The following is a 43,615-nucleotide window of genomic DNA, read 5'->3' on the forward strand; positions in this document are numbered from 1 at the left end:
TCCTTACGCAAGTGAAACCGCTCGTTCTCGGCGCGGCCGCGCTCGGCCGCCGCCTCCATCTCGCGCTCCAGCGCGCCCTCTTCGCGGTCCTCGGGAACGAACAGGATGCGGGCGTCGCGACCGAGGATCTCGCTCTCCTCGTAGCCGAAGATGCGGCACGCGCCGGTGTTCCAGCTGATGATCCGCCCATCGCGGCCGAAGGCGAAGATCGCATAGTCGATCGCGCTTTTGAGAATAAGCTGGAGGCGCTCTTCGCTGGCGCGCCGAGCTTCGTCCTCATGCAGCATCTGCGTTCGGTCGCGGACGATTTTCAGAAGGCCATAGGTCTCGCCGGCATCGTTGCGAAGCGGCATCATCAGTCCCGAAGCCCAGAACGAACTGCCGTCCTTTCTCACATGCCAGCGATTGTCGTCGGCGCGGCCGGTGGTCAAGGCAAGCCTGATCTCCTTAAGCATTGCCCCGGCAAGCTGATCTTCGAACGTAAAGATCACGGCACCGCTCTGTCCGATGATTTCGGGCGGCGAATAGCCGAAGAGATTTTCCGCGCCGGCGCTCCACGTCACGACAGTGCCGTCGCGATCCATCGCAAAGATTGCATAGTCCCGGGCGCTCTCAATGATGTGCCGATAGATTTCCGCCTCGTCGCTCGAAAGGGGATATTGATCCATGTCTGCGCCCCCATGGAATTGCCGTCAGTTACATTAGCACTTACTACAGTAAATTCTCACCCAAGTGCGCTTGCGTACAAAGTGGCTACGGAGCCTTCTGTCGATAATAGCAGTTTACGGCGAGGTGCCTTGCACTCGGCCATTGACGTGTCCTCTTGCCAAACAAAGGGCAGCGTGATGCGAGCGTTCGAAAGCGAAAATCTCATTCTGTCGCAGTTGGCGGATCCGGGAACCGGCATTGCTTCCATTGTAGGCGACGAGTCCTGAGGGCAGCAAAGTCGAGATCGGCGTGCTTGGCAGGGACGGGATGTTGCCGCCGGCTCTGACGGTGGACGCGGAGCAGTTTTCATTCGACGTCACGATGCAGGTTGGGCTGTGATGGGCGCCGTGCGGAAGCCGGCGCCCTGGCATGCTTCCTCGCCGATCGGCCTGCGGTCCGCCGGCTGCTTTCGCGTTTTCTCCATAACTTGTTCCCGCAGGTCGCCAACACCGCGCCCTCCAACGCCGTGCACAAGATCGATGTTCGCCTGGCGAAATGGATTCTGATGTGCAACGACCGCCTCAATGACGAAGAGGTTGAAATCACGCACGAATATGTGGCCACGTTGCTCGGAGTGCGCTGTTCCAGCGTCACCGATGCCTTACGCATCCTGGAGGGTAAGCATCTCATTTATTTCACCCGCGGCCTGGTGATCATCCAGAACCGCGCATCCCTCGAAGCCTTCGCCGCAGACGCCTACGACCTCCCTGGTACCACAGGACGCGGCTTGCCGCTGATCGACCGCCCATCTCTGGCGCTGAGGCGCTGAAGCCGGCGTGCACCGAAGTCGGCGATACCCACGCGTCATTTACCCGGCAGATCCTTTTCGGTCGTCGCAGCTGCCGGAAGGCGGTTCTGCGACCCCTCCCTATCGGACGCGCGCAAAGGAGCTGTGGGCGCCTTCTGGACATAGATGCCGAGTCCGAGCGCGCCGATGGCGACCACAAAAGCGCCGGCGATGGCGGCGACCGATCGTCGCCCATCCTGCTTGATCATTCCGAAAGCAAGAGCAATTCCGAGAAAGGCCGCCCCTCCCGATACCGCAAAAAGCCAGAGATAATTCATCATCATGCTCCCAATGTCGGGCCCCGAACCCGTGAAGATGGTGTAGGTTCCCACGGTCGTTGACGCGCGGGCGATGCGCGCTTGAATTTCATGCGGCGCATTGACGCACAACTGCCACGGTGCTACCAAGGAATTGGTCAGGCCAGTTGACCAGACGGCGTGCTTGAGGAGAAGCCGCCGGGGAGGCCAAGATGTTTTCGCCCGTTGAATCGCGCCGCCTCTACAGGCAGGTGGCGGATCAGATTCGTTCAATGATCGCCGGCGGCGAGCTTGTCGTCGGCCAGAAGCTGCCGGCCGAGCGCGAGCTGGCAGAGCAACTGTCGGTATCACGCCCGACCGTGCGCGAAGCCCTGATCGTTCTGGAGGTCGAGGGTCTCGTCAACATCCGCATGGGCTCCGGCATCTATGTGGTGCGCCGGCAGGGCATCAGCATGGCGACAAGCGAAAGCGAGCCAGTGGAGGGGCCTTTCGAATTGCTGCAGGCGCGCGCGATCATCGAATGCGCCATAGCCGAAGAAGCGGCAACCCGGGCCAGGCCTGAAGACATTGCCGTGCTTGACGAGGCGCTGATGCGCATGAGCGGCAGCCTCAACGATGCGGCGACGGTGCTCGCCGCCGACCGCGCCTTTCACACCGGCATTGCCGCCATTGTCGGCAATTCGACGTTGACCCGCGTGACGGGCGAGATGTTCGACATGCGTATGACTCCGTATTTCGCCAAGCTCGCCAGCCATTTCGAGGGGCCGACGACATGGCGCAGCGCCGTCGATGAGCACCGGGCCATCCGCGATGCAATCGCCGCCGGCGATGCCGCCGGCGCGAAGGCTGCAATGCGCAGCCATCTCACCCTATCGCAGAAGAGATTTTCCGAGAGCTTCGGGGAGGAGTTCTCGGGAGAGGAGGAGCGCGGCCGCGACAAGGCGCCCGCGAAAGGAACCACCAAGACTTAAACCCGAGCATGGGAGGAGAGCGCAATGAAGATGAGACTGGCAACGATACTGTGCACCGCAGCCGCGATCATGGCGACGACGGCGGTTGCGCATGCCCAGACCGTACTGAAATGGGCACATGTCTATGAAACCTCGGAGCCCTTCCACACTGATTCCGTCTGGGCCGCGGAAGAGATCGCCAAGCGTACCGACGGGCGCTACAAGATTGAGGTCTATCCGGCTTCGCAGCTCGGCAAGGAAGCCGACATCAACCAGGGGCTCAAGCTCGGTACGGTCGACATCATCATTTCTGGATCGAGCTTTGCCGCACGCGACTACAAGCCGATCGGCGTCACCTACTTCCCCTATATCTTCCGCAATCCCGATCATCTGATCGCCTATACCAAGAGCGACGTCTTCAAGCGTCTCGCCAAGGGTTATGAGGACAAGACCGGCAACCATATCGCCGCCGTCAGCTATTACGGCACGCGCCACACCACCTCCAATAAACCGATTGCCAAATGCGCCGATATGCAGGGCCTGAAGATCCGCGTGCCCGACGTTCCGGCCTATCTCGCCATGCCGCGAGCATGCGGCGCCAACACCACGCCGATTGCCTTTGCCGAGGTCTATCTCGCTCTGCAGAACGGGACGGTCGAGGCGCAGGAAAACCCGCTGACGACGATCGAGGCGAAGAAGTTCTACGAGGTCCAGAAAAACATCATCCTCACCGGCCATATCGTCGATCACCTGAACACCGTGATCTCGAAGCAGCTGTGGGCGAAGCTCTCCGACGAGGACAAGAAGATCTTCGGTGAAGTGATGCAGCAGGCAGCCGAGCGCACGAGCAAGACGATCGCCGGCAAGGAAAACAGCCTGGTTGCGACCTTCAAGGAGAAGGGGCTCAACGTCGCCGAGGTCGACAAGAGCGATTTCGAGAAGAATGTGGTGGAAAAGGTGAAGTTCGAAGACTTCGGCTACGAGAAGGCCGATTGGGAAGCGATCCGGGCGATTCAGTAGGAGCCTGAGAGCGCGGCCAGCCCCTCATCCGGCTGCCGCCACCTTCTCCCCGCGCGCGGGGAGAAGGGACAAGCCGCACCCTTCCGCTTCCCCCTTACGCCTCGCAGGCAAGTCCCCTCTCCCCGCCGGCGGGGAGAGGGTTAGGGTGAGGGGCAGCCTTCGGCACGAACAAGGGCAGCAGCGGCACAAGGCTTGCCAACAATATGAAGGTCGCGCCGCCACACGCCGCGCCCATCTTCTCCAACCGGAACAAGGCCGATCATGTCGCAAGAAATTCATACGCCAATCACGGCCGAGGAAATCGGCCACGAATTCGAAGGGCACGCGCCGACCGCACATGTCGCAGACTATGCTGTCGAGGACTGGATCACGTTGATCGTCTTCTGGCTGATGGCGGGCTGCGTCTTCCTGCAGTTCTTCACGCGTTATGTGCTGAATGACAGCTATGCCTGGACCGAGGAAATCGCCATCAACTGCCTGATCGGCGTCGTCTTTCTCGGCGCGGTCATGTGCGTGCGCACCTCGCGGCATATTCAGGTGGATGTGTTCTATCACTATATGCCGGCAGGGCTGGCGCGCGTGCTCGCAACCTTCGTCGATATCGTCCGCATCGGTTTCTTCGCCTATGGCTGCTATTTGATGTGGCGTTACGTCGACATCGTCGCCGACGAGCAGATGGTCACCATCGACCTGCCGCGCAACATCGTCTTTTACTCCGTTCTCGTCGCCTTCGTGCTGATGCTGATCCGTGCGGTCATCGTCTTCATCGCCAATCTGCGCCGTGGCTACTCCGTCCTGGAGCGCCCGGAAGAATTTCAATCCGTCGAAGGATGACCCGATGCTGCTGCTTCTTGGCTCGTTTCTGCTGCTGATGCTGGTCGGCGTGCCCGTCGCCATCTCGATGGCCGTCGCCTCCGTGCTTTACATCGTCCTTTACGGCGTGGCGCCAGACATCATCGTCGCCCAGCGCATGATCGCCGGCGTCGAGAGTTTTCCGCTGCTCGCCGTGCCCTTCTTCATCCTGGCCGGCAATCTGATGAATTCCGCCGGCGTTACCGGCCGTATCTATTCCTTCGCGGTCGCTCTCGTCGGCTGGATGAAGGGCGGGCTGGCGCAAGTCAACATCATCGGCTCGGTCATCTTCTCCGGCATGTCCGGCACTGCGCTTGCCGATGCGGCCGGCATCGGCACGATCGAAATCAAGGCGATGAAGGACCATGGCTATCCCGTCGAGGCCGCTGTCGGTGTCACGGCGGCCTCGGCGACACTCGGGCCGATCTTCCCACCGTCGCTGCCCTTCGTCATCTACGGCATGATGGCGAATGTCTCGATCGGCGCCCTCTTCATGGCCGGCATCCTGCCCGGCGTCGTCATGACGCTGCTGATGATGGTCACCGTCGCCGCCTTCGCCTATCGCAAGCGGTGGGGATCGGACGCGCCGTTCAATGTGCGCGAGCTCCTGTCGGCCGGCGTGGAAATCGTCGTCGTCCTGATGGTGCCTGTGGCGATCTATCTGATGATGCGCGCCGGTCTCTCGATGAACGCCGCGGCGGGTATAGCCCTTCTCGTGCTTCTGGCGCTCGACTGGTATTTCGGCTTCTCCGCCGTCATGGCGCTGATGACGCCGGTCATCCTGATCGGCGGCATGACGATGGGCTGGTTCACGCCGACGGAGGCCGCTGTCGCCGCCGTGCTCTGGTCGTTGTTCCTCGGCCTCGTACGCTACCGCACGATGACGCTCTCGACGCTTGCCAAAGCCAGCTTCGATACGATCGAAACGACGGCGTCGGTGCTCTTCATCGTCACGGCCGCTTCGGTTTTCGCGTGGCTCTTGACGGTCAGCCAGGCCGCGCAGCTGCTTTCCGATGCGATCCTAGCGATCACCGACAATAAGTGGGTTTTCCTGATCCTGGTGAACCTGCTGATGCTCTTCGTCGGCTGCTTCCTCGATACGATCGCCGCAATCACCATCCTCGTTCCGATCCTTCTGCCGATTGTCGCGAAGTTCGGCATCGATCCCGTTCAGTTCGGCCTGATCATGACGCTGAACCTGATGATCGGCTTGCTTCACCCGCCGCTCGGCATGGTGTTGTTCGTGCTGTCGCGCGTCGCGAAGCTTTCGGTCGAACGCACGACGATGGCGATCGTGCCCTGGCTGGTGCCGCTGTTCGTGGCGCTGATCCTGATCACCTTCATTCCCGCGGTATCCCTCTGGCTGCCGCAGCAGCTCGGACTGTTGAGATAGGAGAATAGGATGCAGACGCGTCTGGCGCGGCTTTACCAGAAGGGCGATCTCAGGGTCGAAATGGACACGGTTCCAGCTCCCGGTCCAGGCGAGGTGCTTCTCAAGATGGCGGCCGCGGGCATCTGCGGCTCCGACCTGCATTATTATCAGGACGGCGGCTTCGGGCCGGTCAGGGTGCGCGAGCCGATCATCCCCGGCCACGAGGCCTCGGGGAGGGTGAACCAAGCGGGCGAGGGGGTCGATCTCAAAGCCGGCACACTGGTCGCAGTCAATCCAAGCCAGCCTTGCGGCCATTGCGAATACTGCGTGACGGGACTGCCGATCCATTGCCTCGATATGCGCTTCATGGGCAGCGCGATGCGCCTGCCGCATGAGCAGGGCATGTTCCGGGAGTGGCTGGTGGTGCCGGCCCGGCAATGTTTCGAAATGGGAGCCGAGACGACGGCCGAGGAAGCGGCCTGCACCGAGCCGCTTGCCGTCTGCCTGCATGCCGCATCGCGCGCCGGCGAGATATCAGGCAAACGCGCCCTCGTCACCGGCGCCGGCCCGATCGGCTGTCTGATGGTTGCCGCCGCGCGGCATCACGGTGCGGCCGAGATCGTCGTGACCGATCTCGCCGATGCGGCGCTGGAGCGGGCGAAAGCGATGGGCGCCAATCGCACGATCAATGTTTCCGGGGATGCGGCAGCGTTTGGCAAATTCGAGGCGGGCAAGGGCTATTTCGATCTCGTCTTCGAATGCTCGGCCGCCGCACCCGCGATCCGAAGCGCAATCGCCGCCATCCGGCCGCGCGGCACCCTCGTGCAGGTCGGCGTCACGGGCGAGATCCCGGTCCCGCTCAACGCCATTGTCAGCAAGGAGCTGCATATTCACGGCACGCAGAGGTTCCACGAGGAATTCGCCACAGCCGCGAGGCTGATCGCAAGCCGCAAGATCGATGTCCGGCCGATCATCAGCCACAGTCTACCCTTGGAAGAAGCCGCCGCTGCCTTCACCCTTGCCGGCGACCGTACGGCCGCCTGCAAGGTACAGCTTACGTTTTAGCGGCTTAAAACTCGCCGTAGAGATTCCGTATAGGCGCTGGCTGGTCGCGCCCGGCCTGTGAACCGCCTTACCAGCCATAGCTGAAGGTAGCGCCACTGCCGTTATCCCCATCTTGCACCACGTCGGTTTCAGTATTTCGCCCATACTGGAAAATGCCATAGGCATTGTTGTTGCCGTTCTGCCGCAACGTCGCGGAATGACCATTGCCCCGTTGCCTGACAAAGCCGAGGTTGCCGCGGCCAGCCTGAGCGATACCAGCCGCGTTACCCCGACCCAGCTGCTTGATGTCAGCGTCTTTCAAACCGCGATAGAGCGAATAGACGCGCAACCCGGTTGAAAAAAGTCCGGCATCCCGCGCATTGTCCGGTGCGAGGTTGAACGAGATCCTGCCGCCCGCATAGGCTGGCGCAGACAAGGCTACTTGGCCGAGGCTCCCGGCAAGAAGGGTGACGGCAAGGATCTTAAACAGGTTGCGGGTCATTCTGATCTCCATTTGCGGCTGCCTCAGCCGATGATCAACTTTCACATCTTGCAGCTGAACCCAGTCGGAATTGCCCGTTCAGTTGTCGTTCAGTCGCTTCGGCCCGGTAGAAGCAAAAGGACGCCGTAAACGGCGCCCTTTAGGAAAACTGGAGAATTTGGAGGCCGATTAGTTGCCGCCGATCTGCTTCACGCAGCTGAAACTCTCATCCCCGACGACGACGTCCAGCGTGGCTTTGTATTTGGCTCCTTTCGAGTCGAGCGAAACCGAACCAAGGATTGTCGCATGTCCCTCGACTGCATCAAAATCGCCACTCTGGTTGATCGTAGAGCTTCCGCCGTCTCCCACTTTTTTGACATGGAAGGTGTAAGTCCCGCCGACATGCTTGTCGGCGTGGACGAGCGCGTCCAGTCTCACCATACCTGCCCCCGGGGTTGCTTTGATTTCGCAAAGCTGCACCCGGTCAGATTGGTTGGCTTTCGTCATGGCGGAAACCGCGCCGACGGGAAGCAGGACCAGCGCGAGAATCGTCATCATGCGGTGAGGATGTTTGATGCTATTTGGCATGGTCGTTTCCCCTGATGGTCTGCTGTTGCGATCTTGACCTCTTTTACATCACCGTGCAGGCGCCTAAGGGCAGGCCTGGACGAAGGCCGCGACATTGCCGTTGCCGCCCTGGCTGACATTCGCGCTGCAGCCATGGCCGACCTGGACGCCGGCCGCGATGTTGCCATTACCGTCCTGGGTAAGAATGGTCGTGTGGCTGGAGCCGAATTGGCCAATGCCCGCTACGTTGCGGTTGCCGCGCTGATAGGTGGCGCCATAGTTGTCATTGCCTTCCTGACCGACAGCTGAAAGATTATGTCGCCCATATTGACGGCCGAGAATTCGGTTGTAGCCACCGTTCTGATAGGTTCTGATCCGGTTTCCGTATCCTTCCTGTGCCCCACCGGCAGAGTTCGACCAGCCATATTGTTCGATACGAACATCATTGGCCATGGCGGGGGCTGCGGCGGCAATGCCGACGAGAGCGACGAGTGCAGTTGCAATGATAGACGTGCGGATCATGAACATGTCTCCTCAGGCGGATAAGACCGCGGTTGAACGTCTTTCTTCTAGACGCTCTCTTCGGAACGGAAGCTGAAGACACCATTCAGTCGGGGTTCATTCGCGGAGATCAGCGCCCCTCCGCGGCCAGATCACCCTATTCTGCCTACTCGAGAGTTCAGGCGAGGGATAGGTGGGCCCGCTCACGCGACACCAGCCAAATGCTGCCGCTCAGACGATTGCTGTGCTTGCTCCCTCGCAAGGTCGCTCAGCATCTGTCGGGCTACGGCTGGCAAAACATGATGTGGAAGGTGGCCGACGCCCTCGATCACCCTGATCGTCGGCCTCGGATGCTTCTGCCGAACGCCATCGATGTGCCAGGCCGGCTGAACTATGCGATCCTCCGAACCGAACAGGACGTGTAATGGAAGATTGCCGGGCAGCGTCGGCTGAAGTTCCATGTCTTTGTTGAAGGCTCGCAGCTCGTTAGCCATTGTTTCAATTGCGCCCGGATTAACCATATGAGCGGCGGGCAATATCGACAGCTGGGGAGGCAAAGGGTTTGGAAAGGACGACGATCGCAGACCACGCTCGAGAAAAAACGCTGCCCATCGGCTGATTACGTGCTGGCGGATCAAGGATCCCACCACCGGGGCGACGGATGCCCGGAGGATGGGCAGCGGTTTCGGTGGGACGGGCCTGCAGCACGGCGAAATCAGAAGCAATCCGTTCACCAGCTCCGGCCGGCGCGCGGCCAAATGAAGTGCCGGCGCGCTGCCGATGGAGTGGGCTACAATCGAGACGCAATGCAGGTCCATTGCATCGATCAGACGCTCAAGCCAAAAGGATTGGCCTATTGGTCCTCGTTCAGCGAGAGGAAGAGGGCTGCTGAAACCATAGCCCGGGCGATCCGGGGCTACCATTCGGAACGGGCTCTGAGCAAACGGAAGCAGAACCTCTTCAGCCAGGCTCCCACAGCCATGGAGGACAACGATCGGCCTGGCGTTCAAGTCGCCGCTCTCCAGAACATGCACCTGGTGCTTGTCAATCTGGTGAACCGTTCCGATCCGGGGGCGAAATACCTGCTGCTTCAACATGATCCAACAAACGCCCGCGGTTGGTTCTCGGTTCCGCGACACTTGTGGCTTAGTTCGACCAACCTGTTCTAGGCGGAGCGTGCCTGCGGCAAGCCGTTGTAACAAGTTCCCACTGACACTGCCATCAGGGTTAACCTGCTCGCCCCCGCAATGTTGTTCTAGTGTCGCCTGGCTTCCCGGCAATATTTCCATTCTGATATCGATGACAGGGCTGGCGCTCCAAAGATCCTCTGATGCGCTCTTTCTCAGAAACTTGAAAACGTGCTAAGTTTCGTCGGCTACAGAGGGGAAAACCAATGCCACGCATCGCAAATCTTTACTTCAAGACCGCCATCATTTTTCTCATCGCCGGTATCTCGGTCGGCCTTCACATGTCGATTTCAGGTAACCACGCACCGACCGGGGCCCATGCCCACGCCAATTTGCTCGGCTGGGTCACCATGGCGCTCTTCGGCGTTTACCACGCGCTCAATCCACACAAGGCCGAGAAGCGCCTGGCAATGATCCAGTACGTCGTCTATACCTTCGGTGTCGCGGTGCTGATCCCGTCCCTCTATCTGCTGCTTTCCGGAAACATGGCAATGGAACCGATTGTCGCCATTTCCTCGCTCATCGCCTTCGCCGGCGTGCTGATGTTCGCCGTCATCATCTTCTCGGGCAGCGAGGCTTCGAGTCGGGCCGGCGTCTCCCGGGCGAGCTGATCCAATCGGGAAAGAGCGACGATCTCGGTTGCCAAGTTGCATGTTCGAATTTTCTTTGCATCTCCTGCTTTTGCACTGAGAATTATCGGGAGTTTCTGGCCTGGCTTGGCAACCGTTGATCGACACTGTCAAATGCGGATCGCGCCAGGTTGCGAAGGCTTGGACTAAGCCGATCGCTGTCACATCGGCTCCGCGCGGGCGGAGACCTCCTAGAATGCACTGAGGCCCGTTCAGCAATCCGATCGCCAGGACATGAACGCGTTCGTGCCGCCGGCAGGCGGCGATTCGTTCGATCGGAAGTGAGCGCAGCTCGTTCGGATCGGTAAGCTCCTCGCAAGCCTGGCTGTCTCAGTGCTTTTTCAAACCTTGTAAAGCTCATCGAAGTAGGCGCAGATCGGCCCGATGCGGCGGTGCAGATCAAGAAGATAGGTTATTGCAGCGGCGTCGACAGGGTCATGAATTTGTGCATGGCCTGATTGACACTGTCGGCGGCGAGCGTCTTCACGTCCTCGTCAATCAGCCCCGGCGACGCTTTTGGCGCCGGGCTCATCTTGCCGTCCGCCGCCTGCTTCAGGAATACAGATGGCCTCACGACGGGAGCACGTCAGGCCCGGGCCCCATTATTTCACGCGACGCAATAAACTCGCAATTATTCTCGCAATTGTGGACGTGAGGAGATGACGGCAATATTACCCCTGTCAGACGAACACAAGTTAGCTGAAGTTTTCAATAACGAAATCGCAGGACGAAGATGACCCAACCTCACCATTCCATGACCCGCCGAGACGCGCTGTTGTCAATAGGCGCCGCCGCAGCAGCCATGGCAATTTCACCCTCTCTCAGTTTCGCAGCCAATGCGGCTCCCATCATAAACCCAATCGAAGGATCCAAGAACATGCCATATGTAACCACCAGAGACGGCGTCGAAATCTTCTACAAGGATTGGGGCTCTAAGGATGCCCAGCCGATCATGTTCCACCATGGATGGCCGCTGTCGTCCGACGACTGGGATGCGCAGATGCTGTTTTTCCTGTCGAAAGGTTTTCGCGTCGTCGCCCATGACCGGCGTGGCCATGGCCGATCCGCCCAGGTGGCCGACGGTCACGATATGGACCATTACGCAGCCGATGCCTTTGCCGTCGTCGAGGCGCTCGACCTGAAGAATGTCGTCCATATCGGTCATTCCACCGGTGGCGGCGAGGTCGCCCGTTATGTGGCCAAGCACGGCCAACCTGCCGGCCGCGTCGCCAAGGCGGTTCTCGTTTCGGCCGTGCCGCCGCTCATGCTCAAGACAGAGGCCAATCCCGAAGGCCTGCCGATGGAAGTGTTCGACGGTTTCCGCTCGGCACTTGCCGCCAACCGCGCGCAGTTCTTTCGCGACGTTCCGACCGGGCCGTTCTACGGCTTCAACCGGGAAGGCGCCAAGGTGCAGGAAGGCGTGATCCAGAACTGGTGGCGTCAGGGCATGATGGGCGGCGCCAAGGCCCATTACGATGGCATCAGGGCCTTCTCCGAAACCGACCAGACGGAGGACCTGAAGGCAATCACCGTTCCGACGCTCGTCTTGCATGGGGAAGACGACCAAATCGTTCCGATTGCGGACTCGGCGCTGAAGTCGATGAAGCTTCTGAAGAAAGGTTCGCTGAAGACCTACCCGGGGTTTTCGCATGGCATGCTGACCGTGAATGCCGACGTGCTGAACGCCGACCTGCTGGCCTTCGTCCAGGCCTGATCGGTCCTGGCGACGGGGGCGGCCTCCCACGCACCCGTCGCCTCACAAAGATCCACAGGCGCTCGGCGCGCTACCCTCTTCGATAGAAACAGTCCCCGTTAAATGATCAGGCGACCCCCAAGAACTGCCGGATGCGATGGTCCTTCGGCGTTTATCTCGTTGAAATAATTGCCGCCATGCTAAAAACAACCACCGCCAAGACACCGGTACCTGTTGCCATGCAACTGACCCCGGACCTCGTAGCCAAAACCTTCAAGCCCGTCGAGGACGAGGGCCCAGAGCCTAACTGGACTCCAATCTCGGGTCAGCGACTCGATGAACTCGTCAGCAGAGTAGAGCGGGAGGCTGGTGACGAGGAGATATGGGTGTTCGCTTATGGGTCTTTGATGTGGAACCCGGGCTTCGAAGTAGCGACAAGTGAAGAAGCCATTGCGTACGGGTGGCATCGTGCGTTCTCGTTGAGGATAGAACGGCTAAGGGCTACCTCCGATGCGCCGGGTCTGATGCTGGCGCTTCGGCCGGGAGGGAGTTGCTCTGGCCTCGTGCTGAAGCTCCCCTGCGCCACGAAAAGGCAGGATCTGCGTACGCTTCTGGCGCGCGAAATCCGATATGCCGAGGTGTGCGACATGGTGCGATGGGTTTCGGTCGAGACACCGACGGGTAGACGCCGCGCACTCACATTTTGGGCGAGCACGAAGCGATCACGGCTCACGGAGAAGATACCGCTCGACGACGCCGCAGTGTTGATCGCTCAGGCATGCGGACCGGCGGGATCCTGCGCGGAATACCTGCATCGGACGGTCTTGGATCTGGCTGACCGGAACATCTTCGATCGAAACCTGTGGCAGCTACAGAAAATCGTCGCCGCAAGACTAAGGGCGCTTTCACAGGACGGCTCGATCTGAGGAAGGTGTAAGTCTCCTGAGGATCCGTGATGATGCGCGGCGGTGTACGTCAATCCAGCATGACCATCTGCGCCGCGACTTGCTCTTCGAAGAATTTCGAGAATGAAGCGATGCGGGGTGGAAGGGCCTGGTACGGCGGGTAAAACAGCGTCAGCCACAGGTCAGGCGGCGCCCACCCCTTGAAGACGTGGACGAGACGACCGCTCCTGATGTGATCGGCGATGTTGAATCCTGGGAGCAGTGCGACACCTGCACCGTCGGCGGCCATGTCCGCCAGTACCTCGCCACTGTTGGCGCTGAAGGCCCGACCTGCCGAGATCGTGATGCTTGAGCCACCGTCGGACAATAGCCAGTTCTCGCGCCGGCTTTCGCCACTATAGGCGAGGCAGTCGTCTGGCTTTAGTTCGTTGGGATGTTGCATATCGGCGAAACGGCTCCCCGGGGCCGCGACCAGGATGCGCGGCACTACCCTGATTTTTCTCCAGATCGTGTACTTGTCCGAAGGCTGTGATGAGATACGGATCGCCAGATCGTAATCGTCATCGACGATATTCACCAAACCGTCGGACAAGGAAATCTCAAAGCTCATCTTCGGATAGCGTTCCTTGAAACCTGACAGGATCGGCGGCAGCACGGTCTTGCCGAACCACGTCGGCGCGCTGATCCGCAGCCGCCCTTCGTCGGCCTTGTGTGCATTCATAACTTCGCGGCGCGCTTCTTCCAGCGTCTTCACCGCTGGCTGGATCTGCGCGGCGAAGATTGCGCCGTCAGTCGTCAGCGAGACTTGCCTTGTCGTGCGCACGAAAAGCTGCACGCCAAGTTCCGCCTCGAGTGCTGCAATCGCGCGTGTGACGGCTGCCGGCGTCATGTCCAACTCGCGGGCGACCTGGGCGAAATTTCGTTTTTCGGCAGCGAGCAGAAAGGTTCTGAGGGCTTTGTAATCGTTCATGTCATTGTTTCAGGATTTGCAATTCACTCGAGAGGAATATTGCAATACCCGATGGCGATCAACAGGCGTAGTTTTCAGATGAACAATTTCGATGCCCACTGAAAGGCATCTCCATGATTAAGGACATCAAGGGATTACACCACGTGACTTCGATGGCATCGGACGCGCGGCAGAACAATCGCTTCTTCACCGATACGCTTGGTCTGCGCCGCGTGAAGCAGACGGTCAACTTCGATGACCCCAGCGTCTATCACCTCTACTACGGTGACGAGACAGGGGCGGCCGGGACAGTGATGACCTATTTTCCATTCCCGAACATGATGCTCGGCCGTCCCGGCGTCGGCGAAGTGGGCGAAACACAGTTCTCCGTGCCGAAGGGCTCGCTGAAATTCTGGCTGGACCGCTTCATCGCTCAAGGTGTGGACGGACTGGAATCTGACACCGTCTTCGGTGCCAACCGACTTCGCTTCATGGGGCCGGACGGCGACGGCCTTGCGCTGATCGAGTCCTCCGGTGACACGCGGGCGCCGTGGGTTGCAGATGGAATCCCCGACGACGCGGCCATTCGCGGTTTCGCTGGCGCTCGTTTCAGCCTTCATGACACCGCTGCGACCGAAGAGCTGCTCGGGTTCATGGGCTACCAGCGCGCTGACAAAGAGGGCGACGTGACCCGATTCATTATCCCCGACGGCAATGGAGCGGACACGATCGATCTGGCAGCGTTGCCGAAGACGCCTTTTGCGCGCCAGGGCGCAGGTTCGGTGCACCACATCGCGTTCGCCGTCGAAAACCGCGAGAAGCAGCTCGAGGTGCGCAAGGCGCTGATGGACACCGGCTACCAGGTCACCCCCGTCATCGACCGCGATTATTTCTGGGCCATCTACTTCCGCACGCCTGGCGGGGTGCTGTTCGAGGTCGCGACGAACGAGCCTGGCTTCAACCGGGACGAGGATACGGCGCATCTTGGGGAGGCTCTCAAGCTCCCAAGCCGATACGAGAACTATCGCACCGAGATTCAGGCCAACCTCGTGCCATTGTCGGCGTGAGCAGCAATCTCCCGTCAAAGCCACGATAAGAGCGCCGCGTCCGAAAGGGCCGCGGCGCTTTCCATTTCGGCCGCGCTTGCGGTCTAACGATTGTTGCAGATACCGCAATTCAATGGAAAGTCTTATTGCAATTCCGTGGACATCAGCCGTGCGATAAGTTTGTTTTCAGCAGCCAAGACAACGAGTGAGCGGCTCCGAGACGGGTCCAGGAACACTTCAAGGTTCGCCGAACCAGGTCGCACCCGCGTCCGATCAATTGCTGCTGCCCATTATAACACCGCAACAGGCGGTCCAAACAACCGAAGAGGAAGTGACCATGTCCAAGCTCGAAGTCCTGACCCCGGAAAACAGCCAGCTCATCTTTATTGACCAGCAGCCGCAGATGGCATTCGGGGTCCAATCGATCGATCGTCAGACGCTGAAGAACAATGTCGTCGGCCTCGCCAAGGCTGCCAAGATCTTCAACATCCCGACCACGATCACGACAGTCGAGACGCAATCCTTCTCGGGCAACACGTATCCGGAACTCCTCGCCGTGTTCCCCGAGAACGATATCCTTGAGCGCACCTCGATGAACTCGTGGGATGACCAGAACGTTCGTGACGCTCTGGCGAAGAACGCCGCCAACGGCCGCAAGAAGATCGTCGTCTCCGGTCTGTGGACCGAGGTTTGCAACACGACGTTCGCGCTCTCGGCTCTCCATGATGTCCCGGAATACGAGATCTACATGGTCGCGGATGCTTCCGGCGGCACGTCCGCGGACGCACACAAATATGCGATGGATCGCATGGTGCAGGCAGGCGTGATTCCGGTCACCTGGCAGCAGGTCCTGCTCGAGTGGCAGCGCGACTGGGCTCGCAAGGAGACCTACGATGCGGTCACAGCCCTCGTAAAGGAGCATTCGGGCGCGTACGGAATGGGCATCGACTACGCCTACACAATGGTTCACGGCGCAGAAGAACGCGTCAAGCACGGCAAGCGCATCGGTCCGAATCCCGCAAAGTAACAGTCTGATCAGACCGTTCCGATCATCCCATCGGAGCGGTCCTTTCCTTAATTGGAGAACATCTCATGAAAATCTATTTAATGTCGCTTGGTGCTGGCCTGCTCGTCGGGACCGTCTACAGCCTTCTCAACGTCCGATCACCAGCACCGCCTGTCATTGCCCTGGTCGGCCTTCTCGGAATCCTTGTCGGCGAACAAATTATTCCGTTCGCGAAGACGCTTTGGAGAAACGAGCCGGCGGCGATCTCATGGATTCATCAGATCAAGCCGCACATCTTCGGTCACCTGCCGAAGGGCGGCGACCGCATCAACATTGCTCATAAGGCAAAGGCGACTGTAGAGGAGCGGGGCTGATGACCACGCGTCGATCCTTTCTCGGAGGTGCATCGAGTTTGGCCTTCTCGAACCTCTTCTCACCAGCGAAAGCTGCCGATGCCAGACAGACCGGAGTAGACACTATGCATCCCGACCTGATCCTCCACAATGGCCGCGTGACCACCCTTGACCGGACCAATCCGAATGCTACGGCAATCGCCATTAAGGATGGGCTGTTCCTCGAAGTCGGATCCGATAGTGAGATCATGGCGCGCGCTGGTTCCAGCACTAAGATCATCGACCTCAAGGGCAAGCGCGTTCTCCCCGGCCTCATCGACAACCATACCCATGTCGTTCGCGGTGGCCTGAACTACAACATGGAACTGCGCTGGGACGGCGTGCGCTCGCTCGCCGATGCGATGGACATGCTGAAGCGCCAGGTGGCGATCACGCCCGCGCCGCAGTGGGTTCGCGTCGTCGGCGGGTTCACCGAACATCAGTTCGCCGAAAAGCGGCTGCCCACTCTCGACGAGATCAACGCTGTCGCGCCTGACACACCCGTGTTCCTTCTGCACCTCTATGATCGTGCGCTGCTCAACGGTGCGGCTCTTCGCGCTGTCGGCTACAGCCGTGACACCCCGAACCCGTCCGGAGGCGAGATCACCCGCGATGCCAACGGCAATCCGACCGGTATGCTGCTGGCCAAGCCGAATGCAGGCATTCTCTATTCGACGCTTGCCAAGGGGCCCAAGCTTCCGTTGGACTATCAGGTCAACTCTACCCGCCACTTCATGCGCGAGTTGAACCGACTGGGCGTGACAGGCGTGATCGACGCGGGTGGTGGTTTCCAGAACTATCCTGACGACTATGAGGTCATCCAGAAGCTGTCCGACGAGAACCAGATGACGGTTCGGCTGGCCTACAACCTTTTCACGCAGAAGCCGAAGCAGGAGAAGGAAGACTTCCTAAACTGGACGTCCTCGGTCAAATACAAGCAGGGCAACGATTACTTCCGCCACAACGGCGCCGGCGAAATGCTGGTGTTCTCCGCCGCCGACTTCGAGGACTTCCGGCAGCCGCGCCCGGAAATGGCGCCGGAAATGGAGGGCGAGCTGGAAGAGGTCGTGCGGGTTCTGGCCGAAAACCGCTGGCCGTGGCGTCTGCACGCCACATATGACGAGACGATCTCCCGTGCCCTTGACGTGTTCGAGAAGGTCGACAAAGACATTCCGCTCGAGGGACTAAACTGGTTCTTCGACCATGCCGAAACCATCTCGGATCGCTCGATCGACCGTATCGCCGCGCTCGGCGGTGGTATCGCCACACAACATCGTATGGCATATCAGGGCGAATACTTCGTTGAGCGCTATGGGCACGGCGTGGCGGAAGCGACCCCGCCGATCAGGAAGATGCTCGACAAGGGCGTCAACGTCTCGGCCGGCACCGATGCCACCCGCGTCGCCTCCTATAATCCGTGGGTCTCGCTGTCGTGGATGGTGACTGGCAAGACGCTCGGCGGCATGCAGCTCTATCCGCGGGCCAATTGCCTCGACCGCGAGACGGCGCTCAGGATGTGGACCGAAAAGGTCACATGGTTCTCCAACGAGGAAGGCAAGAAGGGCCGCATCGAGAAAGGGCAGTTCGCCGATCTCGTGGTGCCGGACAAGGACTTCTTCTCCTGCGCCGAAGACGAGATCTCCTTCATCGTCTCGGAGTTGACCATGGTCGGCGGCAAGATCGTCTACGGCGCGGGTGACTTCAAGACGCTTGACGAGAACGACATTCCGCCCGCGATGCCCGACTGGTCGCCTGTCCGCAAGTTCGGCGGATACGCGGCCTGGGGTGAACCGGAAGGCGCGGGCGCTCGTTCGCTGCGCCGCACCGCTATCTCTACATGCGGATGCGCCAACGATTGCAGCGTTCACGGCCACGACCATGGCGGAGCCTGGACATCCAAGCTCCCGATAGCCGACCTCAAGGGCTTCTTCGGCGCTCTCGGCTGCTCCTGCTGGGCAGTCTGACGAACATTCAGCTCGGGTGGCCAACTGCCGCCCGAGAGCCGCCCATAATTGCTGTTTTTGCAATTAAATCGAAACTATTGCTGCAATTGTTGGCAAGGCGGTAGCCAGCCAATATCGCTCCATCGAACACAGCCGCTCGCGGCGGACATACAGGAGCCGACATGACCTACCAATCTCAATCATCCAATCCAATCCGGAGCCGCGTGGCAGGCGTCGTCGAATCGCCTGTGGTGCGAACGGCGTCGCTGCTGGCTCTTTGCGCAGCCTACATCCAGGGTCCGCTCACCAAGATGTTCGACTTCAACGGTGCACTGGCTGAGATGGATCATTTCGCTCTGCATCCCGCCGCGTTCTTCGCGATCGCCGTGATCGTATTCGAGCTGACGGCCTCCGCCATGGTGATCTCGGGTTTCCTGCGCTGGGCGGGCGGGCTTGCGCTTTCAGGCTTCACCCTACTTGCAACCTTCATCGCCCTTCGCTTCTGGGAGATGGCGCCTGGGATGGACCGCATGATGGCCACCAATGCCTTCTTCGAGCACCTCGGCCTCGCAGGCGCATTCGTCTTCGTTACAGCATTCGACCTCACCAAGGGAGCAGGCAAATGAGCGCCGCAAAATCATCCGGGGGAACCTTCGCGCCCCTCGCACAGCCCGTGTTCGCCGTCCTGTGGATCGCCACCGTTATTGGTAACACCGGAAGCTTCATGCGCGATGTCGCAAGCTCCTGGCTGATGACGGATCTGTCCGCATCGCCGGCTGCGGTCGCCATGGTCCAGGCTGCCGGAACCCTGCCGATCTTCCTGCTTGCCATCCCCGCAGGCGTTCTGACCGACATCCTCGATCGCCGCAAGTTCCTGATCGCCATCCAGGTGCTACTCGCCTCTGTCAGCATGGCGCTGATGGTTCTCTCTCAGACGAGTATGCTTTCCGTCAGCGCGCTGATCGGTCTCACATTCCTCGGCGGGATCGGTGCTGCGCTGATGGGACCCACCTGGCAGGCGATAGTGCCGGAACTCGTGAAACGCGAGGACGTGAAGAGCGCGGTGGCGCTGAACTCGCTCGGCATCAACATCGCCCGCTCCATCGGGCCTGCCGCGGGTGGCCTGCTTCTCGCAGCCTTCGGAGCCGGGATCACCTATGGCGCGGACGTGGCCAGCTATATCGTCGTGATCGCAGCTCTTGTCTGGTGGCCGCGGGCAACGAACTCCAACGATGCGCTTCAGGAGAACTTCTTTGGTGCGTTCCGAGCCGGCCTCCGTTACACCCGCGCGAGCGAGCCGCTGCACGTCGTGCTTATGCGGGCGGCGATCTTCTTTGCCTTCGCCAGCGCAGTCTGGGCTCTTCTTCCGCTCGTTGCCCGCCAACTGCTCGGTGGTGATGCGAGCTTCTACGGCATCCTGCTTGGTGCGGTCGGTGCTGGTGCGATCGGCGGTGCCTTGGTGATGCCGAAGCTGCGTGCACGCTTGAGCTCGGACGGCCTGCTCCTCGGCTCAGCGCTTGTCACAGCAGCCGTCATGGGTCTGCTTGCTCTCGCTCCACCGAAGTGGGTTGCGATCGTCGTCCTTCTTTTCCTCGGGGGAGCGTGGATCACGGCGCTGACGACGCTCAACGGCACCGCCCAGGCTGTGCTCCCGAACTGGGTGCGTGGTCGTGGTCTTGCTGTCTATCTGACCGTCTTCAATGGTGCGATGACTGCCGGAAGCCTCGGCTGGGGTGCTGTCGGCGAAGCCGTAGGCATCCAGTCGACCCTGCTCATCGGAGCTGGCGGCTTGCTCATCGCCGGGTTCATCATGCACCGACTGAAGCTTCCCTCGGGGGATGCCGACCTGGTGCCGTCCAACCACTGGCCGGAGCCGCTTGTTGCCGAACCGATCGCTCATGACCGCGGCCCGGTTCTGATCCTGATCGAATACAAGGTCGAGAAGCAGCACCGCACAGCCTTCCTGCACGCAATCGATCATCTTTCCAGGGAGCGGCGCCGCGATGGTGCCTACGGATGGGGTGTCACTGAGGACTCGGCGGACCCTGAGAAGATCGTCGAGTGGTTCATGGTGGAATCCTGGGCTGAACATCTTCGCCAGCACAAGCGGGTCTCGAACGCCGACGCCGATCTGCAGGGGAAGGTTCTGGCTTACCATGCCGGTCCTGAGAAACCCGTCGTCCGGCACTTCCTGGCAATCAACCGACCGGCGGCGGCTTGACGCGGAAATAAGGGGTGGCGGCTGCGGCCGCCGCCTCCAAATCCTCTGGCGAGCTAGGTAACTCCTGCGATCATTTTGCGATGCGAACGCCGCCAATCCTACCGCAGCAGGCCTTCGCTCCCGAACTCGTCCCAACCGCTCAGCCCGGTCGCGGGGTCGTCATCGTTCGCATCAGCTTGTTTGACTTTTTCTTGTTTTTTCAGTGAACGCGTCAGCTTCGCCCGATAGGCGGCGCGTCGCCAGTTTTCCGCTTTCACCACCGCGTCTTGCTCGCGCCATTCGTCCACGGCCCCGCGGTCGAGCAGATCCTCTACAACCCGTGGATCAAATACGTGGAAGGTGATCCGTCGCGCTCGGCCTTGCAGCCGGACAGTTCTCGTTCCAGCGCTCGGAAGACGCCCATCCTCCAGCCAACGCATCCTTTCAGAGGCCGTGATCGTTAGGATGTCTTCGATCTCGCGAGGGATGATCCGAAGGTCTGAAATGTTCTGGAGGGCTTCGGTCACAATCGACGAGGTCGCGCGAAACGCCGTCTTCGAAGTCTCCGGCATGACGAGGGTAAGCTCGCCCGACTGCACATCCAGCGACTTTCTGACCGCCGGGGGCAGGCGGGACCGGATCTCCTGCAGGATTCCCTTCACCCTGACAGCCGATCCGAGCGTCGCCTCCACGGGGAGTGACCACTCCCTGATCAGCTCGGGATCATCGCTCTTATTTTTCGTCTTCGTGTTGGGCATACCGGAGCAGATGGGGTCGGAAGCGGCGAGCGTCAACCGGCTGTCTGTCCGATGCCCGCCTTTGGCGCTTCGCACATTCGGGCGATTTTGCTTGATCCACCAGGGCGGCCTATTGTGTCCGTTCTGTTAGCAGGGCACCCACCCTGCCGTGAGGGATCACCCACTTTAAAGCGGCAGGGCCGCTCAAGTCCTTCCGCCGCCAGCGGCCAGCGATTTGATCGGCTTGACTTCGTACTACATTGACGGGTTTTACCACAAGGAACGCGGCCATTCAGGACATCGCCAAGGTTCCGACCAACTCCCTCGAGTCTATGTCCACGTTGACGAGCGCCCTTGAAATCTGCGGTGAAAGGAATGCCCGCAACCTCGGCAGAAAGCCGCGAGTCAAGCCGCTGACGTGCGGTAGGTCGGACACTCGAGAGGATCGCCCGTACCGTGACAGACATCCAACTACCGGTCGTTGTCTTCCCCTCGCTTGAAATAGGGCAGCAGAGGCGGCGCCAATCAACAGAAAGACGCCCACGCCGGAAAGGGGTCCAAATCCCGGCAAGCGTATCGTCAGGGTTTAGGGCAAGCGACGGATGGGCGGCGGTGGGAATATCGGCCGATCGAGAATGCACAATCGACTTGCTTCGGCACAGGCCTGAGATTGGGTCGGCCGAGATGCGCGAGAACAGACCGGCGGACGTCGCCACTCGGCAGCTGGGCAAAGCGGTCAGGCTTGATACCGTATTTTAGGGTGGACCATGTATTTGAACCTTACCTTTCTAGAGTTTCAGATGACCTGTTCCGGCGGACGATCTTTGCCGACATTTTCCGCAAGGAAATCTATGAAAGCGCGAATGCGGGCTGCGAGGTGCTCGTGCCCGGCGAATACTGCGTGGATCAATTCTATGTCTTCAGGATTGTATTCTTCCAGCACGGGGATGAGTAATCCAGAGTCGATCTCTGGCTCTACATGAAATTGGCCGATGCGAGCCAAACCAACGCCGGCAAGGCACAGCCTGCGTATGGCCATTCCGCTGTTGACCGCGCTGTTGCCGGATACGGGCAACCGATACATCTCGGTCGATCCCGGCGCTCGAAAGGGCCACTCGTTGAGCGTTCGGCGGAAATTGAAAGTCAGGCAATTGTGGCCAGCCAGATCGGCCGGTGTCTTTGGTATGCCATGGGCATCCAGATAGGCCTGAGATGCAACAATGACGCGCCGGCTTTCAAGGAGTTTTCGGGCTTTCAGGGACGAATCTTCCATGGGGCCGGAGCGGATCGCAATGTCGGTCCGCTCTTCGATCAAGCCAATGACGCCGTCCGAAAGTGATATGTCGAGTTGCACTTCGGAATAGAGTTTGAGGAACTTCGGGACGAGCGGGAGGAGATAGCGTTCGCCAAAGCCAACGGAGGCATTGACCCTGAGAATCCCTCGCGGCGCGACTTTTCTGCCAGACGCGATGATCCGTTCAGTCTCCGCAATGTCGCCCAGGATTCGCCGGGCTCTCTCCAGATAAATTTCGCCTTCCGGCGTGAGCGTCATCGTGCGGGTTGAGCGGACGAGCAGTCGGGTCCCGAGCCGGTCCTCAATCCTGGTGACAAGCTTGCTCACCGCCGAGGGCGAAAGTTTCAGGCGCCGTCCGGCCGCCGAAAAACTCTGCAATTCCGCTGCGTTTACAAATACTTCCATTTCACCAGTGCGATTATCCATCGTGTCTTCCTGTGAATTCGATTCACATCTGTTTCTTCAATAGTGCCAATTATCACAAAAGTTCCGTGCAATCATATTGCGGTCAACAACTTCATCTGACAGCGCTGCTGTCTTTGCAGCCGCCACCTCAACGGCGAGCGGAAGGAATTTATCATGCCTTTAGCAATCTTAGCCTTGACGATCGCGGCCTATGCGATCGGTACCACAGAATTCGTGATTGTCGGTCTTTTGCCGACCGTTGCCACAGACCTCAACATTACCCTGCCGCTTGCCGGGCTTGTCGTGAGCGTCTATGCGCTCGGCGTCACCTTTGGCGCGCCGATCCTGACGGCGCTCACTGCCAAAATCGAAAGAAAGCCGTTGCTGCTCGGCCTAATGGCCTTGTTCATCGTTGGCAATACAGTCGCGGCGTCGTCGCCGGGCTACGATCTGCTGCTTGTGGCCCGGGTGATCGCCGCCTTCGCCCATGGCGTGTTCTTCTCGGTCGGCTCGACCATTGCCGCCGATCTCGTGCCGGAGAACCGCCGCGCTTCGGCCATTGCCATGATGTTCATGGGCCTGACAGTTGCCATCGTCACGGGCGTGCCACTCGGCACCTATATCGGCCAGATCCTCGGTTGGCGCGCGACTTTCTGGGCCGTTGCCGCACTCGGCGTCATCGCCTTCCTCGCCATTGCCGCCCTGTTGCCGCACACGCTCAAGAAGGCGCCGCCGGCAAGCCTGCTCGATCAGCTTCGCGTTCTTGGCTCCGGTCGTCTGCTCATCGTCTTCGCAATGACAGCGCTTGGCTACGGCGGCACCTTCGTCGCCTTCACCTTTCTGGCGCCGATCCTTCAGGAAATCGCCGGATTCTCCGAGGAGAGCGTCAGCCTTATTCTGGTTCTCTACGGCATCGCAATCGCAATCGGCAACGTTGCCGGCGGCAGAATCGCCAACCTTAACCCGGTCAAGGCATTGATCGGCCTGTTCATCTTGCAGGCCATTGTACTTGTCATCTTGACCTTTACCGCGGCCTCGCCGGTTCTGGCGATCGTCACCCTTGCTGCGCTCGGGTTCCTTCAGTTCGGCAACGTGCCCGGCCTCCAGCTCTATGTCGTCAAACTGGCCAAAGAACACCGTCCGGGTGCCGTGGACGTCGCATCGGCTCTCAATATTGCCGCCTTCAACCTAGGCATCGCAATCGGCGCATGGCTGGGCGGTCTGGTAGTTGAATCGCCGCTTGGCCTAGGTGCGACCCCTTGGGTTGGTGCCATTCTGGTTGTCATCGCTCTGTTGCTGACCGTGTTGAGCGGCGCTCTCGACCGTCGCGCGGTTCCGGCCCTGAAGACAGCCTAACATAGCGACCCGGCGCCTTGCGCGCCGGGTCGCCTATCGGATCTCACCCAGGAGAATTCCCATGTCTACGTTGAAAGCCCGCCAGTTTTCCGCGCTTTCGGAGGACGCCTGACGCCCGGGGGGCGAAATTTCGTTTCTCGGCTGATGGCGATCAACGGGCGTGGTTTTGAGACGATCGCTGCCTTCATTGAGGGCCAGATTGTTTCCCCGACTGGTTACCGAAGGAGAATCCAAGAGATCTGCTGAAAACACGACTGCTGATGGCCGATGAACTAGTTGGCGGCTTTGGACGAATTGCAGATACCGCACGGAAACAAAACGGCAGCTATGTGGTTACTGATCAGACGCGCAGGAGCGTTTCCCTTGCGAGGAAAAGTAGCCGTAACGGGAGCAAGACGATGGACACAGCAACACATTGGGCGCTTCTCCTTGGCATATTGACGTTGGCGAGCTGGTTGGCCGGAGGCTTCGCGGCTGTGCTTGGAAACGTGGAGCTTGGCCATCACGGGCAGAAGACAGCCGAATATCTGACCTTCGGTTTGAGCGTCACCGGCTTCATCTCCGCCATCGCGATGGTATTGATCCTGGTGATCCGATGACCTCGATCACCCGACTGGCCATAGGGCCGGCCTTCCCGCGACCGTCAATTATGTGGCTGCGGGCTGAATGATCGTTCGGGGGAAGGAGCTCTGATAGATCTGCCTATCCGCTACCCCTGACGTCGCGCGGCGGTCTGCCCGGCGGCAGCAGGCGGACGACGAAAGATCGAGACCTGGTTGCGTCCGGCCTCCTTGGCGCGGTAAAGAGCCATGTCGGCCTCGTGCTGGAGATAGGCCAACGAAACATCCGTATCGAGTGCCGATTTGAACGCCACCCCGACGCTCAGCGTCACCGAGGGGCCAACGCTGGAGGCCGGGTTCGGCAGGGCGGCCGCTTCCACGCTTTCGCGTACTCGCCTGGCGACCGCGACGGCCTCTTCTTCATCGACATCAGGAAGCACGATGAGAAACTCCTCGCCGCCATGTCGAGAGACAAGATCGCGATCTGCGCGCACGCAGCTCTGGATGATGCCGGCAACCTTGACGAGGCAGCGATCGCCTTCGCCATGGCCGAGCTTATCGTTCAGCCCCTTGAAATGATCAATATCGCACATCAGCATGGCGACGCCAGTTTCGCGGCCATCGCGCCAGAGGCCCTCGAGCGTTTCCATCATCCAACGGCGATTGGCGATCCCGGTGAGCGGGTCGGTTCGGGCCAGCCGCTCCAATCGGGCGTTCGCGTCGGCCAGCTCCGCGACACGGCGTTGATCCCTGCAGTCTAGAAGAAATGTCTTCTGCGCCAGGATATTCATCGTTCGCCTGGCGACCACCGTAGCGATGATCCCACAGGAAAAGAACAGGGTCGCGGCGACGACACTGCCCGCTTCCAAGAGCGGGTTGTACCATTGGAGGATGAAGTAGAGACAAAGGGCATAACAGGCAATTGCAATCGTCCAGGCCAGCGGTACGCTGAAGATGGTGATTGCGCTCGTCGCGACGAACAACATGATGCTCAAATGCCGCTCGTAAAATTCGCCGCCGGCAAAAACGCCGACGAGCCCGACCGAGAGGAGAATAAGGAACATTCCCACAAGCAGTGACGCCCGCTGAACGGCCGCCGGCCGCGGCTTGTTCCAGACGACCGCGGTCAAGATTGCCGCCGGCGGCAAAAGGCAGGCGGGGGCAATCATCGACAGAACGATCTGCCCGGGAAGCAGGAGTGCGTTCAGCGCCAGCGTCAGAACATCGACGAATGCGACCCAGATCATCCAGGAGCGGATGACCTTCGCCGTCTGCCGCCACAGCCTTTCGTCAAAACGGCGGCGCAGCTCGCCCGTCAGGCGGATATCGCGGGTTCGGCCCGATAAAAGACGTTCGACCTCATCCGCCATTACGCCAGACAGCGGCCGTGGCGGAACAGAGCCCGCTGGAGAGGTTTCAGAGGAAGTGCTTTTGGCATCACTCATCTTTGATTTAACTAGCCGCGATGCAAAGCCCGGCAAGGCTTACGTACCCGCATCGGGATTCGTATGTTGATACTTTGTAAACAAGATTGCGCGCGCGGTCTGGGCCGGATCGTCTCGCTCATGCTACCAACCCTTTTCCGAAAGGGGACAGGATGAGGCTCAAACTGGTTGCAGTTGCGGTTGCGGCGCTGGCGCCGGTGGTTGCGATGCTCGTCTACAACGAAGTCGCGCTCCGCCACCAGCGCAACGAGGAAGTGCGCGCCTCCGCGGCGCAGGCGGCGAGGCAAGCCTCGTCGGAAGTCGAACGGATCATCGAGGGTCTGCACGCCCTTCTCGTCGCCGTATCTGCCATGCCTTCCGTCCGGCACCTCGACGTCCAGGCTTGCAACGATGCACTGAAGTCGGTTGTCGAAAGCATCCCCAACATCCGCACCATCTTCGTCGCCGGTCTCGATGGGCGGCCGATCTGCGGAAGCATGGCTTTTCCCCCGGGCGTGGTGTTTTCCGACCGCGATTACTTCCGGCAGACTCTGGAGACCAAAGACTTCGTCGTCGGCACCTATACGCAGAGCCGCCTTTCCGATCGCCCGGTGTTGCCGCTCGCGATGCCGCTGATGGAAGGCGATACCATCAAGGCGATGATCATCAGCGGAATTCGGCTGGACTGGCTGCAGAACCGCATCACCGAGCGCGGTGTTGCTCCCGGCAATGCGGTGACGCTCGCCGACGCCAAAGGGACTATCATTGCGCACGTTCCCTCTCCCGAACAGTTCGTCGGTACGGTTATGCCCGAGGAATACCAGCGGCTGATCCACGCCGAACAGCCTGATGTCATCGAGATGACCGGCCAGGACGGAACAGCGCATATCCTCGGCTATCGCCCGATAGCCTTGCCTTCCAACCCACTCTATGTCAGCGCCGGCTTCTCGAAAGCGGAAGCCTTCGCGCCGATCGACCGGGCGACGCTGATGAATACGCTCGCCATCATCGGCGGTGCGCTTTTCGCCTTCCTCGCCGCGATTTTTATCGGCAACCGCTTCATCCTGATACCGATCTCCAGGATCGCGGATGTGATGGAAAGTTGGCGCAGCGGTCAGACGACGGCGCGGACCGGCATGAAGGGACCGGGCGAGCTGGGGCAGGTCGGCGCAACCTTCGATCGGCTGCTCGACGAACTCGAAGAGCGCAGGCGCCAAAATCAGCAGGCGGAGGAGGAACGCAGCCTGCTCGTCCGCGAGCTGGCGCATCGCGTCAAGAATGGCTTCACGCTCGTGCAGGCGATTGCCAGACAAACCTTCTCGCGGTCCGATCCGGAGAGATACAGTTCCTTCGCCGAGCGGCTCGCAGCCCTCGCCGGCACCTATGACCTCATCCTGTCGCGGGAGGGGTCGGCTTCGCCCATTCGGGATATCCTCTCCGCAGCCCTGCGGGCGCATGTCGCCTCGCAAGCCGAGCGCATTCATCTCGAAGGACCGGACGTCGTTCTTCCCGCAGACACCGCCCTGCCGCTCTCGCTCGTGATTCATGAGCTGGCGACCAATGCAACCAAGTATGGAAGCCTCGGCAGCGAAAATGGAACAGTCACCATCGAATGGAAACATGAGGATGGACGCGTCCAGCTTCTGTGGACGGAAGCCGGCGGCCCGCCGGTCTCGACGCCGACGAAAAAGGGCTTCGGCTCGGTGCTCATAGAACGTGCCTTCCCTTCGAAGGCGCAGGCGCGATCCCGGGTGGACTACCGGACCGAAGGCCTCATCTTCGAAGTAATATTTTCGATTGGGGAACCGGTTGCCAAAGGCGAAGTTGACCCTCCAAGCCGGGACGAAAAGCATACGAGCCAGACATGAAAACCAAGGTAGTCGTGGTCGAGGACGAAGCTCTGCTGCTGATGATGGCGGTCGCCATCGTCGAGGAGGCAGGCTTTGAGGCGCTCGAGGCACGCAATGCCGACGAGGCGCTGATGCTTTTCGAAAGAGTGCCCGGCATCCGGATCCTGTTTACGGATATCGACATGCCGGGCAGCATGGATGGCTTGATGCTGGCAAAGGCTGTCCGCGACCGCTGGCCGCCGGTGGAAATTATCCTCGCCTCCGGCATGAAGCAGCCGGACCCGAATGACCTGCCTGAGCGCGGCCTCTTCTTCTCCAAGCCTTACGACATCCGCAAGCTCACCGATGCGCTCGTCAGAATGGCCGCCTAAAGCATGGTCTTCAAAAACGTCGCCTAGGCGTCTTTGGAAGCTGAGCCATGCATCCTTTTGGAATCTTGTGCGTTTCCCTAATCCAACAGCAAAGGAGACGATCATGTCGAAACGTGAACTGGTAGATACGGGCACCGACAAGCGCTACGTCCGCCGCGACAATCGCGGTCGCTTCAAGGAATCCGACGATGTCGGCCGCTCGCTGTCGGCAGACAAGCGGCGGCGGGCAAAGAATGACACCAAGCCGGGGGAAGGCGACCGAGGCGACCATCACGCCAAAAAGCACTGAAGGTGCTGCGGCGGGAAAACCTCTTGATGTCAGGAGGAGGCCTCACTTCTTCGCCGGCGAGGGACGCTGTAGATCGATGCGGCTCGTCACGACCGACTGGCCCGAGGCCGGATCTCGGTCAACCGTTTGCAGTCGCAACCTGTCTTGCCCGACTTTCTCAATCATCAGCGTGGCGTCTCGATCGCCATTGACGATCCGCGCCCAGGTCACACGCAGGTTCAGTGCTTCACCGTTTCTGCTGCCGGCAAGCTTGGACGGCTGCCCCGATGGACCAATGTAATTGCCGGTGTAACGCTGCCCGGCTGCCTTCACACTCGCCGAGAAACTTCGGGTGAAAACCGCCAAGCCGCGGCATTTTCCGTTCATCGAGACGGCGGATGCGCTGGCATCTGATCTGAGGGTACACGAGACATTGAAATTGGTGCCGCCTATCTTGGTGAGCACCATTCCACCCCCGCTCCAGTCACCTGCCAAGGATTGCAAAAACCCTGCTTCGGACGCCTTTACGTTCGACGGCAAGCAGGAGAGCGAGAGCAAAGTCGCGATCAGGACGGCACGCATGATATCCCCCAGGCTAGCGTGCCCTTACAACTGGCGAACGCGGCAGATTGTTCCCGGCGCCGAGGCGCTGGCGCCATCGTGGCGGCATCGGGGAGTCGCCTCCTTATTCAATCTGGGACGGCTCGCTGAGATACGACTTCGATCTTGCGGAGATTGAAGAAATAGCGACGGGGATCATTATCGACGCACATCATACCGGCCACTTCGTGATCTCCCATCCTGCGGAAATAGTCGGCGATAGGCTGCCTGTCGTAGACCATCGCAGCAGTGCTGACGTTGTCGAACGTCCGAAGCTTCAACGAGGCGGTCGTGCCCGGCGCCCGGAGTGCCTTCTGCAGATAGGAGAACCAGTTCCGGGCGATCCGAGTGCGGCCGAACGGCGCCGCCTTGATCGCCAGGCTGATTGGGATAATTCCGGGTTCGATCGCCACCAGCCGATCCGACCGCCACTGAAAGAGGAGGGCGTCCGCGCGCATGTCGGCGTGGAACCGCTTGCCGAACCAGCCGAGGTTCTCGAGAACGCCGTCGAGCGGGTGATCCGATGGTATGCCCGCACCTCGCCACAGGCCGAGCATCTCGGTCGGCTGGACCGGCGCCAGCGAAGAGAACCAGGCCGTCATTTCGTTCTGTCGCTTAGCGCTTTTCAGCGGCATCATGACCCCGGCTTCGTTGACAACAGGGCTTGCAGCGACACCGGCCTGAGGCCCTGCGCATCGACGCCGACATCGTACTGGCGGGGCAGGGGCTTGAGGCGGCCGTGGGAATGTCCGTGCAGATTGATCGACTTCTTCCCCATCTTCTTCCAGGTGCGGAAGGGGTAATGGCACAGGATCAGCAGATGATCGTCCAGCGTCATCTCACTGTAGTGCTGAACGCTTGCCCATCCCGTCGCCTCTGTCGTCGCCGGGGGATCATTATTCCCGATGATGAGGTGCTTCCGCCCGTTCAGCATCGAAAGGAGCTGGTCGCAGTCCCCACCGCGGAACGACATGAAGTCGCCGAGATGCCAGATATCGTCCTGCGGGCCAATGATTTCGTTCCAGTTCTGGATCAGGGTCACGTCGTGGGACGTCATGTCGGGAAAGGGGCGTCGGTCGATGCGAAGGACGCGGGGATCTGCAAAATGGGTATCGCCGGTAAAATAGATCATCTGACAGAGATGGCGCAGCCCGCCTGCTTGGGAAGCCGCCGTTTTTGCTAATGGCCAGGTGTGGGGATCGAATGTTTCACGTCGTCAAGGGAGGGGCTGTGCACGATGCGATAGCGCGCTTCGACGAGGTTATAGATCCCGAAGGCCGCCAGTCCGATCGCCACGGCGATATAGAGGATGGCGCCGAAAGGAAGCCGTCTCACCCATTCGAGCGCGTCCGCCATGCTGCCTGCCTGCTCAGGGTCAACACGAAAACCTGCATAGGCGAAAAAGATTCCGGTGATCACAAAGACGATGCCGCGGGCGACGAGGCCGTAGACGCAGACCGAGGTCACCACGCCGCTGGCGTCGGCGAGCCTGAGATAGCGCTCGAATTTCCTGGTGATGCCCTTAGCCGCCGTCACGACCCCGCCGATGATGAAGCCGAGACCAACGGCCATGGCAAGATAGGCGCCGAACGGCTGCGACATGATCCACTGGGCCAATCCCTTCTCACCCGAGCCTTCGCTTCCGCCGCCGCTGAAGAGTGCGTGCCCCAGCGCGTATCCGGCAAGCCCGAGATAGACAACGGCGCTGCCGAAGAAAACCGCGCGGATGGCGATGGCCTTGGTGTCGCGGCCATGGCCGTCGCTGTCGGCGAGCGACTGCGCCAGTCGCCAAGCGACGAAACCCAGAAGTCCGACGCCGATGAGCCCGACCCAGACGCGGCCGAAGGGCTGTTCGAGAAGCGTCGAAAGTGCCGATTTCGTTTCCGGCTTCCCCCCGGCAACGCCGGAGAAGAGAGCGAGGCCCGCCACGAGGAGGAACACGATACCGCGCGCCACATAGCCGCTCTTGGCAAGCAGGTCGAAACGGAATCCTTTGGGCATGATATTCTCCGCGCGTCTGTGTGGCTGTCAGCTCTAACGCGCCACCGCGCGGAAAGTTGTCCTCGAGGAAAGACCATGATCATTGAGGGAGTTGCCTATGCCGGTCCGTAGCGCCGGGCTTCTCATCTACCGCCTTTGCGAGAGGAAGCTGGAGGTCCTGCTCGTTCATCCCGGCGGTCCCTTCTGGGCAAAGAAGGACGAGGGCGCCTGGTCGATCCCGAAAGGATTGATCGAGGCCGGCGAAGACGAACTGTCGGCAGCAATCCGGGAGGCGCAGGAGGAGCTCGGCATCGAAATCAAGGGAAGCTTCGTCCCGCTCGGAGAATATCGCCAGCCTGGCGGAAAGGTGGTGGTCGTCTGGTCGGTGGAGGCGGACGTCACGCTTGATGTCGAGAAGGTACGGAGTTCGGAGTTTCAGATCGAATGGCCGCCGCGATCGGGTCGGATCCAAAGTTTTCCCGAGGTCGACCGCGCTGGGTGGTTTGCGATCGCAGAGGCTGAGATCAAGATTCTCAAGGGCCAGGCCGCAATGCTTGCCGATCTCGTAAAACAGCTCGGTCGAGACCAGTGAACGCGCTCAATCCTCTGAAGCACGCGAGGCCTTTAACCTCGATCGACTCCGGTGATCTCCGGAGTGAAAGCAATTACTTTTTCGCATATCCGGTTTTCGTCACCGCTGTTCGCGGCTAGCAGAAGCGCGGCGGCGGCTTCGCCCATCTGGCGCCGCGGCGAGATCGAGGTCGCAATCCTGACGGGGAGGGCACTGGCAACATCCAATCCGTTGAAGCCGGCGATCAGGATTTCGGCAGGGCTGGAAATGCCGAGTTCCAGGCATGCGAAGACGCCGCCCGTTGCCATGTCATCGTTGGAATAATAGATGCAATCGAGATCCCGGGTCGCGGCAAGCATGGACATCGACAGCCGCTTGCCGTGCGCCACTGAGGAATAGGCGGCGTTGAACCGCTCATCTACGAAGGAAAGGCCGCTCTCGCGCAGCACTTTCTCGAAGCCGGCCTTCCGCTTGCCTGCGCGCAGATCTCTGTCGATCGCGCTGCCGATATAACCGAACCGCCGGCGGCCGGCCGCCAAAAGCGCTTTTGCCATCTCTTCCCCAGCCTTGCCGTGCGAGAGGCCAACGTTGAAATCGATCGGTGTGCCGTCGAGGTCCATCAGCTGGATGACGGGAATGGCTGCATTCTGCAGCATTTTGACCGTTTCCGCCGGCTGATCGAGGCCCGTCACGATGATGGCGGCGGGCCGCCAGGAGAGCATGTCGCGGATGATCTCCCGTTCCTTCGCCATGTCATAGTCCGAGATGCCGAACACCGCCTGCATGCCGGATCCCCGCAGCCCAGCGGAAATGCCCGCCAGCATTTCGGGAAAGACGATGTTGGACATGCTGGGAACGACGACGGCAACGAGGTTGGTGCGCTGCGACGACAGTGAGAGCGCCAGCCGGTTGCCGACGTAATTTAGCCGCTCGGCCTGCTGAAGCACCTTTTCGCGGGTCTCCTTGGAGACATCGGCGGCGCCACGAAGAGCGCGCGATGCCGTCATCTTGCTGACGCCTGCCGCAGCGGCAACCTCTTCCAGTGTGGATTTACGCATCGCACCGACCCCATCGTCGAACTGCCTCGCCATCGGGCAACGTCAGACTCATAGGCTCTTTTCCAAAAAAGGAAAACACTCGCTACTTGACATGCACGGTAAAAATGGGCGTTGTTACCGATACCGGTATCGATACCAGCCATCGGAAACGGGAGAGAAACCGTGCGGGGGACAAGGAAGGCCATGGTCGTCGAATGGGAGTCGATGGGCGGAAAGGCAACACTTCGGAGGGTCCGGCATCTGATTAACGTTCGTACCGATCATCTGCGGATCAGGAAAGGTGACTTGACCCGCAGGTTGCAAACCTATCTGAATTCGATCAGGCATATGCCGATCGGGCCGGTTCCAGATCGCGTTGCGAGCCGGCCGGGGAGTGACCACAAGACAATACGAAGAGTAGCCTGATCTTGACCGAAGAGACCGGCCGACGGGAGGAAGAGCCGATATGCATGTGATGATCCTGGGCGCAGCCGGCATGGTCGGCCGCAAGCTGGTCGAGAAGATCGGGCGCGAGCCGCTCGCTTTCGGCCGGCCCGTCACCCGTCTGACACTGGTGGATGCCTTTCAGCCGCCGGTGCCGGAGACGCTCCAGGCGGTCTCGACGACGCAGACGATCGACCTTGCCGCCGCCGGCGCAGCTGACAGGCTGATTGAAAGCCGGCCGGATCTGATTTTTCACCTGGCCGCCATCGTATCGGGTGAGGCGGAGGCTGATTTCGACAAGGGTTACGCCGTCAACCTCGATGGTACCCGCGCTCTCTTCGATGCGATCCGTCAGCTCGGCCTCAAGAGTGATTATGTACCGCGCGTCGTCTTTGCCTCCTCGATCGCCGTCTTCGGCACACCGTTCCCGGAGGTCATTCCGGACGAATTCTTCACGACGCCGCTGACGAGCTACGGCACCCAGAAGGCGATCGCCGAACTGCTGCTCGCCGATTATTCCCGCCGCGGCATCTTCGACGGCATCGGCATACGGCTGCCGACCATCTGCGTGCGCCCGGGTGCGCCGAACAAGGCTGCCTCCGGTTTCTTCTCCAACATCCTGCGCGAGCCGCTGGTCGGCAAGGAAGCCATATTGCCGGTCAGCGACGGCGTGCGGCACTGGTTTGCCAGTCCGCGCGCGGCCGTCGGCTTTTTCGTCCATGCCGCGACGATCGATACCGAAAAGATCGGCGCGCGGCGCAACCTCACCATGCCGGGCCTTTCCGCGCTGGTCTCCGAAGAGATCGACGCTCTGCGCCGGGTGGCCGGCGACAAGGCGGTCGCCCTCATCAAGCGCGTGCCCGATCCCGTGATTGAACGCATCGTCGCCGGTTGGCCGACTCAGTTCGATGCGACCAGAGCCTCTTCGCTCGGCTTTACGGCGGAAACGAGCTTCGACGAAATTCTGCAGGTGCATATCGAGGATGAACTCGGCGGGAGGATTGCGTGAGCATATCGGCGGGAGGAGAAGCAAGGATCGCGCTTGTCACCGGCGGCGGCACCGGTGTCGGGCGTGCCATATCAAGGGGACTCGGCGCTGCCGGCTACAGGGTCGTGATTTCAGGGCGACGGGCCGATGTGCTTGAGAAGGCGGCGAGCGATCTTGGCAGCGAAACGGGGGCCGAGTTTTTCGCAGTTCCTGCCGATGTCGGCGATCCCGCTTCGGTGTGGGCTCTGTTCGACGCGATCTCGGAGAGATACGGACGGCTCGACCTCCTGGTCAACAATGCCGGGGTCACTGTGCCGGGAGTGCCGCTCGAGGAGGTTTCCTTCGAGCAGTGGAGCGCCATCGTCGCCGCCAATCTCACCGGTGCCTTCCTCTGCACCCAGCAGGCCTTCCGGCTGATGAAGAGCCAGACCCCGCGCGGCGGCCGCATCATCAACAACGGCTCGGTCTCGGCCACAACGCCCCGCCCGAATTCCGCGCCTTACACCGCGACGAAGCACGCCATTACGGGCCTGACCAAATCCACCGCGCTTGACGGGCGCGAATTCGACATCGCCTGCGGCCAGATTGATATCGGCAATGCCGCCAGCGACATGACGACGAGAATTGCGGCCGGCGTGCTGCAGGCCAACGGCAGCATTGCCGCGGAGGCGACGATCGACCCGGCCCATATTGCCGACGCGGTCGTCTACATGGCCGGCCTGCCGCTCAGCGCCAACGTGCTGACCATGACTGTCATGGCGACAAAAATGCCCTTTGTCGGGCGAGGGTGAGAAGGCCTGCAGCTGCGGCCGAAGCGACCTATATGCAGTTATGCAGTGCTCATGATCTGGGAGGAGGGAGTATGGCAAACGTTCAATTCGCGGATGTCCGGAAATCATTCGGCGCGCACCCCGTCATCAAGGGGGTGGACATCGATATCGCCGACGGCGAATTCGTCATCCTCGTCGGCCCCTCCGGCTGCGGCAAGTCCACGCTTCTGCGGATGCTGGCAGGGCTCGAGAATATTTCCGGCGGCGAGATCAGGATCGGCGGGCGCGTCGTCAACACGCTGCCGCCGAAGGACCGCGACATTGCCATGGTGTTCCAGAATTATGCGCTCTACCCGCATATGACGGTGGAGCAGAACATGGGCTTCTCGCTCATGCTCAACAAATCGCCGAAGGCAGAAGCGGAAAAGCGGGTGAAATATGCCGCCGGGATCCTCGGTCTCGACAAGCTGCTCGACCGTTATCCGCGCCAGCTTTCCGGCGGCCAGCGCCAGCGCGTCGCCATGGGCCGGGCGATCGTGCGCAATCCGGAAGTCTTCCTGTTCGACGAGCCGCTGTCCAACCTCGATGCGAAACTGCGCGTCGCCATGCGCGCCGAGATCAAGGAACTGCACCAGCGCCTGAAAACGACGACCGTCTACGTCACGCATGATCAGATCGAGGCGATGACGATGGCGGACAAGATCGTCGTTATGCATGACGGCATCGTCGAGCAGATCGGCAGCCCTCTCGAGCTTTACGACCGCCCCGCCAATCTCTTCGTCGGCGGCTTCATCGGCTCGCCAGCAATGAACATGATCCACGGCAGGCTCGATCCGGAGAACCCCAGCCAGTTCGTCGCCGCCAACGGCACGCGGCTGCCGGTCTCCAATCCGCCGGCAAGCGCTATCGGCCGCGACCTCGTCTACGGGCTGCGCCCAGAATATATCTCGCTCGATGCCAACGGCCTGCCGGCCGAGATCGTGGTGATCGAGCCGACCGGCTACGAGACGCATCTGACCGTCCGCCTCGGCGGCAGCGATGTCAGCTGCGTCTTCCGCGAGCGTGTCGATGCCCGTCCGGGTGAAGCCATCCGCGTGGCGATCGACGCCAAACATGTGCATCTCTTCGACGCCGAAGGCGGCATGAGATTGACCGACTGACGCCATCCGGCGGGATAAGGGGAGAGGAGGAGTCTTCCGTTCCGCCGGAGCGCAAGCATTCGAGGGGTGAGCCCCACGGGAGCGCAAACCTCCCAGGGGAGCTTGCGCCTCCGGGATGCCAGGCCGCCGTTCACCAAGCGGGAGGTGAATGCCGGAGAATTGCTCCCGCTGTTTCAATGAGGAGGAATCTCATGACGATCAAGAGACGTGAATTTCTTGCTGCATCGGCAGCCGTTGCCGGTGTCGCCGGCCTTGGCATCAAGCCGTCCTTTGCGCAGGCCGAACCGACCTACACGCCGGAAAGCGGCGCCAGCCTGCGGCTGCTGCGCTGGACGCCTTTCGTGAAGGGCGATGAGGATGCCTGGCTCGCCAATACCAAGAAGTTCACCGAGGCGACAGGCGTGGAAGTGCGCATCGACAAGGAGAGTTGGGAGGACATCCGTCCGAAGGCGGCCGTTGCGGCCAATGTCGGCTCCGGTCCGGATCTCATCATGTGCTGGTTCGACGACGCGCACCAATATCCCGACAAGCTGGTCGATCTCACCGAACTCGGCAACTATCTCGGCAACAAATACGACGGCTGGTATGACGGCCTGAAGGGTTACGCCACCCGCGACGACAAGTTCATCGCCATGCCGCTGACAACAATCGGCAATGCCGTCGTCTATCGCGACAGCCATGTGAAGGCGGCCGGCTTCAACGAATTCCCGAACGATACCGCAGGCTTCCTCGAGCTTTGCAAGGCGATGAAGGCAAAGGGCACGCCCGCTGGCTTCCCCCATGGTAAGGCGGTCGGCGACGGCAACAACTACGCCCATTGGCTGCTCTGGAGCCATGGCGGCAAGATGGTCGACGAAAGCGGCACGGTGACGATCAACAGCCCGGAAACGCTCGCCTCGATCAACTACGCCAAGGAGCTCTACGCGACCTTCATTCCGGGCACGGAAAGCTGGCTGGATGTCAACAACAACCGTGCCTTCCTCGCCGGCCAGGTATCGCTGATCGCCAACGGCGTCTCGGTCTATTACACGGCCAAGAACGACCCGAAGCTCGCCGAGATCGCCAAGGACATCCGCACGACGAACTTCCCGATCGGGCCGGTTGGCAAGAGCGTCGAGCTTTTCCAGACGAGCTCGCTGCTGCTCTTCAAGCACAGCAAATATCCGGAAGCGGCAAAGGCCTACATCAAGTTCATGATGGAAGCCGATCAGATGAATGCCTGGATTCAGGGCTCCAGCGCCTATTGCTGCCAGCCCCTCAAGGCCTTCGCCAATAATCCGGTCTGGACTGCCGATCCGGTTCACGCGCCCTATGCGCGCGCCTCGGAAAAGCTGCGCCCGAACGGTTATGCCGGGCCGCTCGGCTACGCCTCGGCGGCGACCATGGCCGACTACGTGCTGGTCGACATGTATGCCGCCGCCGTCACCGGCCAGAAGTCGCCCGAGGACGCGATGAAGGAAGCCGAACGCCGGGCAAACCGCTACTACCGCGTCTGATCCGGAGCCGGGACCTGCGGCATGCCTGATGTCCGGCATGCCGCGAGCCTCTGAAGCGCGTCACATCAGATTTGATCCATGCGCCGCGCTTTAGTTCCTTGTTTTTAGGCATGTCGTTGTCCCGGAACCGCTGCACACTTCCGGGCGACATGCATCAGGACTGAATGCAATCTGGAGACAAGCAATGTCGACCTTGGACTCAGGGGATAAGCGCGGCCCCTCGCTAATGCAGAACAACAACGTGCTCGGCTTCCTCTTCATGCTGCCGGCCGCCGTGTTCCTCGTCTGCTTTCTCACTTATCCCTTGGGGCTCGGCGTCTGGCTTGGTTTTACCGACACGCGGATCGGCCGGGACGGCATTTTCATCGGCCTGGAGAACTATGAATTCCTGGCCGATGACGCGGTTTTCTGGCTGTCAGTCTTCAACACCATCCTTTACACGGTCATCGCCTCGGCTCTGAAATTCGCTCTCGGCCTCTGGCTGGCGCTGCTCCTGAACCAGCACCTTCCGTTCAAATCCTTCTTCCGGGCGATCGTGCTCCTGCCCTGGGTGGTGCCGACGGTGCTTTCGGCGCTGGCCTTCTGGTGGATCTACGATTCCCAGTTCTCGATCATCTCGTGGTCGCTGATGAAGCTCGGGCTGATCAGCGCGCCGATCAACTTCCTCGGCGATCCCACAAATGCCCGCATCTCGGTCATCGTCGCCAATGTCTGGCGCGGCATTCCCTTCGTAGCTATTTCGCTGCTCGCCGGCCTGCAGACCATTCCCGCCTCGCTGCAGGAGGCGGCCTCGCTCGACGGCGCGACGAGCTGGCAGCGCTTCCGCTATGTGACGCTGCCGATGCTGACGCCGATCATCGCCGTCGTCATGACCTTTTCGGTGCTCTTCACGTTCACGGATTTCCAGCTGATCTACGTGCTGACCAAGGGCGGGCCTGTCAACGCCACGCATCTGATGGCCACACTCTCCTTCCAGCGCGGCATTCCGGGCGGGCAGCTCGGCGAGGGTGCTGCCATCGCCGTCGCCATGATACCCTTCCTGCTCGGCGCCATCATGTTCAGTTTCTTCGGTCTGCAACGCCGCAAATGGCAGCAGGGCGGACAAGATTAAGGAGCGAACCATGTCGACCAATCTCAAAACGGCCGATGAGGTCCTGACCGACAATGCCGAGGGCATGAGCTACCTGAACCGCCTGCCGCGGCGCGTGGTGATGCTCTACCTGCCGATGGCCGTCTTCGTCTTCGTGCTGCTCTTTCCCTTCTACTGGATGGCGATCACCGCGGTGAAGCCGAACGAGCAGCTGACGGATTACAACAACTACAGCCCCTTCTGGGTGGTCGGCCCGACGCTTGACCACATCAAATACCTATTTCTCGAGACATCTTATCCCGGCTGGCTGTGGAACACGATGCTGGTGGCTGTGGGGTCGACGGCGCTGTCGCTGGTGGCCTCGGTGTTCGGCGCCTACGCGATCGAGCGCGTGCGCTTCACCGGCTCCAGGCAGATCGGCCTCGTGATCTTTCTCGCCTATCTCATTCCGCCGTCGATCCTTTTCATCCCGCTCGCATTCATCGTTTTCAAGCTCGGGATCTATGATTCGCGCCTGGCGCTGATCTTCACCTATCCGACCTTCCTCATCCCCTTCTGCACCTGGCTGCTGATGGGTTATTTCCGTTCGATCCCCTTCGAACTGGAGGAGAGCGCGCTGGTGGACGGGGCCAACCGCTGGCAGATCCTCGTCAAGATCATCCTGCCGCTTGCGGTGCCGGGCCTGATCTCGGCCGGCATCTTCGCCTTCACGCTGTCCTGGAACGAATTCATCTACGCGCTGACATTCATCCAGTCCTCGGAGAACAAGACCATTCCGGTGGGCGTCCTGACCGAGCTAGTGCGCGGCGACGTCTTCGAATGGGGATCGCTGATGGCAGGCGCCCTGTTCGGCTCACTGCCAGTCGTCATCCTCTATTCGTTCTTCGTCGACTACTACGTGTCCTCGATGACGGGTGCGGTGAAGGAGTAGCAACGATCGTTTCGGCGGCGGGTGGTGAGGATTTCATCCCCGCCGGCCGAAAAGATGCCGATCGGCTCGTCAACCGCTACCGGACGAACTGCCTCACGAAATCGGCGCCGAGGCCGACCTTCTGATAATGGGCGGCGCACATGTCGATCTTGGTGAAGACATCCTCGAAGCCGGTGTGATCGCCGTTTTCGTCGACATAATACATGCAGCCGGAAATGTTGAAGAAGGTGATCATCTCCTCGACGTCGTCGGGCACGGCCAGGGTATGGGTTTCGCCGGGCGGCTCGAAGACATAGGCTCCTTCGGTGGCCATCCAATCGTGTTCGAGGTAGCGCCAGCGGCCCTTGATGACATAGCCGTGAACGGGTGCCGGATGGCGATGGCGGCTGAGGATACCGGCGCGGCGCACCCGCAGGAGATTGCACCATGCGCCCTGCAGCGTGTTCAGCATCAGCGGGCGGAACCAGACATCGGGGGCCTGGGGAACCCAGAGCCGTTCATCTTCGGGAACCGCCGCGACGACGATCTCGGGCGGCGACATAGGGTGGACAGATTGATAGGCCACGGAACCTCTCTCCTTTCAAGCTGCGGCATAACCGCCGTCGACCGGCAGGATAACGCCGGTCATGAAGCCGGCCGCTTCCGAGCACAGGAAGACGATCGGGCCGGCGACGTCTTCCGGCTTGCCCCAGCGGCGCATCGGCGTGCGCTGCAGGATAGGCTCTGCTCGGCTCGGGTCTTCGTAGAGGGGACGGGTCAGCTCGGTGGCGATCCAGCCGGGGGCCACCGCGTTGACCCTGATACTGTCAGCCGCCCAGGCAACGGCCAGAGATTTGGTGAGCTGCGCCACGCCGCCCTTGCTGGCGGTGTAGGCCGGCACGGCCGGTCCGCCGAAGAATGACAGCATGGAAGCGGTATTGACGATAGCGCCGCCCTTTCGAGCCAGCAGCGGCCTTGCTGCGACACAAACCCGCATCGTGCCCGAGAGATTGACGTCGATGACCTCCGAGAAGGTGGCGGGATCGAACTCCGCGCCGCCGCGCCGAATGAGCCCGGCGCAATTGACGACTGCATCGAGCCTGTCGAATGAACCGACCAGCCTCTCCACGGAGGCCTGGTCGCGCACGTCGAGCACGACGCCGGCAAGACACTCTCTCTTCGGCATGGCGGCGATTTCGGCGGCATCGATCCCCGTCGCCGTCACACGATAACCTGCGTCACGAAGCGCCAGGGCGGCGGAAAGCCCGATACCGCGGCCACCACCTGTCACCAGTGCATGTTTCATACGCCAACCTCTTTGCTCAGGAATGCCAGAACGTCGCCTCTCACGGTTATAGGCGCTGCGGCCTCGAACGAAGCGCACCATCGACCCTGTCGCTGTGACCCGTGGTATCGACGTCTGCACCTTCGCCTGGAATGCGGATGCGTTCGCTCGCGGACGCGACGAATGCGCCATGCAAGCCCATCTTCAGCACGAAGAGTGGTCTGCCAAGCTTCGGGCAAAAAATTCACGTTAGCATTCGTGTCGTCAAGGGCCGGTCAGGCGGTCGCATTCTCCAGAGTAGCGAAGATGACCTTACAAAGCGAGTGATCGAATGGGCGATCGCGCGAGTACGCTCGAGCGGAACTCATCTGGCCGGCGAAGGCTCTCTTCGGACCATTCGCGCCCGCTTAACATCAGAAGACGCAGAAAGCCGACATCACGAGCGAGGCAGGATACGCTGACAATGTCCCCGATGCTCGGGTATTGCGTAAATTGGATAGCACCGCCACCAGACTGAGAGTTGCCTAGGTGCATATAGGCCTTGTCACGCCAGCATACGTGCAAGCATATGTTTAATATGGTCCTGCGCCCCGTGGAAAACTGCGGCAATAATGATCCTGCGACTATTCTCTACGGGTAAGAACCAGGCCGCCGCCTTGTCCCCCCGAAGAAACCGGATTCCAGGCCAAATGTCGGGCCGCAATGTCCCGATATAAGTCGTATCGACCAGACGGTCGATTTCGACAAGCAATTTACGAATTCGTTCAGCGGTACGCTCCAAAGCCTGGTCAGGCGAGTCTCCGAGTTCGACATAGGAGTCGAAGAGATGATCGAAAATCAACTCAAAATCGCGTTCGACATCCTCGGGATATTCAACGGTCCACACGAACAGCCCGCCGCTTCCGGTCGATCATTGTCTCGACGCGGCTTTCCATTTCCGTCGTGGAAGTCATCGGGCCGTTCAAACGCCGCTGGACCAACTCGCGAAGGGCTGCCGTTTCGGCGGTCTCGCTTTCCGTCCTTTGGCGGAGAAGCTCCAGGCCCTGCTGAAGAACGGAACTCATGCTGGAATACCGGCCGCTCTCCACCAGCGACCGGGCAAACGCGTCCTGCTGGTCGGTTAGCGAGATCGACGATTTGACACTCATCGGTTTATCTCCATCGAGCCGAGTTTGCTACTCAGTTGCACATTTATTGATCTACCGAAAGCCTTCATCTATCGTCATGGCAGGCCCGCTATTGGTAGTGTTTGCTACCACCGCCGCACTTTTCCAGAGAAACGAGTTCATCTGCTTTACGGCCACTGGCAAATGGCCATTGTGGCCAAGAAGAGGGCTCCGCACCGACCGATACGATCAGCTCTTTACAACTAACATGTCAGTCTGCTACACCTGACTCAATAGTTGGGAGGAACAAGGTTGACATCAAGATTCGGGCTCTCCGTCGCTCTCGCCACGCCGTTCGACAGTGATGGCAATATTGCGATCGAGGCGATGATCGCGCAAGCACGGCGGTGCCTTGCCGCCGGGTGCTCCAGCGTGACGCTGTTCGGGACGACAGGTGAGGGATCTTCCATCGGGAATGGCGAACGGGAACGCATAGTGGCCGCCTTTCTCGATGCTGGCATTGCGCCCGGCAACATCATCGTCGGCGTGCTCGTCGATGCCGCAGAGGATGCGGCGATGCAGGCCGGTCAGGCCCTGTCCAATGGCGCCCGCAACATCCTTCTTGCCCCGCCGTCCTATTTCAAGAACGTCAGTGACGACGGCGTCTTCCAGTGGTTTTCCGCCGTATTCTCCCTGCTGGGCGACACGGCGCGGGATATCATCGTCTATAATCTTCCTTCGGTCACCATGGTGCCGCTGAGCGTGTCGCTGATCGGCCGGCTGCGGAACGCCTTTCCCCATATCGTCACAGGCGTCAAGGATTCCTCCGGCGACTGGCCCTACACCGAAGCGCTTCTCAAAGCGCATCGTGATCTCATCATCCTGGTCGGCGACGAGCGGCACCTCGCAAGGGCCGTGCGGCTCGGCGGCCAGGGTGCCATATCGGGCATGGCGAATTTTGTGCCTCGCGAACTCAAGCCGATGGCCGAAGAGGGCAGGGACGATAACCGCGTCGCCGATTTCGTCGTCGAATTGCTGAAACATCCGGTCATTCCGGCCGTGAAGACGATGGTGGCGTGCACGACGTTGGAGGACATCTGGGTTGCGGTTCGTCCGCCGCTCCTCCCATTATCCGCCGAAGCGCAGGAACAGCTTGCGATTGCCTTTGACCGTCTATTCCAATCGAAGGCGGCATAGTTAGCCATGTTTGCGGGGGAGGCGATGGACGAAACGGAGGAGCAGCCGACGCTACGGGAAAAGGCCTATGCAAGTTTCACGCGCCACCTGCTTGCCCGTGACGTGCGTCCCGGCCAATTCGTGTCGCAGCGCCGTCTCGTCGAGCTGACCGGGCTGACGCTTGGCGCCATCCGAGAGCTCATCCCGAGGCTTGAAGCGGAGGGGCTGATCAAGACCGTGCCGCAGCG

Annotated in this window: 47 protein-coding genes and 1 pseudogene (1 of these 48 only partly in view); 29 read left to right on the forward strand and 19 right to left on the reverse strand. The window is 60.5% G+C overall.

The features are described 5' to 3' along the window. Nucleotides 1-668, reverse strand: partial view of a sensor histidine kinase gene (locus tag AC13QO_RS17560; RefSeq protein WP_488541387.1) — the 5' portion only. Its footprint begins 706 nt before the window's first position; only the first 668 of its 1,374 coding nucleotides appear in the window; it begins with the start codon at nucleotides 666-668; the stop codon falls past the left edge of the window. 467 nt (nucleotides 669-1,135) lie between these two features. Here AC13QO_RS17560 and AC13QO_RS17565 point away from each other — a divergent pair, with 467 nt between their 5' ends. Then, the gene (locus AC13QO_RS17565; RefSeq protein ID WP_488541388.1) at nucleotides 1,136-1,477 is read left to right on the forward strand and encodes a helix-turn-helix domain-containing protein; all 342 of its coding nucleotides are present in this window, start codon (nucleotides 1,136-1,138) and stop codon (nucleotides 1,475-1,477) included. 35 nt (nucleotides 1,478-1,512) lie between these two features. Here the strand turns inward: AC13QO_RS17565 and AC13QO_RS17570 are convergent, their stop codons facing one another. Further along, on the reverse strand, nucleotides 1,513-1,773 hold the full coding sequence (locus tag AC13QO_RS17570; RefSeq protein ID WP_085781352.1) for a hypothetical protein: 261 nt from the start codon (nucleotides 1,771-1,773) through the stop codon (nucleotides 1,513-1,515). A 191-nt stretch (nucleotides 1,774-1,964) separates the two neighbouring features. Between AC13QO_RS17570 and AC13QO_RS17575 the strand changes: the two genes are divergently transcribed. The 5 genes from AC13QO_RS17575 (at nucleotide 1,965) to AC13QO_RS17595 (ending at nucleotide 7,011) form a co-directional block, all read left to right on the forward strand. Continuing rightward, the gene (locus tag AC13QO_RS17575) at nucleotides 1,965-2,723 is read left to right on the forward strand and encodes a FadR/GntR family transcriptional regulator (RefSeq protein ID WP_488541389.1); all 759 of its coding nucleotides are present in this window, start codon (nucleotides 1,965-1,967) and stop codon (nucleotides 2,721-2,723) included. Nucleotides 2,724-2,747: 24 nt separating this feature from the next. Continuing rightward, on the forward strand, nucleotides 2,748-3,722 hold the full coding sequence (locus AC13QO_RS17580; RefSeq protein WP_488541390.1) for a sialic acid TRAP transporter substrate-binding protein SiaP: 975 nt from the start codon (nucleotides 2,748-2,750) through the stop codon (nucleotides 3,720-3,722). Nucleotides 3,723-3,983: 261 nt separating this feature from the next. After that, nucleotides 3,984-4,556 carry a TRAP transporter small permease gene (locus AC13QO_RS17585; RefSeq protein ID WP_097601694.1) on the forward strand — a complete coding sequence of 191 codons (573 nt, stop codon included), beginning with the start codon at nucleotides 3,984-3,986 and terminating at the stop codon, nucleotides 4,554-4,556. 4 nt (nucleotides 4,557-4,560) lie between these two features. Beyond that, a complete protein-coding gene (locus tag AC13QO_RS17590; RefSeq protein WP_488541391.1) occupies nucleotides 4,561-5,967 on the forward strand; it encodes a TRAP transporter large permease in 1,407 nt (468 codons plus the stop codon). 9 nt (nucleotides 5,968-5,976) lie between these two features. Next, a complete protein-coding gene (locus AC13QO_RS17595) occupies nucleotides 5,977-7,011 on the forward strand; it encodes an L-idonate 5-dehydrogenase (RefSeq protein WP_488541392.1) in 1,035 nt (344 codons plus the stop codon). 67 nt (nucleotides 7,012-7,078) lie between these two features. Here AC13QO_RS17595 and AC13QO_RS17600 read toward each other — a convergent pair whose 3' ends face one another. The 4 genes from AC13QO_RS17600 to AC13QO_RS17615 form a co-directional block, all read right to left on the reverse strand. Continuing rightward, nucleotides 7,079-7,492, reverse strand: coding sequence for a curlin (locus AC13QO_RS17600; RefSeq protein WP_085781358.1), 414 nt, complete (start codon nucleotides 7,490-7,492; stop codon nucleotides 7,079-7,081). A gap of 168 nt (nucleotides 7,493-7,660) precedes the next feature. After that, nucleotides 7,661-8,059, reverse strand: a complete 399-nt coding sequence (gene csgH, locus AC13QO_RS17605) for a curli-like amyloid fiber formation chaperone CsgH (RefSeq protein ID WP_085781359.1) — start codon at nucleotides 8,057-8,059, stop codon at nucleotides 7,661-7,663. A 63-nt stretch (nucleotides 8,060-8,122) separates the two neighbouring features. Further along, nucleotides 8,123-8,560 carry a curlin gene (locus tag AC13QO_RS17610; protein WP_085782030.1) on the reverse strand — a complete coding sequence of 146 codons (438 nt, stop codon included), beginning with the start codon at nucleotides 8,558-8,560 and terminating at the stop codon, nucleotides 8,123-8,125. A 182-nt stretch (nucleotides 8,561-8,742) separates the two neighbouring features. After that, nucleotides 8,743-9,636, reverse strand: a complete 894-nt coding sequence (locus AC13QO_RS17615; protein WP_085781360.1) for an alpha/beta fold hydrolase — start codon at nucleotides 9,634-9,636, stop codon at nucleotides 8,743-8,745. A gap of 296 nt (nucleotides 9,637-9,932) precedes the next feature. On the opposite strand from AC13QO_RS17615, the gene AC13QO_RS17620 reads away from it, so the two are divergent. The 3 genes from AC13QO_RS17620 to AC13QO_RS17630 all read left to right on the forward strand — a co-directional run bounded on the left by AC13QO_RS17620 (nucleotide 9,933) and on the right by AC13QO_RS17630 (nucleotide 12,974). Beyond that, the gene (locus AC13QO_RS17620) at nucleotides 9,933-10,337 is read left to right on the forward strand and encodes a hypothetical protein (protein WP_085781361.1); all 405 of its coding nucleotides are present in this window, start codon (nucleotides 9,933-9,935) and stop codon (nucleotides 10,335-10,337) included. An 895-nt stretch (nucleotides 10,338-11,232) separates the two neighbouring features. Then, nucleotides 11,233-12,069: an alpha/beta fold hydrolase gene (locus AC13QO_RS17625; RefSeq protein WP_348630268.1), complete on the forward strand. Its 837-nt coding sequence runs from the start codon at nucleotides 11,233-11,235 to the stop codon at nucleotides 12,067-12,069. Nucleotides 12,070-12,245: 176 nt separating this feature from the next. Next, nucleotides 12,246-12,974, forward strand: coding sequence for a gamma-glutamylcyclotransferase (locus tag AC13QO_RS17630; RefSeq protein WP_488541404.1), 729 nt, complete (start codon nucleotides 12,246-12,248; stop codon nucleotides 12,972-12,974). A 49-nt stretch (nucleotides 12,975-13,023) separates the two neighbouring features. Here the strand turns inward: AC13QO_RS17630 and AC13QO_RS17635 are convergent, their stop codons facing one another. After that, on the reverse strand, nucleotides 13,024-13,923 hold the full coding sequence (locus AC13QO_RS17635; RefSeq protein ID WP_085781364.1) for a LysR family transcriptional regulator: 900 nt from the start codon (nucleotides 13,921-13,923) through the stop codon (nucleotides 13,024-13,026). 113 nt (nucleotides 13,924-14,036) lie between these two features. Between AC13QO_RS17635 and AC13QO_RS17640 the strand changes: the two genes are divergently transcribed. The 6 genes from AC13QO_RS17640 (at nucleotide 14,037) to AC13QO_RS17665 (ending at nucleotide 20,510) form a co-directional block, all read left to right on the forward strand. Beyond that, complete coding sequence (locus AC13QO_RS17640; protein ID WP_085781365.1) at nucleotides 14,037-14,969, forward strand: VOC family protein; 933 nt, start codon at nucleotides 14,037-14,039, stop codon at nucleotides 14,967-14,969. Nucleotides 14,970-15,285: 316 nt separating this feature from the next. Continuing rightward, entirely contained in the window at nucleotides 15,286-15,975 is a 690-nt protein-coding gene (locus AC13QO_RS17645) for a hydrolase (RefSeq protein ID WP_085781366.1), read from the forward strand. A 65-nt stretch (nucleotides 15,976-16,040) separates the two neighbouring features. After that, nucleotides 16,041-16,328 (forward strand): XapX domain-containing protein, encoded by a 288-nt coding sequence (locus tag AC13QO_RS17650; RefSeq protein WP_085781367.1) that lies wholly within the window; start codon nucleotides 16,041-16,043, stop codon nucleotides 16,326-16,328. Further along, nucleotides 16,328-18,310 (forward strand): amidohydrolase, encoded by a 1,983-nt coding sequence (locus AC13QO_RS17655; RefSeq protein WP_157131518.1) that lies wholly within the window; start codon nucleotides 16,328-16,330, stop codon nucleotides 18,308-18,310. Before AC13QO_RS17650 ends, AC13QO_RS17655 begins: the two co-directional genes overlap by 1 nt. Before the next feature lie 161 nt (nucleotides 18,311-18,471). Then, a complete protein-coding gene (locus AC13QO_RS17660) occupies nucleotides 18,472-18,915 on the forward strand; it encodes a DoxX family protein (RefSeq protein WP_085781369.1) in 444 nt (147 codons plus the stop codon). Then, nucleotides 18,912-20,510 carry an MFS transporter gene (locus AC13QO_RS17665; protein ID WP_488541393.1) on the forward strand — a complete coding sequence of 533 codons (1,599 nt, stop codon included), beginning with the start codon at nucleotides 18,912-18,914 and terminating at the stop codon, nucleotides 20,508-20,510. The genes AC13QO_RS17660 and AC13QO_RS17665 overlap by 4 nt, the downstream gene beginning before the upstream one ends. A gap of 98 nt (nucleotides 20,511-20,608) precedes the next feature. Here the strand turns inward: AC13QO_RS17665 and AC13QO_RS17670 are convergent, their stop codons facing one another. Continuing rightward, complete coding sequence (locus tag AC13QO_RS17670; protein ID WP_488541405.1) at nucleotides 20,609-21,247, reverse strand: hypothetical protein; 639 nt, start codon at nucleotides 21,245-21,247, stop codon at nucleotides 20,609-20,611. A 775-nt stretch (nucleotides 21,248-22,022) separates the two neighbouring features. Next, the gene (locus tag AC13QO_RS17675; protein ID WP_183705587.1) at nucleotides 22,023-22,946 is read right to left on the reverse strand and encodes a LysR family transcriptional regulator; all 924 of its coding nucleotides are present in this window, start codon (nucleotides 22,944-22,946) and stop codon (nucleotides 22,023-22,025) included. A gap of 153 nt (nucleotides 22,947-23,099) precedes the next feature. Between AC13QO_RS17675 and AC13QO_RS17680 the strand changes: the two genes are divergently transcribed. Both AC13QO_RS17680 and AC13QO_RS17685 read left to right on the forward strand, forming a co-directional pair. Next, entirely contained in the window at nucleotides 23,100-24,281 is a 1,182-nt protein-coding gene (locus tag AC13QO_RS17680) for an MFS transporter (RefSeq protein ID WP_488541394.1), read from the forward strand. 398 nt (nucleotides 24,282-24,679) lie between these two features. Further along, nucleotides 24,680-24,880, forward strand: a complete 201-nt coding sequence (locus tag AC13QO_RS17685) for a hypothetical protein (RefSeq protein ID WP_085781373.1) — start codon at nucleotides 24,680-24,682, stop codon at nucleotides 24,878-24,880. Nucleotides 24,881-24,990: 110 nt separating this feature from the next. Here the strand turns inward: AC13QO_RS17685 and AC13QO_RS17690 are convergent, their stop codons facing one another. Beyond that, on the reverse strand, nucleotides 24,991-26,286 hold the full coding sequence (locus AC13QO_RS17690; protein ID WP_488541395.1) for a GGDEF domain-containing protein: 1,296 nt from the start codon (nucleotides 26,284-26,286) through the stop codon (nucleotides 24,991-24,993). A gap of 152 nt (nucleotides 26,287-26,438) precedes the next feature. Here AC13QO_RS17690 and AC13QO_RS17695 point away from each other — a divergent pair, with 152 nt between their 5' ends. From AC13QO_RS17695 to AC13QO_RS17705, 3 genes are all read left to right on the forward strand, one after another. Next, on the forward strand, nucleotides 26,439-28,133 hold the full coding sequence (locus AC13QO_RS17695) for a sensor histidine kinase (RefSeq protein ID WP_085781375.1): 1,695 nt from the start codon (nucleotides 26,439-26,441) through the stop codon (nucleotides 28,131-28,133). Further along, nucleotides 28,130-28,486: a response regulator gene (locus AC13QO_RS17700; RefSeq protein ID WP_085781376.1), complete on the forward strand. Its 357-nt coding sequence runs from the start codon at nucleotides 28,130-28,132 to the stop codon at nucleotides 28,484-28,486. Before AC13QO_RS17695 ends, AC13QO_RS17700 begins: the two co-directional genes overlap by 4 nt. 103 nt (nucleotides 28,487-28,589) lie before the next feature. Then, nucleotides 28,590-28,775, forward strand: coding sequence for a hypothetical protein (locus AC13QO_RS17705; RefSeq protein WP_085781377.1), 186 nt, complete (start codon nucleotides 28,590-28,592; stop codon nucleotides 28,773-28,775). A 42-nt stretch (nucleotides 28,776-28,817) separates the two neighbouring features. Here the strand turns inward: AC13QO_RS17705 and AC13QO_RS17710 are convergent, their stop codons facing one another. The 4 genes from AC13QO_RS17710 to AC13QO_RS17725 form a co-directional block, all read right to left on the reverse strand. Beyond that, nucleotides 28,818-29,336, reverse strand: coding sequence for a hypothetical protein (locus AC13QO_RS17710; RefSeq protein ID WP_085781378.1), 519 nt, complete (start codon nucleotides 29,334-29,336; stop codon nucleotides 28,818-28,820). A 107-nt stretch (nucleotides 29,337-29,443) separates the two neighbouring features. Next, nucleotides 29,444-29,989 carry a GXWXG domain-containing protein gene (locus tag AC13QO_RS17715; RefSeq protein ID WP_488541406.1) on the reverse strand — a complete coding sequence of 182 codons (546 nt, stop codon included), beginning with the start codon at nucleotides 29,987-29,989 and terminating at the stop codon, nucleotides 29,444-29,446. Further along, a complete protein-coding gene (locus tag AC13QO_RS17720; RefSeq protein ID WP_085781379.1) occupies nucleotides 29,989-30,486 on the reverse strand; it encodes a metallophosphoesterase family protein in 498 nt (165 codons plus the stop codon). Before AC13QO_RS17720 ends, AC13QO_RS17715 begins: the two co-directional genes overlap by 1 nt. Nucleotides 30,487-30,533: 47 nt before the next feature. Continuing rightward, a complete protein-coding gene (locus tag AC13QO_RS17725; protein ID WP_085781380.1) occupies nucleotides 30,534-31,355 on the reverse strand; it encodes a DUF1206 domain-containing protein in 822 nt (273 codons plus the stop codon). 97 nt (nucleotides 31,356-31,452) lie between these two features. Between AC13QO_RS17725 and AC13QO_RS17730 the strand changes: the two genes are divergently transcribed. After that, nucleotides 31,453-31,926, forward strand: coding sequence for an NUDIX hydrolase (locus AC13QO_RS17730; protein WP_085781381.1), 474 nt, complete (start codon nucleotides 31,453-31,455; stop codon nucleotides 31,924-31,926). A 32-nt stretch (nucleotides 31,927-31,958) separates the two neighbouring features. Here the strand turns inward: AC13QO_RS17730 and AC13QO_RS17735 are convergent, their stop codons facing one another. Next, nucleotides 31,959-32,963: a LacI family DNA-binding transcriptional regulator gene (locus AC13QO_RS17735; protein ID WP_085781382.1), complete on the reverse strand. Its 1,005-nt coding sequence runs from the start codon at nucleotides 32,961-32,963 to the stop codon at nucleotides 31,959-31,961. Nucleotides 32,964-33,408: 445 nt separating this feature from the next. Between AC13QO_RS17735 and denD the strand changes: the two genes are divergently transcribed. The 6 genes from denD (at nucleotide 33,409) to AC13QO_RS17765 (ending at nucleotide 39,821) form a co-directional block, all read left to right on the forward strand. Beyond that, nucleotides 33,409-34,395, forward strand: a complete 987-nt coding sequence (gene denD / locus AC13QO_RS17740; RefSeq protein ID WP_488541396.1) for a D-erythronate dehydrogenase — start codon at nucleotides 33,409-33,411, stop codon at nucleotides 34,393-34,395. Continuing rightward, nucleotides 34,392-35,165: an SDR family oxidoreductase gene (locus AC13QO_RS17745; protein WP_488541397.1), complete on the forward strand. Its 774-nt coding sequence runs from the start codon at nucleotides 34,392-34,394 to the stop codon at nucleotides 35,163-35,165. Before denD ends, AC13QO_RS17745 begins: the two co-directional genes overlap by 4 nt. 71 nt (nucleotides 35,166-35,236) lie before the next feature. Further along, nucleotides 35,237-36,304, forward strand: a complete 1,068-nt coding sequence (locus AC13QO_RS17750) for an ABC transporter ATP-binding protein (protein WP_085781385.1) — start codon at nucleotides 35,237-35,239, stop codon at nucleotides 36,302-36,304. 191 nt (nucleotides 36,305-36,495) lie between these two features. Next, nucleotides 36,496-37,800, forward strand: coding sequence for an ABC transporter substrate-binding protein (locus AC13QO_RS17755; protein ID WP_488541398.1), 1,305 nt, complete (start codon nucleotides 36,496-36,498; stop codon nucleotides 37,798-37,800). 184 nt (nucleotides 37,801-37,984) lie between these two features. Further along, nucleotides 37,985-38,911, forward strand: coding sequence for a carbohydrate ABC transporter permease (locus tag AC13QO_RS17760; RefSeq protein ID WP_097600112.1), 927 nt, complete (start codon nucleotides 37,985-37,987; stop codon nucleotides 38,909-38,911). 10 nt (nucleotides 38,912-38,921) lie between these two features. Further along, entirely contained in the window at nucleotides 38,922-39,821 is a 900-nt protein-coding gene (locus AC13QO_RS17765; protein ID WP_040112047.1) for a carbohydrate ABC transporter permease, read from the forward strand. Between the two features lie 76 nt (nucleotides 39,822-39,897). On the opposite strand, the gene AC13QO_RS17770 is transcribed toward AC13QO_RS17765, so the two are convergent. The 4 genes from AC13QO_RS17770 to AC13QO_RS17785 form a co-directional block, all read right to left on the reverse strand. Beyond that, a complete protein-coding gene (locus AC13QO_RS17770) occupies nucleotides 39,898-40,362 on the reverse strand; it encodes a 2,4'-dihydroxyacetophenone dioxygenase family protein (RefSeq protein ID WP_488541407.1) in 465 nt (154 codons plus the stop codon). A gap of 39 nt (nucleotides 40,363-40,401) precedes the next feature. Further along, nucleotides 40,402-41,106: an SDR family NAD(P)-dependent oxidoreductase gene (locus AC13QO_RS17775; RefSeq protein ID WP_085781389.1), complete on the reverse strand. Its 705-nt coding sequence runs from the start codon at nucleotides 41,104-41,106 to the stop codon at nucleotides 40,402-40,404. A 523-nt stretch (nucleotides 41,107-41,629) separates the two neighbouring features. Then, nucleotides 41,630-41,977, reverse strand: a complete 348-nt coding sequence (locus AC13QO_RS17780; protein ID WP_285192460.1) for a type II toxin-antitoxin system RelE/ParE family toxin — start codon at nucleotides 41,975-41,977, stop codon at nucleotides 41,630-41,632. Next, entirely contained in the window at nucleotides 41,958-42,233 is a 276-nt protein-coding gene (locus AC13QO_RS17785) for a type II toxin-antitoxin system ParD family antitoxin (protein WP_221128200.1), read from the reverse strand. The genes AC13QO_RS17780 and AC13QO_RS17785 overlap by 20 nt, the downstream gene beginning before the upstream one ends. Before the next feature lie 270 nt (nucleotides 42,234-42,503). On the opposite strand from AC13QO_RS17785, the gene AC13QO_RS17790 reads away from it, so the two are divergent. Then, nucleotides 42,504-43,388, forward strand: a complete 885-nt coding sequence (locus AC13QO_RS17790; protein WP_488541399.1) for a dihydrodipicolinate synthase family protein — start codon at nucleotides 42,504-42,506, stop codon at nucleotides 43,386-43,388. A 6-nt stretch (nucleotides 43,389-43,394) separates the two neighbouring features. After that, nucleotides 43,395-43,615, forward strand: a pseudogene (locus AC13QO_RS17795) (GntR family transcriptional regulator); the annotation flags it as partial.

Source organism: Rhizobium sp. CNPSo 3670, assembly GCF_057784555.1.

What these genes read in the sequence shown, in the direction of transcription:
- AC13QO_RS17570 (WP_085781352.1), bottom strand. Translation starts at nt 1,773, where the DNA reads ATGAATTATCTCTGGCTTTTTGCGGTATCGGGAGGGGCGGCCTTTCTC.
- AC13QO_RS17575 (WP_488541389.1), top strand. Translation starts at nt 1,965, where the DNA reads ATGTTTTCGCCCGTTGAATCGCGCCGCCTCTACAGGCAGGTGGCGGAT.
- AC13QO_RS17580 (WP_488541390.1), top strand. Translation starts at nt 2,748, where the DNA reads ATGAAGATGAGACTGGCAACGATACTGTGCACCGCAGCCGCGATCATG.
- AC13QO_RS17585 (WP_097601694.1), top strand. Translation starts at nt 3,984, where the DNA reads ATGTCGCAAGAAATTCATACGCCAATCACGGCCGAGGAAATCGGCCAC.
- AC13QO_RS17590 (WP_488541391.1), top strand. Translation starts at nt 4,561, where the DNA reads ATGCTGCTGCTTCTTGGCTCGTTTCTGCTGCTGATGCTGGTCGGCGTG.
- AC13QO_RS17595 (WP_488541392.1), top strand. Translation starts at nt 5,977, where the DNA reads ATGCAGACGCGTCTGGCGCGGCTTTACCAGAAGGGCGATCTCAGGGTC.
- AC13QO_RS17600 (WP_085781358.1), bottom strand. Translation starts at nt 7,492, where the DNA reads ATGACCCGCAACCTGTTTAAGATCCTTGCCGTCACCCTTCTTGCCGGG.
- csgH (WP_085781359.1), bottom strand. Translation starts at nt 8,059, where the DNA reads ATGCCAAATAGCATCAAACATCCTCACCGCATGATGACGATTCTCGCG.
- AC13QO_RS17610 (WP_085782030.1), bottom strand. Translation starts at nt 8,560, where the DNA reads ATGATCCGCACGTCTATCATTGCAACTGCACTCGTCGCTCTCGTCGGC.
- AC13QO_RS17615 (WP_085781360.1), bottom strand. Translation starts at nt 9,636, where the DNA reads ATGTTGAAGCAGCAGGTATTTCGCCCCCGGATCGGAACGGTTCACCAG.
- AC13QO_RS17620 (WP_085781361.1), top strand. Translation starts at nt 9,933, where the DNA reads ATGCCACGCATCGCAAATCTTTACTTCAAGACCGCCATCATTTTTCTC.
- AC13QO_RS17625 (WP_348630268.1), top strand. Translation starts at nt 11,233, where the DNA reads ATGCCATATGTAACCACCAGAGACGGCGTCGAAATCTTCTACAAGGAT.
- AC13QO_RS17630 (WP_488541404.1), top strand. Translation starts at nt 12,246, where the DNA reads ATGCTAAAAACAACCACCGCCAAGACACCGGTACCTGTTGCCATGCAA.
- AC13QO_RS17635 (WP_085781364.1), bottom strand. Translation starts at nt 13,923, where the DNA reads ATGAACGATTACAAAGCCCTCAGAACCTTTCTGCTCGCTGCCGAAAAA.
- AC13QO_RS17640 (WP_085781365.1), top strand. Translation starts at nt 14,037, where the DNA reads ATGATTAAGGACATCAAGGGATTACACCACGTGACTTCGATGGCATCG.
- AC13QO_RS17645 (WP_085781366.1), top strand. Translation starts at nt 15,286, where the DNA reads ATGTCCAAGCTCGAAGTCCTGACCCCGGAAAACAGCCAGCTCATCTTT.
- AC13QO_RS17650 (WP_085781367.1), top strand. Translation starts at nt 16,041, where the DNA reads ATGAAAATCTATTTAATGTCGCTTGGTGCTGGCCTGCTCGTCGGGACC.
- AC13QO_RS17655 (WP_157131518.1), top strand. Translation starts at nt 16,328, where the DNA reads ATGACCACGCGTCGATCCTTTCTCGGAGGTGCATCGAGTTTGGCCTTC.
- AC13QO_RS17660 (WP_085781369.1), top strand. Translation starts at nt 18,472, where the DNA reads ATGACCTACCAATCTCAATCATCCAATCCAATCCGGAGCCGCGTGGCA.
- AC13QO_RS17665 (WP_488541393.1), top strand. Translation starts at nt 18,912, where the DNA reads ATGAGCGCCGCAAAATCATCCGGGGGAACCTTCGCGCCCCTCGCACAG.
- AC13QO_RS17670 (WP_488541405.1), bottom strand. Translation starts at nt 21,247, where the DNA reads ATGCCCAACACGAAGACGAAAAATAAGAGCGATGATCCCGAGCTGATC.
- AC13QO_RS17675 (WP_183705587.1), bottom strand. Translation starts at nt 22,946, where the DNA reads ATGGATAATCGCACTGGTGAAATGGAAGTATTTGTAAACGCAGCGGAA.
- AC13QO_RS17680 (WP_488541394.1), top strand. Translation starts at nt 23,100, where the DNA reads ATGCCTTTAGCAATCTTAGCCTTGACGATCGCGGCCTATGCGATCGGT.
- AC13QO_RS17685 (WP_085781373.1), top strand. Translation starts at nt 24,680, where the DNA reads ATGGACACAGCAACACATTGGGCGCTTCTCCTTGGCATATTGACGTTG.
- AC13QO_RS17690 (WP_488541395.1), bottom strand. Translation starts at nt 26,286, where the DNA reads ATGAGTGATGCCAAAAGCACTTCCTCTGAAACCTCTCCAGCGGGCTCT.
- AC13QO_RS17695 (WP_085781375.1), top strand. Translation starts at nt 26,439, where the DNA reads ATGAGGCTCAAACTGGTTGCAGTTGCGGTTGCGGCGCTGGCGCCGGTG.
- AC13QO_RS17700 (WP_085781376.1), top strand. Translation starts at nt 28,130, where the DNA reads ATGAAAACCAAGGTAGTCGTGGTCGAGGACGAAGCTCTGCTGCTGATG.
- AC13QO_RS17705 (WP_085781377.1), top strand. Translation starts at nt 28,590, where the DNA reads ATGTCGAAACGTGAACTGGTAGATACGGGCACCGACAAGCGCTACGTC.
- AC13QO_RS17710 (WP_085781378.1), bottom strand. Translation starts at nt 29,336, where the DNA reads ATGCGTGCCGTCCTGATCGCGACTTTGCTCTCGCTCTCCTGCTTGCCG.
- AC13QO_RS17715 (WP_488541406.1), bottom strand. Translation starts at nt 29,989, where the DNA reads ATGCCGCTGAAAAGCGCTAAGCGACAGAACGAAATGACGGCCTGGTTC.
- AC13QO_RS17720 (WP_085781379.1), bottom strand. Translation starts at nt 30,486, where the DNA reads ATGATCTATTTTACCGGCGATACCCATTTTGCAGATCCCCGCGTCCTT.
- AC13QO_RS17725 (WP_085781380.1), bottom strand. Translation starts at nt 31,355, where the DNA reads ATGCCCAAAGGATTCCGTTTCGACCTGCTTGCCAAGAGCGGCTATGTG.
- AC13QO_RS17730 (WP_085781381.1), top strand. Translation starts at nt 31,453, where the DNA reads ATGCCGGTCCGTAGCGCCGGGCTTCTCATCTACCGCCTTTGCGAGAGG.
- AC13QO_RS17735 (WP_085781382.1), bottom strand. Translation starts at nt 32,963, where the DNA reads ATGCGTAAATCCACACTGGAAGAGGTTGCCGCTGCGGCAGGCGTCAGC.
- denD (WP_488541396.1), top strand. Translation starts at nt 33,409, where the DNA reads ATGCATGTGATGATCCTGGGCGCAGCCGGCATGGTCGGCCGCAAGCTG.
- AC13QO_RS17750 (WP_085781385.1), top strand. Translation starts at nt 35,237, where the DNA reads ATGGCAAACGTTCAATTCGCGGATGTCCGGAAATCATTCGGCGCGCAC.
- AC13QO_RS17755 (WP_488541398.1), top strand. Translation starts at nt 36,496, where the DNA reads ATGACGATCAAGAGACGTGAATTTCTTGCTGCATCGGCAGCCGTTGCC.
- AC13QO_RS17760 (WP_097600112.1), top strand. Translation starts at nt 37,985, where the DNA reads ATGTCGACCTTGGACTCAGGGGATAAGCGCGGCCCCTCGCTAATGCAG.
- AC13QO_RS17765 (WP_040112047.1), top strand. Translation starts at nt 38,922, where the DNA reads ATGTCGACCAATCTCAAAACGGCCGATGAGGTCCTGACCGACAATGCC.
- AC13QO_RS17770 (WP_488541407.1), bottom strand. Translation starts at nt 40,362, where the DNA reads ATGTCGCCGCCCGAGATCGTCGTCGCGGCGGTTCCCGAAGATGAACGG.
- AC13QO_RS17775 (WP_085781389.1), bottom strand. Translation starts at nt 41,106, where the DNA reads ATGAAACATGCACTGGTGACAGGTGGTGGCCGCGGTATCGGGCTTTCC.
- AC13QO_RS17785 (WP_221128200.1), bottom strand. Translation starts at nt 42,233, where the DNA reads ATGAGTGTCAAATCGTCGATCTCGCTAACCGACCAGCAGGACGCGTTT.